The organism is Streptomyces sp. NPDC028635 (genome assembly GCF_040637635.1).
Taxonomy (GTDB): Bacteria; Actinomycetota; Actinomycetes; order Streptomycetales; family Streptomycetaceae; genus Streptomyces.
The window spans coordinates 3,207-59,123 of sequence record NZ_JBEZWX010000037.1 but is presented as its reverse complement, the minus strand read 5'-3'; the positions used below and the strand labels follow the sequence as shown (position 1 = coordinate 59,123).

52 protein-coding genes (1 of these 52 cut by a window edge) are annotated in these 55,917 nt (G+C 71.7%); 28 read left to right on the top strand and 24 right to left on the bottom strand.

Going from position 1 to position 55,917, the window contains the following annotated elements:
- Together AB0E88_RS29180 and AB0E88_RS29175 are read right to left on the bottom strand one after the other, a co-directional pair.
- Positions 1 to 171, bottom strand: partial view of a hypothetical protein gene (locus AB0E88_RS29180; protein ID WP_361636629.1) — the 5' portion only. 18 nt of this gene lie to the left of the window's left edge; the window shows 171 of its 189 coding nt (coding positions 1-171); its start codon is at positions 169 to 171; its stop codon lies beyond the left edge, outside the window.
- A 95-nt stretch (positions 172 to 266) separates the two neighbouring features.
- Positions 267 to 647, bottom strand: a complete 381-nt coding sequence (locus tag AB0E88_RS29175; RefSeq protein ID WP_361636626.1) for a luciferase family protein — start codon at positions 645 to 647, stop codon at positions 267 to 269.
- 153 nt (positions 648 to 800) lie between these two features.
- On the opposite strand from AB0E88_RS29175, the gene AB0E88_RS29170 reads away from it, so the two are divergent.
- The gene (locus tag AB0E88_RS29170; RefSeq protein WP_361636623.1) at positions 801 to 1,307 is read left to right on the top strand and encodes a hypothetical protein; all 507 of its coding nucleotides are present in this window, start codon (positions 801 to 803) and stop codon (positions 1,305 to 1,307) included.
- On the opposite strand, the gene AB0E88_RS29165 is transcribed toward AB0E88_RS29170, so the two are convergent.
- Entirely contained in the window at positions 1,308 to 1,925 is a 618-nt protein-coding gene (locus AB0E88_RS29165) for a TetR/AcrR family transcriptional regulator C-terminal domain-containing protein (RefSeq protein WP_361636621.1), read from the bottom strand.
- A gap of 98 nt (positions 1,926 to 2,023) precedes the next feature.
- Between AB0E88_RS29165 and AB0E88_RS29160 the strand changes: the two genes are divergently transcribed.
- From AB0E88_RS29160 to AB0E88_RS29150, 3 genes are all read left to right on the top strand, one after another.
- Positions 2,024 to 3,556 (top strand): APC family permease, encoded by a 1,533-nt coding sequence (locus AB0E88_RS29160; protein ID WP_361636618.1) that lies wholly within the window; start codon positions 2,024 to 2,026, stop codon positions 3,554 to 3,556.
- A gap of 32 nt (positions 3,557 to 3,588) precedes the next feature.
- Positions 3,589 to 5,163: an amidohydrolase gene (locus tag AB0E88_RS29155; RefSeq protein WP_361636615.1), complete on the top strand. Its 1,575-nt coding sequence runs from the start codon at positions 3,589 to 3,591 to the stop codon at positions 5,161 to 5,163.
- An 83-nt stretch (positions 5,164 to 5,246) separates the two neighbouring features.
- Complete coding sequence (locus AB0E88_RS29150; RefSeq protein WP_361636613.1) at positions 5,247 to 5,936, top strand: restriction endonuclease; 690 nt, start codon at positions 5,247 to 5,249, stop codon at positions 5,934 to 5,936.
- Between the two features lie 74 nt (positions 5,937 to 6,010).
- Here the strand turns inward: AB0E88_RS29150 and AB0E88_RS29145 are convergent, their stop codons facing one another.
- The 3 genes from AB0E88_RS29145 to sigJ all read right to left on the bottom strand — a co-directional run bounded on the left by AB0E88_RS29145 (position 6,011) and on the right by sigJ (position 8,511).
- Positions 6,011 to 6,514, bottom strand: coding sequence for a hypothetical protein (locus AB0E88_RS29145; RefSeq protein ID WP_361636611.1), 504 nt, complete (start codon positions 6,512 to 6,514; stop codon positions 6,011 to 6,013).
- Between the two features lie 14 nt (positions 6,515 to 6,528).
- Positions 6,529 to 7,422: a hypothetical protein gene (locus AB0E88_RS29140; RefSeq protein WP_361636608.1), complete on the bottom strand. Its 894-nt coding sequence runs from the start codon at positions 7,420 to 7,422 to the stop codon at positions 6,529 to 6,531.
- Positions 7,423 to 7,587: 165 nt separating this feature from the next.
- Positions 7,588 to 8,511 (bottom strand): RNA polymerase sigma factor SigJ, encoded by a 924-nt coding sequence (gene sigJ, locus AB0E88_RS29135; protein ID WP_361636606.1) that lies wholly within the window; start codon positions 8,509 to 8,511, stop codon positions 7,588 to 7,590.
- A 103-nt stretch (positions 8,512 to 8,614) separates the two neighbouring features.
- Between sigJ and AB0E88_RS29130 the strand changes: the two genes are divergently transcribed.
- Positions 8,615 to 8,983: a hypothetical protein gene (locus tag AB0E88_RS29130; protein WP_361636603.1), complete on the top strand. Its 369-nt coding sequence runs from the start codon at positions 8,615 to 8,617 to the stop codon at positions 8,981 to 8,983.
- Positions 8,984 to 9,104: 121 nt separating this feature from the next.
- On the opposite strand, the gene AB0E88_RS29125 is transcribed toward AB0E88_RS29130, so the two are convergent.
- Positions 9,105 to 9,668, bottom strand: coding sequence for an NAD(P)H-dependent oxidoreductase (locus tag AB0E88_RS29125; protein WP_361636600.1), 564 nt, complete (start codon positions 9,666 to 9,668; stop codon positions 9,105 to 9,107).
- A gap of 119 nt (positions 9,669 to 9,787) precedes the next feature.
- Between AB0E88_RS29125 and AB0E88_RS29120 the strand changes: the two genes are divergently transcribed.
- Both AB0E88_RS29120 and AB0E88_RS29115 read left to right on the top strand, forming a co-directional pair.
- Positions 9,788 to 10,477 (top strand): helix-turn-helix domain-containing protein, encoded by a 690-nt coding sequence (locus AB0E88_RS29120; RefSeq protein WP_361636597.1) that lies wholly within the window; start codon positions 9,788 to 9,790, stop codon positions 10,475 to 10,477.
- A gap of 293 nt (positions 10,478 to 10,770) precedes the next feature.
- On the top strand, positions 10,771 to 11,817 hold the full coding sequence (locus AB0E88_RS29115; protein WP_361636594.1) for a LacI family DNA-binding transcriptional regulator: 1,047 nt from the start codon (positions 10,771 to 10,773) through the stop codon (positions 11,815 to 11,817).
- A gap of 145 nt (positions 11,818 to 11,962) precedes the next feature.
- Here the strand turns inward: AB0E88_RS29115 and trxA are convergent, their stop codons facing one another.
- Positions 11,963 to 12,346, bottom strand: a complete 384-nt coding sequence (gene trxA / locus AB0E88_RS29110) for a thioredoxin (RefSeq protein WP_361636592.1) — start codon at positions 12,344 to 12,346, stop codon at positions 11,963 to 11,965.
- 182 nt (positions 12,347 to 12,528) lie between these two features.
- Here trxA and AB0E88_RS29105 point away from each other — a divergent pair, with 182 nt between their 5' ends.
- Positions 12,529 to 13,959 carry an NAD(P)/FAD-dependent oxidoreductase gene (locus tag AB0E88_RS29105; protein ID WP_361636589.1) on the top strand — a complete coding sequence of 477 codons (1,431 nt, stop codon included), beginning with the start codon at positions 12,529 to 12,531 and terminating at the stop codon, positions 13,957 to 13,959.
- A 51-nt stretch (positions 13,960 to 14,010) separates the two neighbouring features.
- On the opposite strand, the gene AB0E88_RS29100 is transcribed toward AB0E88_RS29105, so the two are convergent.
- Genes AB0E88_RS29100 through AB0E88_RS29085 form a run of 4 tightly spaced genes read right to left on the bottom strand, consistent with a single transcriptional unit; the run spans position 14,011 to position 16,099 of the window.
- Positions 14,011 to 14,658: a peptide deformylase gene (locus tag AB0E88_RS29100; protein WP_361636586.1), complete on the bottom strand. Its 648-nt coding sequence runs from the start codon at positions 14,656 to 14,658 to the stop codon at positions 14,011 to 14,013.
- A 60-nt stretch (positions 14,659 to 14,718) separates the two neighbouring features.
- A complete protein-coding gene (locus AB0E88_RS29095; protein WP_361636653.1) occupies positions 14,719 to 15,099 on the bottom strand; it encodes a tetratricopeptide repeat protein in 381 nt (126 codons plus the stop codon).
- Between the two features lie 59 nt (positions 15,100 to 15,158).
- Complete coding sequence (locus tag AB0E88_RS29090) at positions 15,159 to 15,608, bottom strand: MarR family transcriptional regulator (protein WP_361636583.1); 450 nt, start codon at positions 15,606 to 15,608, stop codon at positions 15,159 to 15,161.
- Positions 15,605 to 16,099 carry a MarR family transcriptional regulator gene (locus AB0E88_RS29085; protein WP_361636580.1) on the bottom strand — a complete coding sequence of 165 codons (495 nt, stop codon included), beginning with the start codon at positions 16,097 to 16,099 and terminating at the stop codon, positions 15,605 to 15,607. Before AB0E88_RS29085 ends, AB0E88_RS29090 begins: the two co-directional genes overlap by 4 nt.
- Positions 16,100 to 16,266: 167 nt before the next feature.
- Between AB0E88_RS29085 and AB0E88_RS29080 the strand changes: the two genes are divergently transcribed.
- Positions 16,267 to 17,232, top strand: a complete 966-nt coding sequence (locus AB0E88_RS29080; RefSeq protein WP_361636577.1) for a pirin family protein — start codon at positions 16,267 to 16,269, stop codon at positions 17,230 to 17,232.
- A 266-nt stretch (positions 17,233 to 17,498) separates the two neighbouring features.
- Here AB0E88_RS29080 and AB0E88_RS29075 read toward each other — a convergent pair whose 3' ends face one another.
- The 5 genes from AB0E88_RS29075 to AB0E88_RS29055 form a co-directional block, all read right to left on the bottom strand.
- Complete coding sequence (locus AB0E88_RS29075) at positions 17,499 to 19,082, bottom strand: long-chain fatty acid--CoA ligase (protein ID WP_361636574.1); 1,584 nt, start codon at positions 19,080 to 19,082, stop codon at positions 17,499 to 17,501.
- A 389-nt stretch (positions 19,083 to 19,471) separates the two neighbouring features.
- The gene (locus AB0E88_RS29070) at positions 19,472 to 20,839 is read right to left on the bottom strand and encodes an NAD(P)/FAD-dependent oxidoreductase (protein WP_361636572.1); all 1,368 of its coding nucleotides are present in this window, start codon (positions 20,837 to 20,839) and stop codon (positions 19,472 to 19,474) included.
- 7 nt (positions 20,840 to 20,846) lie between these two features.
- Positions 20,847 to 21,227 (bottom strand): hotdog domain-containing protein, encoded by a 381-nt coding sequence (locus AB0E88_RS29065; protein ID WP_361636569.1) that lies wholly within the window; start codon positions 21,225 to 21,227, stop codon positions 20,847 to 20,849.
- A complete protein-coding gene (locus AB0E88_RS29060) occupies positions 21,224 to 22,885 on the bottom strand; it encodes an NAD(P)/FAD-dependent oxidoreductase (protein ID WP_361636566.1) in 1,662 nt (553 codons plus the stop codon). Before AB0E88_RS29060 ends, AB0E88_RS29065 begins: the two co-directional genes overlap by 4 nt.
- A gap of 122 nt (positions 22,886 to 23,007) precedes the next feature.
- On the bottom strand, positions 23,008 to 23,994 hold the full coding sequence (locus AB0E88_RS29055) for an alpha/beta hydrolase (protein WP_361636564.1): 987 nt from the start codon (positions 23,992 to 23,994) through the stop codon (positions 23,008 to 23,010).
- Between the two features lie 168 nt (positions 23,995 to 24,162).
- Here AB0E88_RS29055 and AB0E88_RS29050 point away from each other — a divergent pair, with 168 nt between their 5' ends.
- The 6 genes from AB0E88_RS29050 to AB0E88_RS29025 all read left to right on the top strand — a co-directional run bounded on the left by AB0E88_RS29050 (position 24,163) and on the right by AB0E88_RS29025 (position 32,111).
- Complete coding sequence (locus AB0E88_RS29050) at positions 24,163 to 24,825, top strand: hypothetical protein (protein ID WP_361636561.1); 663 nt, start codon at positions 24,163 to 24,165, stop codon at positions 24,823 to 24,825.
- Positions 24,818 to 26,191 carry a glutamine synthetase gene (locus AB0E88_RS29045; protein ID WP_361636558.1) on the top strand — a complete coding sequence of 458 codons (1,374 nt, stop codon included), beginning with the start codon at positions 24,818 to 24,820 and terminating at the stop codon, positions 26,189 to 26,191. Before AB0E88_RS29050 ends, AB0E88_RS29045 begins: the two co-directional genes overlap by 8 nt.
- The gene (locus AB0E88_RS29040; RefSeq protein WP_361636555.1) at positions 26,188 to 26,997 is read left to right on the top strand and encodes a gamma-glutamyl-gamma-aminobutyrate hydrolase family protein; all 810 of its coding nucleotides are present in this window, start codon (positions 26,188 to 26,190) and stop codon (positions 26,995 to 26,997) included. Before AB0E88_RS29045 ends, AB0E88_RS29040 begins: the two co-directional genes overlap by 4 nt.
- Positions 26,994 to 29,441, top strand: coding sequence for an AMP-binding protein (locus tag AB0E88_RS29035; RefSeq protein ID WP_361636552.1), 2,448 nt, complete (start codon positions 26,994 to 26,996; stop codon positions 29,439 to 29,441). The genes AB0E88_RS29040 and AB0E88_RS29035 overlap by 4 nt, the downstream gene beginning before the upstream one ends.
- Positions 29,442 to 29,521: 80 nt before the next feature.
- Complete coding sequence (locus AB0E88_RS29030) at positions 29,522 to 30,619, top strand: Zn-dependent alcohol dehydrogenase (protein WP_361636549.1); 1,098 nt, start codon at positions 29,522 to 29,524, stop codon at positions 30,617 to 30,619.
- Positions 30,620 to 30,647: 28 nt separating this feature from the next.
- On the top strand, positions 30,648 to 32,111 hold the full coding sequence (locus tag AB0E88_RS29025; protein ID WP_361636546.1) for an aldehyde dehydrogenase: 1,464 nt from the start codon (positions 30,648 to 30,650) through the stop codon (positions 32,109 to 32,111).
- A gap of 13 nt (positions 32,112 to 32,124) precedes the next feature.
- Here AB0E88_RS29025 and AB0E88_RS29020 read toward each other — a convergent pair whose 3' ends face one another.
- The gene (locus AB0E88_RS29020) at positions 32,125 to 32,736 is read right to left on the bottom strand and encodes a TetR/AcrR family transcriptional regulator (RefSeq protein ID WP_361636545.1); all 612 of its coding nucleotides are present in this window, start codon (positions 32,734 to 32,736) and stop codon (positions 32,125 to 32,127) included.
- A 217-nt stretch (positions 32,737 to 32,953) separates the two neighbouring features.
- Between AB0E88_RS29020 and AB0E88_RS29015 the strand changes: the two genes are divergently transcribed.
- The 6 genes from AB0E88_RS29015 to AB0E88_RS28990 all read left to right on the top strand — a co-directional run bounded on the left by AB0E88_RS29015 (position 32,954) and on the right by AB0E88_RS28990 (position 39,886).
- Positions 32,954 to 33,853, top strand: coding sequence for a phytanoyl-CoA dioxygenase family protein (locus AB0E88_RS29015; RefSeq protein WP_361636543.1), 900 nt, complete (start codon positions 32,954 to 32,956; stop codon positions 33,851 to 33,853).
- A 17-nt stretch (positions 33,854 to 33,870) separates the two neighbouring features.
- Positions 33,871 to 35,511, top strand: coding sequence for an MFS transporter (locus AB0E88_RS29010; RefSeq protein ID WP_361636541.1), 1,641 nt, complete (start codon positions 33,871 to 33,873; stop codon positions 35,509 to 35,511).
- Positions 35,512 to 35,608: 97 nt separating this feature from the next.
- Positions 35,609 to 36,304, top strand: a complete 696-nt coding sequence (locus AB0E88_RS29005) for a transporter (RefSeq protein ID WP_361636538.1) — start codon at positions 35,609 to 35,611, stop codon at positions 36,302 to 36,304.
- 41 nt (positions 36,305 to 36,345) lie between these two features.
- Positions 36,346 to 37,692 (top strand): FAD-dependent oxidoreductase, encoded by a 1,347-nt coding sequence (locus AB0E88_RS29000; RefSeq protein WP_361636535.1) that lies wholly within the window; start codon positions 36,346 to 36,348, stop codon positions 37,690 to 37,692.
- 297 nt (positions 37,693 to 37,989) lie between these two features.
- The gene (locus AB0E88_RS28995) at positions 37,990 to 38,241 is read left to right on the top strand and encodes a DUF485 domain-containing protein (RefSeq protein WP_361636532.1); all 252 of its coding nucleotides are present in this window, start codon (positions 37,990 to 37,992) and stop codon (positions 38,239 to 38,241) included.
- A 4-nt stretch (positions 38,242 to 38,245) separates the two neighbouring features.
- Positions 38,246 to 39,886, top strand: a complete 1,641-nt coding sequence (locus tag AB0E88_RS28990; protein ID WP_361636530.1) for a transporter — start codon at positions 38,246 to 38,248, stop codon at positions 39,884 to 39,886.
- An 81-nt stretch (positions 39,887 to 39,967) separates the two neighbouring features.
- On the opposite strand, the gene AB0E88_RS28985 is transcribed toward AB0E88_RS28990, so the two are convergent.
- Complete coding sequence (locus AB0E88_RS28985; protein ID WP_361636527.1) at positions 39,968 to 41,224, bottom strand: metallophosphoesterase; 1,257 nt, start codon at positions 41,222 to 41,224, stop codon at positions 39,968 to 39,970.
- Positions 41,225 to 41,444: 220 nt separating this feature from the next.
- Between AB0E88_RS28985 and AB0E88_RS28980 the strand changes: the two genes are divergently transcribed.
- Positions 41,445 to 41,873 (top strand): VOC family protein, encoded by a 429-nt coding sequence (locus tag AB0E88_RS28980; RefSeq protein WP_361636519.1) that lies wholly within the window; start codon positions 41,445 to 41,447, stop codon positions 41,871 to 41,873.
- Positions 41,874 to 42,056: 183 nt separating this feature from the next.
- Here AB0E88_RS28980 and AB0E88_RS28975 read toward each other — a convergent pair whose 3' ends face one another.
- A complete protein-coding gene (locus AB0E88_RS28975) occupies positions 42,057 to 42,446 on the bottom strand; it encodes a metalloregulator ArsR/SmtB family transcription factor (protein ID WP_361636516.1) in 390 nt (129 codons plus the stop codon).
- A 134-nt stretch (positions 42,447 to 42,580) separates the two neighbouring features.
- Here AB0E88_RS28975 and AB0E88_RS28970 point away from each other — a divergent pair, with 134 nt between their 5' ends.
- Together AB0E88_RS28970 and AB0E88_RS28965 are read left to right on the top strand one after the other, a co-directional pair.
- Positions 42,581 to 44,557, top strand: a complete 1,977-nt coding sequence (locus AB0E88_RS28970; RefSeq protein ID WP_361636513.1) for a heavy metal translocating P-type ATPase — start codon at positions 42,581 to 42,583, stop codon at positions 44,555 to 44,557.
- Positions 44,554 to 44,949, top strand: coding sequence for a (2Fe-2S) ferredoxin domain-containing protein (locus tag AB0E88_RS28965; protein ID WP_361636510.1), 396 nt, complete (start codon positions 44,554 to 44,556; stop codon positions 44,947 to 44,949). The genes AB0E88_RS28970 and AB0E88_RS28965 overlap by 4 nt, the downstream gene beginning before the upstream one ends.
- A gap of 108 nt (positions 44,950 to 45,057) precedes the next feature.
- Here AB0E88_RS28965 and AB0E88_RS28960 read toward each other — a convergent pair whose 3' ends face one another.
- From AB0E88_RS28960 to AB0E88_RS28945, 4 genes are all read right to left on the bottom strand, one after another.
- The gene (locus AB0E88_RS28960) at positions 45,058 to 45,768 is read right to left on the bottom strand and encodes a pyridoxamine 5'-phosphate oxidase family protein (protein ID WP_361636508.1); all 711 of its coding nucleotides are present in this window, start codon (positions 45,766 to 45,768) and stop codon (positions 45,058 to 45,060) included.
- Positions 45,765 to 47,060 (bottom strand): globin domain-containing protein, encoded by a 1,296-nt coding sequence (locus AB0E88_RS28955; RefSeq protein WP_361636505.1) that lies wholly within the window; start codon positions 47,058 to 47,060, stop codon positions 45,765 to 45,767. The genes AB0E88_RS28960 and AB0E88_RS28955 overlap by 4 nt, the downstream gene beginning before the upstream one ends.
- 713 nt (positions 47,061 to 47,773) lie before the next feature.
- Positions 47,774 to 47,926 (bottom strand): hypothetical protein, encoded by a 153-nt coding sequence (locus AB0E88_RS28950; protein WP_361636502.1) that lies wholly within the window; start codon positions 47,924 to 47,926, stop codon positions 47,774 to 47,776.
- Positions 47,923 to 48,489, bottom strand: coding sequence for a helix-turn-helix transcriptional regulator (locus AB0E88_RS28945; RefSeq protein WP_361636499.1), 567 nt, complete (start codon positions 48,487 to 48,489; stop codon positions 47,923 to 47,925). Before AB0E88_RS28945 ends, AB0E88_RS28950 begins: the two co-directional genes overlap by 4 nt.
- Before the next feature lie 102 nt (positions 48,490 to 48,591).
- On the opposite strand from AB0E88_RS28945, the gene AB0E88_RS28940 reads away from it, so the two are divergent.
- From AB0E88_RS28940 to AB0E88_RS28925, 4 genes are all read left to right on the top strand, one after another.
- Positions 48,592 to 50,064, top strand: coding sequence for a carotenoid oxygenase family protein (locus AB0E88_RS28940; RefSeq protein WP_361636497.1), 1,473 nt, complete (start codon positions 48,592 to 48,594; stop codon positions 50,062 to 50,064).
- A gap of 566 nt (positions 50,065 to 50,630) precedes the next feature.
- Positions 50,631 to 50,897, top strand: coding sequence for an acyl carrier protein (locus AB0E88_RS28935; RefSeq protein WP_361636494.1), 267 nt, complete (start codon positions 50,631 to 50,633; stop codon positions 50,895 to 50,897).
- Complete coding sequence (locus AB0E88_RS28930) at positions 50,881 to 51,744, top strand: thioesterase domain-containing protein (protein WP_361636491.1); 864 nt, start codon at positions 50,881 to 50,883, stop codon at positions 51,742 to 51,744. Before AB0E88_RS28935 ends, AB0E88_RS28930 begins: the two co-directional genes overlap by 17 nt.
- A gap of 125 nt (positions 51,745 to 51,869) precedes the next feature.
- A partial coding sequence (locus AB0E88_RS28925; RefSeq protein WP_361636489.1) for a beta-ketoacyl synthase N-terminal-like domain-containing protein occupies positions 51,870 to 55,917 on the top strand: 4,048 nt, incomplete at its 3' end.

The following is a 55,917-nucleotide window of genomic DNA, read 5'->3' as shown; positions in this document are numbered from 1 at the left end:
GGCCTCCTGGAAGGTCTTCATGCAGGGGAAGCAGTGCTTGTCGGTCTCGTCGGGGTCCTTGGGCTTCTCCTCCCGTTTCTCCATTCCGCACAGCGTGGAGGTCTTGTCGGTCGTCAGGACGTGCCACACCGGTTCACCCCGGGTGTCTGCGCCGCACCACATCTCGTGCATCTCAGCTACCTCGGTTCGGAATGGGGAGGGACTTCTCCATCCGAGCACGACGGCAGGAGCCCGGCCCACTGGTGGCACCCAGTCGGGTGACCGCGCTAGCGGCGCTGGACCGGGATCCCGGGCTGGGCCGTGCACCGAGGGGGCGGGATGTCGTGCGGGACAGGGCCCCGCTGGTGGGCGCGCAGGGCCAGGCTGACCAGGGTCATCAGCAGATCGATGTCCGTGTCGACCTCCAGACGCACCGTCACCCACTGCGCCCCCGGGACCAGCCGCACCGCGGTCGCGCTGCCGAGGTCCTGTTCGAAGCGCCGTATGGCCCAGGTGGTCAGGTGCAGGTCCACGTCGCGCTGGGTGTGGAAGTGGGCGATCTCGGCCTGGGCGGAACGCAGAGCGCGCCCGTTGCCGCAGCTCGGGGCGGTCTCGGAGAGATCCGCCCAGTTCGCCAGCCGGTCCATGGCTCGCAGGGCCAACGTCATGCGCTCATCATGGTGCGCTTACGGCCCGGACACCAAGGTGTGAGCGAGACGTAACCGAACCGCAGCCTGAGGGGTGCAACCGTACGGCCGAGTGGAATGTCCCTGTTGATGACACTTCCGTCCCCTCACCCACGTCAGAAAGCGGGGGGCGTCATGCAACCTCTTCCTCGCCGTGCGGCCGCCGTCGTGGCCGCGCTGATCGGACTTACCGCGGCCGGTGCCACGGCCTTTGCCGCTCCGCAGTCCTCTCCGGTGCCCAGGACCGCGCTGGTCACCAACGCCCGCTGGGCCGGTCACTGCACCTACGACCGGCTCGTGATCGACGTCCGGGGCGCCGTGCCCCGGGTGACCGTGGCGCCGGTCGGTCAACTGCGCTACGACGCCTCGGGCAAGCGGGTACCGCTTCCCGGGCACCACTTCCTCTCCCTCAGGCTGTCGCCCGCCGCCGCGCACGACGCGGCCGGGCGGAACGCGTACCGGGGGCCGCGTCTGGCCACCGTCCGGCTGCCTCAGCTGAGGGGCGTGGCGCTGACCGGCGACTTCGAAGGCGTGGTCTCCTTCGGTGCCGCCTTCCACAGCAGCCCCCACTACCGCGCCTACACGCTGCACTCCCCGGACCGTGTCGTCCTGGACGTCCGGCACGGCGACGTCTGCCGCTGATCAGTCCTGCCGGCACTCCTGAAGCCTGCGTCCGGCGTGGGCCAGGAACGCCTCCAAGGCCAGTTCGAAGGCGCGGTCGGCCCGGTGCGGGCCGGCCGCGTCCAAGGCCTCGGCCAGCCGCGGGGTGACCGAGGCGTCGCCCAGTTCCCACATCGCCTCGGGTGCGGCGAGGTCCAGGGCGGACCCCAGGACCACGTTCTCCAGCGCGACCAGCACCGGCATCACCTCGGACGTCGGGAAACCCGCGTCCAGCAGCACCGTGACGGCCCGCTCGTACTGCTCCAGCACCCGGGGCGCCCGCACGGGATTCGTCATCAGCAACGGGATCGCCCTCGGATGCGCCGCGAACGCCGCCCGGTAGGAGCGCGCCCACGCCGCCAGCGCCGCGTCCCAGGGCCGCGTGTCGAGCGTGGCGATGTCCATGTCCCGTGACACCCGCTCACGCAGCAGCTCCACGATGCCGTCGCGGCCGTCCACATGGTGGTAGACCGAGCCGGTCTGCACCCCGAGCCGTCGCGCGATCTGCGGGACGCTGAACTCGCCCTGCTCGTCCACGAGTTCCAGCGCCGTGGTGGTGATGCGCTCCCGGTCCAGCAGGGGTGTGCGCGGCCGTCCCATGTCTTGATCTTCCCCCTCGGGGTCTTCCCAGCTGTCTGAAGAGGAGGTTACATTGCGTAAACCGAAAGCCTTTCGGTTTACGGCGCCGGAGATCCCGCATGCCCGTGCCCCGCCCCCTGCCCGCAGCTCAGAAGGGCTTCGCCGTGCCCGACATCCCCACCCCGAACCCGCCCGCCGCAGCGCTGAGAAGCGGCTCCCTCGGCACCGCCGACATCGCGTTCTTCGTTGTCTCCGCCGCCGCCCCGCTCACCGTCATGGCCGGCGTCGCCCCGCTGGCGATCCTGCTCGGCGGGATCGGCGCACCCGTCGGCTATCTGCTGGCCGGTGTCACCCTCGCCGTCTTCGCGATCGGCTTCACCACCATGAGCCGCCACGTCCACGGCGGCGGCGCCTTCTACGCGTACATCACCCGCGGCCTCGGCCGCAGCGTCGGCGTCGGGGCCGCCCTGCTCGCCCTGGTCGGCTACAACGGCATGGAGATCGGCGTCTACGGCCTCCTCGGCACCGCCACCCGCGACACCGTCCACGCGCTGACCGGCTCGCACCTGCCCTGGCTCCCCGTCTCCCTGGCCGGCCTGCTGGTCATCGGCTACGGCGGCTACCGCTCGATCGACTTCGGCGCCAAGGTGCTCGGTGTCCTGCTGGTCGCCGAGACCGGCATCCTCGTGCTGCTCGCTGGCGGTGTCCTGCTCAAGGGCGGCGCGCACGGACTGTCCCTCGCCTCCTTCACCCCCGGCAACGTCTTCGTGCCCGGCACCGCCGCCGTCCTCGCGTTCGCCTTCGCCGCGTTCACCGGCTTCGAGTCGACCGTCATCTACCGCCGCGAGGCCCGCGACCCGGATCGCACGGTCCCGCGCGCCACCTACATCGCCGTCGGCTTCCTCGGTCTCTTCTACGCCTTCGTGGTCTGGATCGCCGTCCAGGCCTTCGGCGACAGCCACGTCGTGGAAGCGGCCGGGAAGGACCCCGCCGGGCTGTTCTTCTCCGCGATCACCACCTATGTGGGCGGCTGGGCGGCCGACGTCATGCACGTCCTCATCGTCACCAGCGTGCTCGCCTCCCTGCTGGCCTTCCACAACGCCATCAACCGCTACGGCCTCGCCCTCGCCGAGGAGGGTGTCCTGCCCAGGGCGCTCGCCCGGGTCCACTCCCGCCACGGCTCCCCGTACGTCGCCGGCATCGGCCAGACCGTGCTCGGCGCCGCCGTCGTGCTCGCCTTCGCCGCGGCCGGCGCCGACCCGTACGACCAGCTGCTGCTGTGGGTCAACACCCCCGGCATGCTCGGCCTGCTGGCGCTGCAACTGCTGGCCGCCCTCGCCATCCCCTTCTACTTCCGGCGCGTCCGGCACACCGAGGGCGTCCTGCGTACCGTCGTCGCACCCGTGGCCGCGGTGGTGCTGCTGGCGACCGCCATCGCCCTGGTGATCACCCACCTCGACCTGTTCACCGGCGCCTCCGCGACGGTGAACACCGTCCTCGCCGCCGTCGTTCCGGCCGTGTTCCTCATCGGGCTCGCCCTCGCCGCCTGGCTGCGCCGCCACCGGCCCAGCGTGTACGCCCACTTCGCCGCCGAACCCGGCAGCGATCCCGCGGCCGCCCCCGCCGAACCGGCCGCCCTCGCCCGCGACTGACCCGACCGCCCCGCCGAGCCCCAAGGAGCCCCATGCCCACCGCCGACCTCGTCCTCACCGGTGCCCGTGTCCGCACCCTCGACCCGGACCGGCCCGAGGCCCGCGCGGTCGCCGTCCGCGACGGACTGATCGCCTACGTCGGCGACGAGAGCGCCGTGCGCGACTGGTGCGGGGCCGGCACCGAGGTGGTGGACCTGGCCGGGGCGAGTCTGGTGCCCGGCCTGGTCGACGGGCACAGCCACCCGGTGTGGGGCCTGGAGATGACCTCCGGCACCGACCTGTCCCACGTCCGCGACCTCGACGGCCTGCGTGCCGCGCTCGCCACGGCGCCCCGCACGGACGGCTGGGTCCTCGGCTGGGGCCTGGACCACAACGCCTTCGGCGGCCACCCCGTCGACCGCGCCCTCGTCGAGGACGTCCTGGACGGCGCCCCGGCCTTCCTGCGCCTGTACGACGGCCACTCCGCCCTCGTCACCGGCGCCGCACTGAAGGCCGCCGGCATCACCGGCCCGCGCGCCTTCGCCCAGCGCTCCCACATCGCCACCGACGCCGACGGCCGGCTCACCGGGCACCTCGTCGAGCACGCCGCGATGGACCTCGTCCACGAGGTCGCACCCCGGCTGCCGTACGCCGAACGCCGTGCGCGGCTGGTCCAGTTGCTCGCCGGCATGGCCGCGACCGGCGTCACCGGCGCCCACGTCATGGACGGCGGTGACCCCGACCTGGTCGGTGCCGTCGCCGCGGAGACCGTCCTGCCGGTGCGGCTGCGCTTCGCCCCCTGGTGCATGCCCGGCGCCGACCGGGCCGCGCTGGAGGAACTCGTCGCCGCGCAGCGCCGGGGCGGACGGCACTGGCGGGTGGGCGGCGTGAAGTTCTTCATGGACGGCACCGTCGAGGGCGGCACCGCCTGGCTGGAGCACCCCGACTGCCACGGACAGGGCACCGAGGCCTTCTGGCCCGACCCCGAGGCCTACAGCGAGGCCGTGCGCTTCCTGCACCGCGCCGGGGTGCGCACCGCCACGCACGCCATCGGCGACGCCGCCGTGCGGCACGTCCTGGACACCGTCGAGGCGCTGGGAGAGGACGCCCGGTTCGCCCACCGGATCGAGCACATCGAGTCCGTGCCCGACGACACGGTCACCCGCTTCGCCGCGCTCGGCGTCATCGCCTCCATGCAGCCCCCGCACACCGCCTACACCCGCCCCGACCGCACCGACGAGTGGTCCACCCGCCTCGGCGGCACCCGCGCCGGGCGGGCCTGGCGGCTGCGCGACCTGCGCGACGCGGGCGCGGTCCTCGCCCTCGGCTCCGACTGGCCGATCGCCCACTACGACGCCCGCGCCGTGCTCGCCACGGCCCGCGCACCCCGCGGCGCCGCCTCCGACCGCGCCGGGCTGACGGGCCTGCAGGCCCTGGAGGGCTGCACCACCCACGCCGCGCTCGCGGCCGGGGAGCAGACCGTCGCCGGCCGTGTCGCCGTCGGGCTGCGCGCCGACCTGACCGCGCTCGGCGTCGATCCCGTCGAAGCCCCCGCCGACGAGGTCGCCGACGCCCCGGTGCCGCTGACCGTGACCGGCGGCCACATCGTGCACCGAACGGTGGGCTGAGCGCGCACAGTTGGCCGACGCGGGCCTACTGCCGTCGCGCCACCCCCGCCCACACTGCCGGTACGGACGGCAGGGGAGGCGGCGTGGCGGCTGGGCGTGGACGGGGCGGATCCGCTCGCGGGCGCGGGACGGCGGCGTACGGCGCGGGCCTGGCCGCCGTGCTGCTGGTGGCCGGTGCGGCGGCCGGCTGGGGGTACGCCCTCGCCGTGGTGCTCGCGGGCGGGCTGGCGGCGGGCGGCTGGTGGCTGTGGCGCACCGACCGCGGACTGCGCGGGCAGGACCGGCGGTGGCGGAGGGAACAGGCCGTGGAGGCCGGCCGGCGCAGCCTCACCGGCGTCGACGCCATGACCGGCGGCGAGTTCGAGGATCTCGTCGCCGCGCTGTGCCGGCGCGACGGATGCACCCGGGTGCGCCGCGTCGGCGGCGCCTACGACGGCGGCGCCGACGTCATGGGGCGGCTGCCGGACGGCCGCACGATGGTCGTCCAGTGCAAGCGGTACGCGCCGAGCCGTACCGTGGCCAGCCGCGAACTGCGCGATCTTCTCGGCGCCAAGGTGCATTTCGGCGCCGAGGTGGCCGTGTTCGTCACCACCACCCGGTTCAGCCGCCCCGCCGAGGACTTCGCCCGGTACAACGGCATCCTGGCCGTCCACCGCGACCTGCTCGGCCTGTGGCACAACGGCACCCCGCTGCCTGCCCTCGGCGCGGTGAGCGGTCACGGCCAGGGCGACGCCCGCCACCGGGCCCGCTGGAAGCAGGCATACGGCAAGTGAGGAGAGCCACCGGCCGCCGGCCCGCCGGGGGCGGACGCTCGGCATGCACCGGGCGGCGGCTGCCGTGTGCCGCGTCAGCGGGGCGCGGGCCCTCCGCCCGGCACACCCTGCGGGCGCCGCGACGCGCTCGCGCGCGGGGCCGGGCGCGTGTCGGTGCGGGGATGGGCCGGCGGGGTAACGCGGGTGAGGCGGGTCGTGGCCGAGGTGCGCCGGGGCGTCAGGCGGGCCACCTGGTCCGGGGCGAGGCCCAGCAGCCGGTCCACATCGCCCGGACCCACACTGAGAGTGTCGACCAGGATGCGCACGGCCGCCCCGACCGCCTCCCGTTCGGCGGCCACCGCGGCCTCCCGCCGACGGCGAGCCCCGGCCACGGCCTCCAGCTCGGGCGCCGGCTCCGGCAACACCAGGCGCACGGCTACCTGTTCCGGCGCCGTCCCCAGCGCCTGGGCGAGCGGACCGCGTGCCAGATCCTCCGCCTCGTCGAGCGTGCGGCACTGGGTGTGCGCGTCCAGGCCGGGGACGTCGACGGCCCACCAGCGGCCCATGCGGTGCAGACGCACCTCGTGACGGCTCGTCACGGACGACGAACCCGTCAGCCGAGACACACCACGAGCAGGCAGAGCTGCTGCTGCGACGGCGTCGTGCTCGACGGCGAGGTGTTCGGCGGAGCCGGAGCGGGCGTGGTGCCGCTCCCGGAGCCCGTGGGCGTCGACGGCTGCTGCGCCGACGTGGACGTGCCGCCGGGGTCGGTGACCGGGGCGCCGGACGGCTGCGGGAGCGAGGCGTGCTGCTGCCGCACTGTGGGGATCACCGGCTGCGCGGGGACCGCGGACCGCGGCCGGGCATGCGTCGTCGTCGGTACGGCGGCGGGCGCCCCGGCGCTGTCCGTGTGCCGGGCCGGGGGCGCGGTCGGCGCCGCGTGTCTCGGCGCCGCGTGGGTGGCGGGGCGCTGCGGCTCGGGGGCCACCGGAGGCGCGTAGGTCTGCGCCGGTACCTCGGCCACGTTCATGGTGTGGTCGTCCGGCGTGGTCGCTGCCTGCGCGCGGCTCCCGGAGCCGCGGTCCATCGCGGCCACCGTCAGCCCGCCGCCGACCAGCGCGACGGCGGTCGCCACCGCCGCCCGGCGCCGGTTCTTCTGCCAGCGGGCCCGCTGCCGGCGCCGCGCTGCCCGGCCGGACGGCGCGGAACCACCGTCGTACGCGACGTCCTGGGTGCCGCCCGTTGCGTCCTCGGCGACCGCGGCCGCCGGTTCCCAGACCGGCGCGCTGCCCGACGGCCCCTGGACCGGTGTGGTGCCCGGCCCGTCCCAGACCGGCGCGGTGTGCGCCGCCCCGCGGGCCGGCGCGATGCTCACCGCCTGTCCGGCCGGCGCCGTGGCGGCCGGCTCGGCGTCGAAGCCCGGGTCTATGTCCGGCGCGTAGGCGCCGCACCCCGGGCACACCAGGGCGCCGTTGAGGTGGCGGCGGCACGAGGAGCAGTAATCCATCGGCGTCTTCCTGACGGTGGTACGGACGGCCAGTCACGCTAACGAGCCTGTTGAAAGGCTGTGTGCAGTCCGTGTGAGACTCCTGCGCGGATTCTCCGGCGGCCCTGCGCGCGCCGGACACAGGGGACACCGGCGGCCGGTCCGCGTCGGCCGGCCCCCTGACGGTCAGGCCGTCTGCCGTGCCCACGGCCGCAGCTTCTGCGGGTTGCGGACCACCCAGATCCGGGTGACGCGATCGCCGCGGACGTCGAAGGCGGCCACGGTCGCGACGACGCCGGCGCGCCGGGCCACCAGGCCCGGCATGCCGTTGACCGACCGCTCCAGGAGTTCCAGGTCCGGAGCCTTGTCCGCGATGGCGGCCATGTACTGGGCGATGCGCGCACCGCCCTCGACGGGACGCAGCACCGTGCCGACCACGCCCCCGCCGTCGGCGGTCATCACGGCGGCCGGGTCGAGGAGCGAGACGAGGGCCGCGATGTCCTTGCTCTGCCACGCCTCCTTGACGTGCCGCACCACGTCGGCCCGCCCGGTCGCCGTCACCGCGGGGCGTGCCGACCCCACCCGCCGCCGGGCGGAGGAGGCCAGCTGCTTGCAGGCGGCGGGGCTGCGCTCCAGGACGCCGGCGATTTCGGCGAACGGATAGCGGAAGACGTCGTGCAGGACGAAGGCCACCCGCTCGGCGGGCGTCATCGACTCCAATACGACGAGGAACGCCATGGTCACCGACTCGTCGAGGACGATCTGATCGGCGGGGTCCGCGGGTCCGGAGGTGTCGGCGCCTCCGGCGTGGCGGCCCCACTCGGTGCGGTCGGGCAGGGGCTCGGGCAGCCACGCGCCGACATAGCGTTCCCGGCGGGCACGGGCCGAGCCGAGCACGTCCAGGCAGATGCGGCAGGTCACCGTCGTCAGCCAGGCGCCGGGGGACACGATCTCGGCCCGCCGGCCGGGCGACAGCCCGTACCAGCGGGCGTAGGCCTCCTGCACGGCGTCCTCGGCCTCGGCCAGGGAACCGAGCAACCGGTAGGCGACGTTGATCAGTTGCCGTCGCTCGCCGGATATCTCCTGCGCGCCGGTCCCGCCAGGTCCCATACGTGCGGCCGCCCCCTCGCCTTACCTTTCGCGGGCCCGTGTCGTCGGGCCGGTGAGACCTTATCGATCCACCGCCCGCGGGCGGAGAAGAAGGGGACCCGACATGGCCACCGAGGTGACGGCGAACTCCCGGCGCACATCCTCGTTCCTGAGGATCGCGCTCGCCGCGCAGACCCTGACCATCTTCCTCCAGGCGGTCTCCGCCGGACTGCTGCTGACCTCGTCCTACGGACAGACCCTGCACGGTGTGGGGGCGCGCGTCATGTACGCGGCGTCGATGCTGTACGTGCTCGCCGCGGTGCTGGCGTGGAAGCCGGGCGGCGACTCGCCCCGGCCGATCCTGTACGCGTCGGGATTCCTGGCGCTGGCCTCCGTCCAGGTCGTGCTCGGCATCGCGCATGTCCCCTCGGTCCACGTTCCGCTCGGTGTCCTGATGTTCGGCCTGAGCGTGCTGGCCCTGTCCCGACGCTGAAGGCCCCACGCCGGCGCGTCCGCAAGGGCTCCAGGGCTCGAGGACACGGCGAAGGGGTGGCAGCCCGTGAGCTGCCACCCCTTCGCCGTCAGGCCGGGAGTGCCGGGTCGGGGACCCGGTGTCAGGCGGCGACCGCCTCGCCCGCGTGGCCGTGCAGACGGGCGACGACCTCGGTCAGCTGCGCCGCGACCTCGGCGTCGTCCACCGGGTGGGTCTCGGCGAAGCGGGTCACCGAGCCGGGGATGGAGAGCTTGATGTCCTCGATCACCTTGCCGCCCGCGATGCCGACGGCCTTGCGGGTGTCGTCCTGCGCCCACACGCCGCCGTACTGGCCGAAGGCGGTGCCGATGACGGCCACCGGCTTGCCGCCGAAGGCGCCGGCGCCGTACGGACGCGACAGCCAGTCGATGGCGTTCTTCAGGACGGCCGGGATGGTGCCGTTGTACTCGGGGGAGAACAGCAGGAAGGCGTCGGCGGCCTGGGCGGCCGCGCGCAGCTCGGCGGCCGGGGCCGGGACGTTGCCCTCGATGTCGACGTCCTCGTTGTAGAAGGGGATGTCGGCCAGTCCCTCGAACAGCACGACCTCGGCGCCCTCGGGGGCGAGCTTGACGGCGGCCTCGGCGAGCTGACGGTTGTGCGAACCGGCGCGCAGGCTGCCGACCAGGGCGAGGATACGAACGGACATGGGAACTCCAAGGGCTGCTGAAAGACTGCTGTCAACGATCCGGACCGGGGTCCGTTTATTTTTCTATCACCCTAACCGGACCGCGGTCCAGTTTCATTCCCATGCTTTACGCTGAGTTCATGTCCGTGCCCCTGCCACCCGTTCCGCACCCCCAGGAGATGGACGGCGCACCCGACCTGATCGTCGGCGCACCCGACCTGCTCACCCTCGGAGCCGCCGACGACGAGCCGTGCCTGCGCGCCGACGCCGCCCGCAACCGCGCCAAGCTCCTCGACGCCGCCTCCCGGCTGATCGCCGAGCACGGCGTGGCCGGGGTCACGATGGAGGCCGTGGCGGCCGCCGCGAACGTCGGCAAGGGCACCGTCTTCCGCCGCTTCGGCGACCGCACCGGACTGCTGACCGCGCTGCTGGACCACTCCGAGCGCAAGTTCCAGGCCGCGTTCCTCAGCGGGCCGCCGCCGCTCGGTCCCGGCGCCCCGCCCGTGGAGCGGCTGCGCGCCTTCGGGTGCGCGCTGCTGCGCAGGACCGTCGCCGAGCTGGAACTGGAACTGGCCGCCGAACCGAGCCCGGACCGCCGCTATGTCGTGCCGCCGCGCCGGGTGCTGCACAGCCACGTCGCCCTGCTGCTGCGCCAGGCGGTCCCGGACGCCGACACCGAGCTGCTGGCGCACGCGCTGATGGGCCAGCTCAGCCCGTCCCTGGTGCACCACCTGACCCGCCAGTGCCGCATGCCCGTCGAGCGGCTGGAGGCGAGCTGGATGGACCTCGTCGACCGTGTCACCGGCACCGGCACCCGGTCCTGCTGCTGACACCGGTCCCCGCGGACCGCGCCGTGCGGCGGCCGCCTTCCACACCGCTGTAGCCGCCGCGCATCCGGTTCCCGCCGCGCCGTCCGGCCCCGGCTGATGAGCGGGGCGCCGATCGCCCGACCCGCCGGCGTGCCGACGGACTTCCGGATCATCCACCGGCCGCCGAGCCCCCGGGTCCGTCGCCCAGCCCGGGGCCCCGGCTCAGTCGTGCGCCACTCTCCAGCAGCCCGCGAGGCGCGTCCACGGCGCAGCATGCCGCCCCGGACAGGAGGGTCCCGGCCGCCTCTGCCAAGATGCCTACCGTCATGGTGCAGATACCGAACACGCCCCCGCCCGCGTCGCCCGCACCCCGCCCCGCCCCCACGAGCGCCGATGTCGCCCGGCTGGCCGGCGTCTCGCGCGCGACCGTCTCCTACGTGCTGAACAACACCAGCGCCGTACGGATCAGCGACGCCACCCGCCGCCGTGTGCACGAGGCCGCGAAAGAACTCGGCTACGTCCCGCACGCGGCCGCCCGCAGCCTGCGCGCCGGGCACAGCCGCATCGTCCTGATGCCCGCCCCCGCCATCCCCGTCGGCCCGCTGTACAGCGGCTTCCTCAACGAACTCCAGTGGGCGCTCGGCCGCCTGGACTACACCGTCGTGCAGTACGGCACGGTCGGCGTCCAGGGCGACGACGCCGCCCGCGCCTGGGCGGAACTGCGGCCCGTCGCCGTCCTCGTCCCCGGCACCGGCCTGGGCCCCGACGGCGTCGCCGTCCTCAAGCGGGCCGGCGCACGCGCCGTGCTCACGCTCGGCTCCGAGGCCGTCGAGGGCGCCCACGCCCTGCTGCTCGACCACGAGGGCGTCGGCCATGCCGCCGCCACCCATCTGTACGCCCGCGGACGGCGCCGGGTCGGTGTCGTCGTCCCCGAGGAACCGGGACTGGAGTCCTTCTCACGCCCCCGTCTGGAGGGCGCCCGCCGCGCCCTGCGGGGCACCGACGCCACGGTCACCGCGCTGCCCCTCGCCTACGAGGAGGAACCGGCCGCCCGGCTCGCGGCGCGCTGGCGTGGACTCGGGCTGGACTCCGTGTTCGCGTACAACGACGAGTACGCGATGCTGCTGATGCGCGCCCTGCAGGACGAGGGCGTGCGCGTGCCCGAGGAGACGGCGGTCGTCGGGGCCGACGACCTGATGCTGGGCCGGCTGCTGCGGCCGCGGCTGAGCACGGTCCACATCGAACTGCCGTCCGGGAGCGACCTCGCCGACCTGGTCGACCGCGCGGTCCGCGAGCCGGGTGCCGCACCCGGCGTCCACAAGGTGGTCGGCGCCTCGGTGGTGCACCGCGACTCCAGCTGAGAGGCGCGCGCGGGGCGGGCGGAGAGAGCGCACGAAAAAGGAGCCTCCGGCCCGGGCGCCCCCGTTCCGGCCGAAGACTCCTCCCATGCCGGCGGGCGAGCCGTAAACCCCTGCTGCCCCACGCCGGCGGACGAGCCGCGAAGTGCTACTGCCCCTGTCCCGCCTGGCCCTCCTGCGCCGCGATCGACTGGCGCACCTCGTCCATGTCGAGCTTGCGGGCCTGACCGATGACGTCCGCGAGGGCGGCCTCCGGCAGGGCACCGGGCTGGGCGAAGATCGCGACCTGGTCGCGCACGATCATCAGCGTCGGAATCGACTGGATCTGGAAGGCGGCGGCCAGCTCGGGCTGCGCCTCCGTGTCCACCTTGCCGAACACCAGGTCCGGGTTCTCCTCCGCGGCCTTCTCGTACACCGGCGCGAACTGACGGCACGGCCCGCACCAGGACGCCCAGAAGTCGATCAGGACGAAATCGTTGTCCGTGACCATCTGGTCGAAGTTCTCCTTGGTGAGCTCCACGGTGCTGCTCATGGCGTGCATCCCTCATTCCTGGTGTCGGGGGGCGGGCGTCGGCACAACACAGCCGACGACGTGCGTATTCCGCGCACGTACCCATGTGGCCAGGGCGCACACCTGTGTCCCGAGGGCGCACACCCGCGCCGCGATCCGGCGGTTTGGTGGCCCGGACGCCCGCCACCGACCAGACTGACCCCATGACGGAAACGGAAACGATCGCGTACGACGTCGTGGTGCTCGGTGGCGGACCCGTGGGGGAGAACGTCGCCGACCGCGCCCGCGCGGCCGGCCTCACCACCGCGGTCGTGGAGAGCGAACTCGTCGGCGGTGAGTGCTCGTACTGGGCGTGCATGCCCAGCAAGGCCCTGCTGCGCCCGGTCATCGCCCACGCCGATGCCCGGCGGACCCCGGGCCTGCGACGTGCGGTGCAGGGCCCGCTGGACGCGGCCGAAGTGCTCGCCCACCGCACCTATGAGACCTCCGACTGGAACGACGAGGGCCAGGTCCGCTGGCTGGAGGGCATCGGCGCCGACCTGTACCGCGGACACGGCCGTCTCGCCGGTCCCCGCACCGTCGAGGTCACCGCGCCCGACGGCACCCGCCATACCCTCACCGCCCGGCACGCCGTCGCCGTGTGCACCGGCACCCGGGCCCAGCTGCCCGGCCTGCCCGGACTCGCCGACGTCAAGCCGTGGACCAGCCGCGAGGCGACCAGCGCCAAGGAGGTCCCGGGCCGGCTGATCGTGGTCGGCGGGGGAGTGGTGGCCACCGAGATGGCCACCGCGTGGCAGGGTCTCGGCGTACAGGTCACGCTCCTCGTGCGGGGCAAGGGCCTGCTCAACCGGATGGAGCCGTTCGCCGGCGAGCTGGTCGCCGAGGCCCTCACCGAGGCCGGCGCCGACGTGCGAACCGGCACCTCCGTGGAGTCCGTCAGCAGGCAGAACGGCACCGTCGTGGCCGTCACCGGCTCCGGCGACCGGATCGAGGCCGACGAGATCCTCTTTGCCACCGGCCGCGCCCCGCGCACCGACGACATCGGCCTGGACACCGTCGGCCTGAAGCCCGGCGCCTGGCTGGAGACCGACGACAGCCTCCGCGTCACCGGCACCGACTGGCTGTACGCGGTCGGCGACGTCAACCACCGTGCCCTCCTCACCCACCAGGGCAAGTACCAGGCGCGGATCGCCGGCGCCGCGATCGCCGCCCGCGCCGCCGGCGACGAGCTGCCCGAGCACGAGCCCTGGGGCGCCCACTCCGCCACCGCCGACCACCACGCCGTACCGCAGGTCGTCTTCACCGATCCGGAGGCCGCCGCCGTGGGCCTCTCCCTGGCCGAGGCGGAACAGGCCGGGTACCGGGTGCGCGCCGTCGACGTCGAGATGGCGTCGGTCGCCGGGGCCGGTCTGTACCGCGACGGCTACAAGGGCCGCGCCCGTATGGTCGTCGACCTCGAGGACGAGATCCTGCGCGGGGTCACCTTCGTCGGCCCCGGCGTCGGCGAGCTGATCCACTCGGCGACCGTCGCCGTCGCCGGTCAGGTCCCCATCGGACGGCTGTGGCACGCGGTGCCGTCCTACCCGACGATCAGCGAGGTGTGGCTGCGGCTGCTCGAGGCCTACCGGGGCTGAACGCACGGGGGCGCCGGTCGCTCGGGCGGGCCGGCGCCCGGCTGCCGCGCCTCAGCGCGGCAGCCGGAAGCCGAGCTCCCGGGCGGCCGTGTCGGGCGTCGGCTGGTTCCACCGCCCGGCCATCGCCTCGTTCGACGACAGGGACCGAGGCTCGGCGCGGTCCAGGTACAGCGTGCCGTCGAGATGATCGGTCTCGTGCTGCACGATCCGCGCCGGCCAGCCCGTGAACACCTCGTCCACGGCCCGGCCGTGCTCGTCCTCGGCGGTCAGCCGCACGCGCGCGTGCCGCGCCACGACCGCCTGCCAGCCGGGCACGCTGAGACAGCCTTCGAAGAAGGCGGCACGCTCGGGCCCGATGGGCTCGTACGAGGGATTCACCAGCACCCGGAACGGCTGCGGCACGCGTCCCCGCGCCACCCGGACCTCCTCGGTGACCGGCGCGGGGTCCTCGATCACCGCGATCCGCAGCGCCACACCCACCTGCGGCGCGGCCAGCCCGACGCCCGGCGCCGCGCGCATGGTGAGGCGCAGCGCCTCGACGAAGCGGGCGAGCAGCGCGGGGGCGAGCTGTCCGTCGTAGCGTTCGGTGCCGCTGCGCAGCACGGGGTCACCGGCCGCGACGATGGGCAACGGGCCGCCGGGGGCGAGCAGTTCCTCGATCCGCTCGGCCAGGGTCGCGTGATCACGGGGAGAGGCCATCGCGCCAGCATGCCATGGCCCGGAGAGCGGACAGGCGGCCTCCGGGCCACGGCGACGGACTCACTCCTCCTCGAAGTCCCCGGCGAGGGCGGAGGCGATCCGCAGATGGGTGTCGGCCTCCTCGCCGCGTCCCTGCCGCTCGAGGGTGCGGCCCAGCATCAGCCGGGCGTAGTGCTCCACCGGGTCACGCTCCACGATGAGCCGCAACTCGCTCTCGGCACGCCGAAGTTGCGCGGAGTGGTAGTAGGCGCGGGCCAGCAGCAGGCGCGGCCCGGTCTGCTCCGGCACCTCCTCGACCAGCGGACCCAGCACCCGCGCCGCGGCGGCGTAGTCCTTGGCGTCGAAGAACATCCGGGCGCGCTCCCAGCGCTCCGCGGGCGTTCCGTGGGTGTAGTACGCGGACTCCTGCGACTGCTGCGGCTCCTGCGCCTCATTGAACATGCTCTGCACGGCCGACCTCCTTCGCGGCCGACAACCCACGCCGTTGGTTCAATATTCCACTACTTGTGTCCGAGGGTGCGCAGCTCCGCGTTCGCCCGCTCGGTCACCAGGGCGAGCACCCGGCCGGCCGCGGCCCGGTCCGCCTCGGGGATGTCCGCCCAGATGCGCGCCGAGGCCCGCGCGGTCTCGGCGGCCCCCGCGTCGTACAGCGCCCGGCCGTCCGTCGTCATCCGGACGGTGCCCGTGTCGTCGACGGTGAGCAGTCCCCGTCCGGTCAGCGCGTCGACGGTCCGTTCCGCCTCCTCCGCGGTGATCTTGACGGCGTCGACGGCGCTCCGGACGAGCCGGTCGAACGAGAGCGGCTCCTCGGCCGCGGCGACCTGCCGCAGCACGGTGGTCTCCAGGAAGCTCAGGCCGTGGCGGCCCATCACCTGCTCCAGGACCGCGCGAGCGGCGTAGTGGGCCAGGCCGATGGCGCGGCTGTCGGCGAGCGGTGCGGTGGTGGTCATGACTGCTCCTTGTCGGGGTCTGCGTGGACGTTCGACGGATCGAGCGGTGTGTCGAGCAGGGCCGTCAGTTCGCTCGTGAACCGCCGGGTGCGGGCGCTGCCGAGGCCGCCGAGCGGCTGCAGCAGCTGGTCGAGCAGCCCCTGGACGACCTCGATCGCCCGCTCGGCGGTCGCCCGCCCCTGGGCGGTCAGCGCGAGCTGGACCGCGCGGGGGTCGCGCGGATCGCGGGCGCGCTCCAGCAGCCCGGCGGCCTCGAGGGAACGGGCCAGCTTCGACACGTAGAGCGGCTCCAGCCCCGTGTGGTCGGCGAGGCGCCGCTGACTGGGCCGCTCGCCGGTGCGCCACATGCCGTACAGCGAGGCCACGAGCGAGTACTGCGCGTGGGTCAGCCCCAGGGGGGCGACGGCGCGATCGACGGCGACCCGCCACTTCGTCGACAGGCGCCACACCAGGTAACCAGGGGTCGGACCGTCGTCCGTGTTGCTGCTCATGGCATTTACTGTACATGGCTACTATGTCCATGGCTACTATGTTCCTGAGGGTGCGACGGCTGTCCGTCCACGGCCACCGCATGGCGGGCACCGCCGGCATCGCACGCACAGGTGGTGCCCGGCCGACGGACTGACGGGGCGGGCCGGACGGGACTACGTTGTTCCGTATGAGCAATCTCGATCGCCAGGCGGTGCCCGCCGTGTGCGGTGGCCGTGGCTTCGTCGTGGCGGAACCGGTCCGCGAACTCCTCAGCCCGCGCCGCGTCCCGCTCGGCGAGTCGACCGAGGTCCGCCGGCTGCTGCCCAACCTCGGCCGCCGCATGGTCGGCGCCTGGTGCTTCGTCGACCACTACGGCCCCGACGACATCGCCGACGAGCCCGGCATGCAGGTGGCTCCGCACCCCCATATGGGCCTGCAGACGGTGAGCTGGCTGCACGAGGGAGAGGTGCTGCACCGCGACTCCACGGGCAGCCTCCAGCTGATCCGCCCCCGGCAACTGGGACTGATGACCTCCGGCCGGGCGATCAGCCACTCCGAGGAGAGCCCGCGCTCGCACGCCCGCCTCCTGCACGGCGCCCAGCTGTGGGTGGCTCTCCCCGACGCCCACCGCCACACCGAACCGCGCTTCGAGTACCACGCCGACCTGCCGACGGTCACGGCACCGGGCCTCACGGCCACGCTGCTCCTCGGCGACCTGGACGGCGCGGCCTCGCCGGGCACGGCGTACACCCCGATCGTCGGCGCGGACCTCGCCCTCGCTCGCGGCGCGGACGTACGCCTGCCCCTGGAGCCCGACTTCGAGTACGCGGTGCTGTCGATGTCGGGCGAGGCCCACGTGGACGGCGTACCGCTCCTGCCCGGTTCGATGCTCTATCTCGGCTGCGGCCGCACGCACCTCCCCCTGCGCGCCGAAACGGACGCGGGCCTGATGCTCCTCGGCGGTGAGCCGTTCGAGGAGGAACTGATCATGTTCTGGAACTGGATCGGACGCTCCCAGGAGGAGATCGAACAGGCGCGGCGGGACTGGACGGAGGGGACGCGGTTCGGGGAGGTAAAGGGCTACGACGGCGCTCCGCTACCGGCCCCGGAGCTGCCGGCGACGCCGTTGAAACCGCGGGGGAGGGTGCGCTGACGCCCCTGCTCACGGTCGCCTCCCGCCTCTCCTGCCGCCCGGGCGCCGGGCTCCCCCGGACTGGGACGGCCAAGGAGCGCGACGCCGATGTCCGCCGTCGTCGACCGGCTCCCGCTGGGGCCGAGCGGCAAGATACTCAAGCGGCAGATCACCTTGCCGACGCCGTAGGGACCGAACTCGAAACCGCCGTCCGTCCAAGTCGCCACCGCACGTGCGGCCACGCTCACGGCGGTCGGCGCCGGTCCCGGATTCGACGATGGGCCGCGCTACCGGGTGGCTGCGCGCGTGGGCTGTTCACCGTTGCGGGCCAGCTCGCGCTTGAGGATCTTCCCGGTGGCGGTCATCGGCAGGCTGGGCACGAACTCGACGATGCGCGGGTACTTGTAGGACGCCATCTGCGCCTTGGCCCAGACGACGAGCTCTTCGGGGGTGAGCGAGGAATCCGGCTGGAGGATGACATAGGCCTTGATCTCCTCGCCGTGGCTGTCGTGAGGTACGCCGACGACGGCGGCCAGGCTGACCTCGGGGTGCGTCATCAGCACTTCTTCGATCTCGCGCGGATAGACGTTGAAGCCGCCCCTGATGATGAGGTCCTTCGACCGGTCGACGATGTAGTAGAAGCCGTCCTCGTCGCGTCGTGCGAGGTCGCCGGTGCGCAGCCATCCGTCGCGGATCACCGCGGCGGTGGCTTCCGGCCGGCCGTAGTAGCCCTTCATCACGTTGTGGCCCTTGACCGCGATCTCGCCGACCTGGCCGCTGCCGGTCACCTCGGCCCAGTCGTCGTCGATGAGTTTCATTTCGACGCCCCACACGGGCACCCCGATCGAGCCGGGACGTGGGTCGCGGCCGGGGTCGCTGAACGTCGCGACGGGAGAGGTCTCCGACAGCCCGTAACCCTCGAGCACCGTGATCCCGAGGCGCTCTCTGACCTGGTGGGCGATCTCCATCGGAAGTGCGGAACCTCCGGAGATGCCGATCCGGAGGTTGTCCGCGATGCGCTTGACGTCTGTGCCGTCGCTGAGCGCGTTCAACAGCCCCCACCACATGGTGGGCACGCCGGCGAAGAACGTGATGGGTTCGCGGCCCATCAGGTCGACGACCTCGCGCGCGTCGAAGCGAGGAACGAGGTGGAGAGTGGCGGCCATCGAGAAGCCCGCGTGCATCTGCACCGTGGCGCCGAACGTGTGGAACAGCGGCAGGCAGAGCAGGTGGCTGTCCGAAGCCGGCGTGCTGCCGAACAGGCGGTTGCATGCCAGCACGTTCATCACGGTGTTGGCATGCGACAGCTCTGCGCCCTTGGCCTGTCCGGTGGTCCCGGAGGTGTAGAGGATGATCGCCGTGTCGGTGGGCTCGGTCGGCACCGAGTCGAACGTTGCGCGATGGCCGGCCAGGGCACCGCCGAGCGTCTCGACGCCGGCGACGGGACTGGTGGCGGCCGGATCACCGGTGATGACGAAGAAGTGCTCGACGGCGTCGACCTGCTGGAAGCCGGCGTAGCCCTCGGCGCACATGGGCAGCTCGGGGGTGCCCTCGAAACAGAAGTACGCCTTCACGTCGGCGTCGTCCAGGTGGTACGCGACCTCGCGGCTTTTCAGGAGCACATTGAGCGGGACGACGACCGCGCCGGCCTTGAGGATGCCGTAGTACACCACAGGGAAGTACGGCAGATTCGGGCAGCTCAGGGCCACCTTGTCGCCGGGGCGTATCCCGCGCTCCACGAGCAGGTTCGCGACCTGGTTGGCCGCGGCGTCCACCTGGCGGTACGTCAGGCGGGTCGAGCCCAGTACGACAGCCTCGCGGTCGGGGTACATGCGGGCCGAGTCCTCGAGCAGGATCGACAGGTTCAGCATGGTGATTCCTCACGGCTCTCGCGGCGGGCCTGCCCGTCCGCGGATGGATCCTGTGGGCCGCGCCTGCTTCCCGGCGCGGCCGTGCCTGCGCAGGCGAGGCCGTCGAAGACGTCCCGCCGGAAGTCGTCGACGCGCTCGTCCCCGCTCGCAAACCGGCGTGCGGCGGGGGCGATGACGTCGGCGGCGATCTTCCGCACTCGGTCGCGGCACTCCCGGGTCTGAGCCGGAGAGAGTAGGTCCTGACAGAGCCGGTCCGCCTGACGGGCGGGGTTCTGTGGGGCGGCCATGGTCGCCTTTCGTGCACGGGTCCGCCGCGAAGGCGCGGACCAGGATGTCGGGGAGCGGCCGCCCACCGCGGGCGGCCGGAGAACGCGGCGGGCGCCGGATCCTCAGCGCGCCGTGCGGGTCAGGCTCGCCAGAACCTGCCGCGCGGCCCGCTCGCCCGACGAGGCCGCGTCGGCGAGTGAGGGCATGTCGAGCTGGTAGTCACCTGCCAGGTACACGGGGCCGAAGTGCTCACGCAGCGTGGGCAGCGAGGCACGTCCGCCGGGCGCCCAGAACGGCACGACGCGGTGGTGACGTCGGACGATCCCCTCGTGGAGCTTCCCTTCGAGCTCGGGGTAGAGCGACAGGAGGTCGGTGGTGAACCGGGTGAGGATCTCCTCGTCGGTGAGCTCGAACAGGCGGTCGGCCACCGCGCCGCCCGCGAAGCAGGCCAGCGCGCCGCCCGGCTTCCGTGGGCCGGGACCGCGCTGGGCCGCCGCATGGTTGAACATCGCCTGGAAGGACAGCTGCGGCGTCGACACGGCGATGTAGTCGTCCCACCGCTGCGGGCCCTCCTCGCGGGTGAAGTAGCCCACCACCACGTACCGGCCGTAGTGGATGTCGTCGAACGCCGCCCGGTACCCGGGCGGGAGGCCGGGCATGATCTTCACGGCCACGTCGCTGGGAACGGCCACGATCGCACGACGTGCGCGTATCCGCGCCGGTCCGCTCGCGTCCTCGTAGTCCACGACTACGCCGTCCTCGGTCCATTCCACCGATGTCACCGGCGAGTCGAGCCGCAGCCGGTCGCCGAGGTCGGCGGCCAGGATGTCGGTGAGCGTCTGGTTTCCTCCCTCCGGCAGGGAGAAGTTGGGAACCTTCGCCGGGTCCGTCAGGAGTATGCCCATTGAGATCACGAACTGGGTCGCCGCCGTCTCCTCCGGCTCGCACCCCATCCACTGCCCGGACCAGGACCGGACCATGTCCCGCGCGACGTCGGAGCGGATGCCGCGCAGCACGTATGACGCGGGGCGGGCGTCGAGTGCCGACCGGACCCGCCTTGCCAGGGATGTGTCGGGGTTCATCGCCAGGAACGGTACGGCCGCGACGATGCGAGCGCCGACGGCCGCCAGTCCGACCCGGTCCCTGAAGCTCATCCGGGACCGGAACATCAGGCCGAACGGATTCGACGTGTCGACCTGCTTTCCGTTGAGCGCGAGGGCCACCTTCTTCCCCGCCAGCGAGCCCATGGGGACCTGGTGGCGTTCGAGGGCGTCGATCAGGGTGCCGGTGCCCTCGGTGAACTGGGTTCCGACGTTGATCCAGTAGTCGCCCTGGCGAACCGACTCCACGCGCCCCCCGGCCCGGCCGGTGGCTTCGAGCACGACGACGTCCCGATCGGACAGCGTGGTCGCCGCCATCAGCCCCGCCATGCCGGCACCGATCACGACGATCTCGCGGGCTTCTTCGCGCACGTCGCTGGATGTGTTCATGGCTTCCTCAATTCACGTTCTTGATTGCCTCGGCAGGGACGACACCCGTCCCCCGGGCGCGCGTGGCGATGATGGGCTCGGCGAGCACCTCCGCCCGGCCGGTCTCGTCCAAGGACCGGCAGATGACGCGCAGTTCGAACTCGATCGTTCGGCTCCGCCTGCCTCTGGCCGCGAGACGCGCCTCGATCTCCACGACGTCCCCGCCGCGGACCGGAGCGAGGAACTCGACCGATGAGTACCCGGCGAACAGGCTCTCGTGGCCGTCGACGACGATCGCCAGGTGTGTGCCGGCGTCCCCGAACAGCTTCAGGCTGAACGCTCCGTCGACGAGGTTGCCGGCGTAGTGGGCGTCGGAGTGGGCGACGTACCGCTGGTGGACGACGTTCACGCGATCTCCTCGTCGATGCGGCCGATCCCGGGGGCGACGGCCTCGCCGCCGATCCTGACGCCGGGGTATCCGCGCTTGGCGATCTCGGTGCACATACGGCGGTATTTGCCGACGCCGCCGACGTAGCCCATGAAGGTGGTCGGCTTGCCGGTCACGTTGGAGCCGCGGTACCAGGAGTCGGTGGTCGCGTACAGCGTCTGGTTGACCGTGGCCTCGGTGATGGTGACCCAGTCGTCCTGGGCCTCGGTGGTGGCTTCGATGACGTCGCCGCCCTCTTCCTTGGCATGGGCGATCAGGTCGGCGATCCAGTCGACCGCCTGCTCGATCGTCACGACGACGTTGCTCGCCAGCGCGGGGCTCTGCGGGCCGGCGATCATGAAGAAGTTGGGGAATCCCGCGGTCATGACGCCCAGGTAGGTCCGCACGCCGTCCCGCCACGCGTCCTGGAGCCGGCCCGCCTGAGGCGTCGTCACATTGAGCGCGTACAGGGGTCCGGTGAAGGCGTCGAAACCGATCGCGAGAACGATGGCGTCGACGTCGTAGGAGCCGCTCTCGGTGATGATGCCGCCGGAGGTCATGGTCGCGATCGGCTCGTCGCGCAGCGAGACGAGCGAGACGTTCGGACGGTTGAACGTCTCGTAGAAGTCGGTGCCGAAGCAGCTGCGCTTGGCGCCCAGCGGGTGGAACCGGGGTTCGAGCAGGGACGCGGTCCGCGGATCGTGCACGATCTGACGGATCTTCTGACGCACGAACTCCGCCGCGGTCTCGTTGGCCGCCGGATCGGTGAGCAGATCGGCGAACTCCGCGCCCACCCCGAGGAACCCGCTGCGCTCGTAGGCCCGCTCGTAGCGCTCCTGCCGCTCCGCGTCGGAGACGTCGAAAGCGCAGTCGGTCACGGGACGGTCCGGGATTCCACCGGGAGACTGCCGGCACTCCTCGCGGATGGCCGGGTACTTGCTCTTGATCTCGGCGACCGTCTCCGCGGGCAGCGGCGCGTTGCGGGCGGGGAAGACGTAGTTGGGGGTGCGCTGGAACACGGTCAGGTGCTGGGCCACCTCGGCGATCAGCGGGATGCACTGCACGCCCGACGATCCCGTGCCGATGACGGCGACCCGCTTGCCGGCGAGGTCGTCGACCGAGATCGTCCAGCGGCTCGTCGACACCGTCAGCCCGGTGAAGTTCTCCAGGCCGGGCACGTCGAAGTCCTTCGGTGTCGACAGTCCGCCCGAGCCGGCCAGGAGGTAGCGGCCGCGGCGGGTGTCACCGGAGTCGAGGGTCACCTCCCACAGGTGCTCCTGCGGAAGCCAGTCGGCGGCGACCACCCTGGAGTTGAACCGGAAGTGCCGGCGAAGGCCGAAGCGGTCGGCGACGTGGTTGATGTAGCTCAGGATCTCCGCCTGCGGGGCGAAGCGCTCGCTCCAGGTCCACTCCTGCTGGAGTTCCTCGCTGAACGAGTACGAGTAGTAGACGCTCTCGACGTCGCATCGGGCGCCGGGATACGTGTTCCAGTACCAGGTGCCGCCGACGTCGGGGGCGGTCTCGAACCCGGCGAACGTCCAGCCCTGCTCGGCCGCCTTGTAGGCCGCGTACAGGCCGGAGAACCCGGCGCCGACGCACAGGACGTCGACGACCGGGGCGGTGGAGGGGGTGTCGGTCATGGTCTCTGCCTTCTCGTGGTCCACGGGGGCCAGGCGGACAGCACGGAGCTAGTCACTTGTCTAGGTCAGGTGACCAAGAATGTAGCCACGGGCCGTGACCTCGTCAATGCCCGGCGCGGCGGTCACGACGTGGACGCGGGGCGGGCGGCCCTCGCGCCTCGCAGATGCCGCACCACGTCGTCGATCGCCGTGTCGGTCTGGGAGAAGACACCGACCTCGGTGAAGAAGCCGTGGAACACGCCCGAGTGGCGAACGGCGGTCGTGGGCACGCCGTCGCGCCGCAGTCGTTCGGCGTACGCCTCGGCGTCGTCACGCAGCGGGTCCACCTCGGCGGTGAGCACCAGGGCCGGCGGCAACCCGCGCAGGGACCCCGCCCTCATGGGTGCCGCGTACTGATCGACGCCGCCGGTACGGCCGGGGCCGATGTACTGCTCCCACAGCCAGCGCGCATCGGCCGTGGTCAGCAGGGGTGCGTCGGCGAACCGGGTCCAGGACGGCGTGGAGAACCGGTCGTCGACCGGGGGGTAGACCAGGACCTGCGCCACGGGGAGCGGGAGTCCGTGGTCGCGCAGGTGGAGACAGAGCGCGGCGGCGAGGTTTCCTCCCGCGGAGTCGCCACCCACGGCGATCAGCTCTGGATCGATGCCCCGATCCGCCGCTGAACCGCGCAGCCACGCGAGCGTGTCGAGCGAGTCCTCGACGGCGGCCGGATAGGGGTGCTCCGGGGCGAGCCGGTACTCCGGGGAGAGCACCGCCCACCCGGAGCGAGCGGCGATGGCGCGGCAGACCTCGTCCACGCCGTCGAGGGTTCCGAGGACGAATCCACCGCCGTGGAGATACATCAGCGCCGGTCGCGCTCCCGTGGCCGGTGAGCCCGGCGGCTGGTACAGGCGCGCCCGGATGTCCCCGGAACGGGTCGGGACGGTCACCGTGTCGACCCGGTCGAGGGGTGTCAGCGGACGGTCGGAGGGTGAGCTCGCCAAGAGCTCGCGCGCCGGCTGGGCGCCCAGCTCGCGGACGGGTACCGGCAGGGCCTTGGCGATCGCCTGGGCGACGAGCAGCGCGTCGGCGTCGAGGGGCTCCCAGCTCTGCGGGACGTGCTCGGTCATGTGCGGGCGCCTTCCAGCGAGATGAAAAGGGTGTTGACACGGTCTGAACCGTGCCCCACCATCCTAGTCATCTGTCCAAGTCATGCGACTAAGAAATTCTGGATGTGTGCGAAACCGTGCGGCGACCGCACGCGTCGCGTGGCTCTTGAAAGTCGAAAGGACCGAAGGATGACCGGAACCATGACGGCTCCCGCGTCGGCCTCCGCGGGTGCCGCGGACGTCGACGTCAGGATCGAGGAGGATGCCAGTCCCCTCGTGCGACTGCTCGGCCGCACGCTGCGTGACTCGGCCCGCACCGGGCACGCCGTCGACACCCTGACCCGGTCGACCGGCACCGTGGCCGTGCGCTCCCACGACACGCCCCAGGCCGCGACGATCACCTTCGGCGACCACGGCATCGACGTCGCCGGCGGCGTGCCGGCCGAGCCGGACGCCGCCGTCACCGTCGACCTCAACGCGCGCTTCGCGCCGACGGCCGACCCTGCCGGTGACGCCGACCTGGCCGGAGGCGTCCTGCGGGCGCTCACCCCGCCGCTGCCCGGGTGGCGGGATGCCGCTCAGCGGTTCTGGGACGCGACCCGTTCCTTGCCGGGCATCCCCGACGTGCTGATCGCGGTCACCGAAGGGCCCGAGGGCCTGGAGCAGGCAGTGCTCGGCGAGGGCACCACGCAGTACCTGATCGCCGGGGCTCCCGAGACCCTCGCCGGCGTGTTCTCCGGAGCCGACGACCTCGTCGCCGTCCTGTCCACGGGTGCGCTCGGCATCCAGGGCACCATGTCGCAGCTGTCGGTGATGACCGGCGCCTCCTGGAAGGTCCGTTTCGATGTCTGAGCTCAACACCACCGCCACGAGCGCGCCGCTCCGCGAATCCGGGACGCGAGCCGTCCGGCTGGAGGCGACGAACCACGAGGGATGCTTCCTCGGCAAGAACGTCTCGCCCAGGAAGTTCGCCGCGGGCAAGGATGCGGGTTTCCCCTTCGCGGATCTCCTGTTCGGCCTCGACCTCGGCAACCTCCCCGTTCTCGGCGCCGCCTTCCCCGCCTGGCGTGGCCACCTCGACGACGTCTATCTGCGTCCCGACATGTCGACCCTGGTCGAGTGGAAGCCGGGGCTCGACTCGGTCATCGGCGACTACTGGCTCAAGGACGGCACGCCGGTCCCCATCTGTCCGCGCAACCTCACGAGGAAGATGGTCGAACGTCTGGCCGGGCACGGATTCACGGCGAAGGTCGCGGTCGAGATCGAGGCGACCGTTTTCGAGGAGTCGATCCACGAGGCGCGCGCCCGCGGGTACCGCGATCTGACCCCCTTGGGCGGCAGCGCGGGTACGGGCTACCACCTGGCCAAGTCCAAGGACTGGACCGACTACATGAACGCGGTGGCCGACCGCCTCGAACAGGTCGGCATCGAGTGGGAGGCCTGGAGCGACGAGGACGCCGCCGGCCAGATCGAGCTGAACCTCGCACCGGGCGACCCGATCAAGGTCGGCGACGCCTGGGCACGCACCCGCCAGATCATGCGCGAGGTCGCGTTCGAGCGCGGGCACAGCGTGACCTTCATGGCCAGGCCCACCGCCGGTTACGGCCAGGCGTCCCACATCAACCTCTCCCTGCAGCGCGACGGCGCCAACGCGTTCTACGCCGAGAACGGACCGTCGGACACGATGCTGCACGCCATCGGCGGGCTGCTGGAGACGATGGAGGGCAACACGTCGATCGTGCTGCCGCAGATCACGTCGTACCGGCGGCTGGTCGACTTGAGTGGCCCACCGGTCACGATCAGCTGGGGCATCAGCAACAAGACCGCCGCGGTGCGCGCCGTCTGCGGACACCCCTCGTACTCCCGCCTGGAGTACCGACTCCCGGGCGCGGACGCGAACCTCTACCTCGCGCTCGCGGGCGTGCTGGCCGGCGTCATCGCCGGAGTCGAGCGGAAGATCGAGCCGCCCGAGCCGGTCACCGACATGGCGTGGTGCATGCCGCCGGGCCTGGGCATCGAGCGGATCCCGGACACCATCACCAAGGCCGCGGCCGCCCTGGAGGCCGACCTGATCCTGCGCGATCTCCTCGGCAGCGAGTTCGTCGACCACTGGATCGCGTCGCGCAAGTGGGAGTGGATGCAGTTCCACACCACCGGCGGCGACCCGCTCACCGAGCTCTCCGAGTGGGAGTCGGTTCGCTACTTCGAACTGCCGTGAGCGCGCGTGAGGAAGCCGCGACCGTGCGCCCGCTGATCGGCATCACCGGGCGGCGGTACCGGCTCCAGCTGCTCAAGGGAGTCGACGAGCGGTACGGCGACCGCTGCACCGACGGCTACATGTCGGACTTCGCGAGCCGGATCGCCGAGGCCTGCGGACTTCCGGTGCACCTGTCCTACGACACCGACGCGACGGACGTCTGCCGCTGGCTGTCGGGTGTGGTGATCACCGGTGGGCAGGACGTCCATCCGGCGTGCTGGGGTGGCGACACGGCAGTGGTCCGCGACGTCGATCCACGGACGGATCCGATGGTCCACGACGTGGCTCGGGACGAGTACGAGATCGCCCTCGTCCGAGCCGCGCTGGAGCGGGGCGTTCCCGTGCTGGGTGTGTGCCGCGGCCTGCAGGTGCTCAACGTCGCCCTCGGCGGCACATTGATCGCCGACCTTCCTCCCGGCTCCGTGAGTCACCTGTCCGCCGAGGCCGCGCCCACCGACGGCACCGCTGATCACCTCGTGTCCTTCGAGCCGGGTTCGATCGCCGCCGGCCTGTTCGGCGAGCACGCGCTGACCAACTCCTGGCACCACCAGGCCGTCGACCGCTGCGGCGCCGGGCTCGTGGTGACCGGACGGACCAGCGACGGAGTGATCGAGTCGGTGGAGCTCCCCGGTGCTCCGGTGCTCGGAGTCCAGTGGCACCCCGAATGGATGAAGAGCGCGGATCCGACGATGACGTGGATCGTCCGGGCCGCGGCGGAGCTGCTCGCGGCCCACCGCGGTGAACAGACGCACAGGAGCGTGCGATGACTCAGAACGTGGCAGTCGAGCCGGCCGGTCGCACCTCGGCGCGTCCCGCACCGGTGGTGAAGCCCGAACAGCTCGGCGAGGACCCCACGGTCCCGACCCTGACCGCGCTGCTGACACGGCGCGCACAGGACACCCCGCGGGGGGAGTTCCTGCGCTTCGGCGAACGGTCGTGGAGCTTCGCCGCCGTCGACGCATGGTCGTCCAGGCTGGCACACCGGCTGATCGAGGTCGACGGCGTGGAGCCGGGCGACCGGGTGGCGATCATGCTCCCGAACGTCGTGCACTGGCCGGTCGTGTGGCTCGCCGCCCTCAAGGCCGGAGCGGTCGCCGTGCCGATCAACTCCTCCTACCGGCGGGGCGACCTCGCCTTCGTCCTGCGGGACTCGGGCGCACGCGTCGTCTTCACCGACTCCGAACGGGCCGGGCTGATCGCCGACGTCCTGGCGACCGAGGACGGGCTCGCCGACGTCGGTGTCGTCGACGTCGCCGACGACGGGTCCAAGCCCTTCCCGCAGGCGGCGCCGACGGTGCCGGTCGAGGCCGGGACGCTGGCGAACCTGCAGTACACCTCCGGCACGACCGGTTTCCCCAAGGCGTGCATGCTCACGCACGACTACTGGGTCCGGCTGGGCTGGATCTGCGCGGCGGCGACCGGACTCGGCACCGAGGACGTGCTCCTGACGGCGCAGCCGTTCTCCTACATGGACCCGCAGTGGAACACGGCGCTGGCCCTCACGATCGGGGCCCCGCTGGTCGTCCTGCCCAGGTTCTCCGCGTCGACGTTCATGGCCGACGTCCGCCGGCACCGCGCGACGTTCTTCTACGTCCTCGGGTCGATGCCGACGCTGCTGTTCAAGCAGCCGCCCACGCCCGAGGACCGGGACAACTGCGTGCGCCGGGTGCTCTGTTCGGGCATTCCCGTCTCCCTGCACGCGCAGCTGGAGGAGCGATGGGGCGCGCCGTGGCGGGAGATCTACGGGATGACCGAGTCCGGCGTCGACCTGTTCAGCCCGTTCGCCGACGCCGACGCTGTCGGCAGCGGGAGCCTGGGGCAGCCGCTGCCGACCAAACAGGTCCGCGTCGTCGGCCCCGACGGCATCGACGTGCCGGACGGCGAACCCGGTGAGCTGGTCGTCTCGGGCAAGCCCATGATGAGCGGCTACTGGAACCGTCCGGAGGACACGGCCCGGGTCCTGCGCACCGGTGGTTCCCCGGGCAGTGAGGGCGTAGCCGTCGGGGGAGGCCGGCTCCACACCGGTGACGTCGTCGTCCGCCGGCCCGACCGGGGCATCCAACTGGTCGGAAGAATCAAGGACATGGTGCGTCGCGGCGGCGAGAACGTCGCGAGCGTCGAAGTCGAGGCCGCCCTGGAGCGCGACGACATGGTCGTGGCGGCCGCCGTCGTCGCCGTACCCGACGACACCCTCGGTGAGGAGGTCAAGGCCTTCGTCCAGCCGGCGCCCGGTGTGCCGGCCGGTCGTACGACGGCCGAGGCGATCGTCGAGCGGGCAGGCAAGGAACTCGCCCGCTTCAAGGTGCCGCGCTACGTGGAGTTCGTGGCCGACTTTCCCCGGACGCCGTCCGAACGCATCTCCAAGCCGGCCCTGAAGGCGCGCGCCGCGGAGCAGCCCGGCGTGACCTACGACCTCGGCCCGCGCCGGAACAGGACGGTGACGTCTGCCGCATCCGGCGCAGGACACCTCGACGTCGACGTCGTGCGGGGCGTCGCGGTGCTGACGCTCCGGCGTCCCGAGAAGCTCAACGCCATGGATGTGGCCACCCGGCTGCGGCTGGCCGAGGTCATCCGCGAGTTCGGGACCGGCGACAGCGTGCGCGGAATCGTGCTCACCGGCGAGGGACGGGCCTTCTCCGCGGGTGAGGACCTGCAGAGCCCGCCGTCCACGGACGCCGAGGTCCGCGAGGCGTTCGAGAGCTTCCACGACCTCACCCGTGCCGTCCTGCAGACGCAGGTACCCGTGGTCGCGGCGGTCAACGGACTCGCGGTCGGAGGAGCCTCGGAGCTCACCCTGTGCTGCGACGCCCGCATCGGAACCCCGGCGACGGAGTACTACCAGCCGGAGAACGGCCGGGGACTCACGATCTCGAACGCCTCCAGCGTGCTGCTCAGGCGTCTCATCGGGAGCCATGCGATGCGCATGGTGCTGGGATCGCCCCGTGTCCGGGCCGAGGAGGCGCTGCGGATCGGGCTCCTGGACCAGATCGTCGAGCCCGACGCCCTGATCGACCGGGCCATCGACACCGTCATCGAGTGGACGCCCGAGGGCAACACGACGGCCCTCCACCTCGCTCTGCTGCGCCCGCAGGCGGAGGAGGTCGAAGCGGCCTTCGCCCGTGAGGACCTGGCCGCGCGGACGGCGTGGGACAGCGGAGTCCTCAGCGCGGGGATCAAGGGCTTCTGGTCCGCCAGGGGCGCCGGCGCGTAAGCCTCACCTGCCCGCGCCTCCGCCCTGACCTGCACCTTCAACAGACCGATGCCACAGGAACCGACAGAGGGGACGTCGTCATGATCGACACCCAGGCCGCGGTGCTCACCGCGGTCAATGAGCCGCTCGAACTGACCGTCATCCGGGTGGACGACCCGGAGCCGCACGAGGTGCGGGTCGCGGTCACGAACGTGGGGCTGTGCCACAGCGACCTGCACTACATGACGGGGACGGTTCCGACCGGCCTGCCGGTCGTGGTGGGGCACGAGGTGGCGGGCGTGGTCGAGGCGGTCGGGGCGCAGGTGGCCGGCCTGCGTCCCGGGGACCGCGTGGTCGGCGCGCTGACGCCGTCCTGCGGCCTGTGTGCCAACTGTGAGGCGGGACGGCCGACCCAGTGCCGGCGGGTCGAGGAGATACGCCGCCGTCCGCGGCCGGCGTTCCGGACCACGGACGGCCGGCCGATCGAGCGGCTCGGCGACATCGGGGCGTTCTCCCGGCACGTCCTCATGCGGGAGAACGCCCTGGTGAAGCTCCCCGACGGCGTACCGCTGCACGTCGGGTGCCTGCTGGCCTGCTGTGTCGTCACCGGTGTCGGCGCCGTCTTCCGCGGCGCCCGGGTGAGGCCCGGCGGCACCGTCGCGGTCATCGGCTGCGGCGGCGTCGGATCGGCCATCATCCAGGGGGCCAGGCTCGCCGGAGCGTCGGCGATCGTCGCGATCGACCTGGACGACGGGCGGCTCGAGGCCGCGCGCGGCTACGGCGCCACCCACGTCATCAACGGTGTGGGCGGCGACGTCGTCGCGGAACTGCACCGGCAGCTGGGCGACGGGGTGGACTACTCCTTCGAGGCGGTCGGCTCGGCCCGTACCGCGGCGACGGCCGTGGCCCTCCTGCGCCCGACCGGTACCGCGTGCCTCGTCGGAATCGCGCCCGGAGGTACCGAGCTGACCCTCCCGGCGTCGGACTTCTTCTTCGAGGAGAAGCGGCTCATCGGCTCCTACATGGGCTCCGGCCAGGCGCGGCAGGACATCCTCCAGCTCGCGCGCCTCTACCAGCAAGGGCGCCTGCTGCTCGACGAGATGGTGACGCGGGTCATCCCGTTCGGCGAGATCAACGCGGGCTTCAAGGCGATGAAGTCCGGTGACGTGACCCGCATCGTCGTCGACCTCCAGTCCTGACCGACGAGTGAACACAGAGGTGAGCTCCATGGCGAGCAACGAGATCACGATTCCCCAGCCGGTGAACTACATCGCCGACGAGTGGAGCCAGTGTCCGACGGTCGACGACGCCTGGAACGTCGACCCCAATACGCGCGAGCCCGTCCACCGCTTCGTCACCACGGCACCCGACGATCTCGAACGGGCGCTGCGGCACGCGGAGCGCGTGTACGACATCGGCCGCTGGGACGAGAACGCCCGGCGTGAGCGCGCCGGCATGCTGGAGCGCGTCGCCGCGATCCTGGAGACCCGCGCCGAGGACATCGCGCGGACGGATTCGCTGACCAGCGGCACACCCATCGGCGTCACACGCAAGGTCGCGGCCTTCCTGCCCGCGAGGATCCGGGCGTCGGCGTCGGACCTGGTGAACATCCCGCGCGTCACCGCGCTGGCCGCCGGCGGCCGCGACGTCCGCCTCTACAAGGTGCCGTGGGGCCCGGCCGCGATCCTCACGCCGTGGAACGGTCCGAGCTTCATTCCCGCGGCCAAGATCGCCAGCGCGATGGCGGCGGGCTGTCCCGTCATCCTCAAGCCCTCGGAGCACGCACCCGGCAGCGCGCAGATCATCGTCGAGTGCTTCGTCGAGGCGGGCCTGCCGAGCGGCGCGCTGCAACTGGTGCACGGCGGCGGCGACGTCGGCGCCAGGCTGACCGCCGACTCGCGCGTCAAGGTCGTCTCGTTCACCGGCGGACCGGGTGCAGGCCGCGCCGTCGCGCGGGCCGCCGCCGAGGACTTCAAGGTGCTCCAGCTGGAGCTCGGCGGCAACAACCCGGTGCTCGTACTGGACGACGCCGACCTCGACGTCGCCGCCGACGGCATCCTCGACGGCATGACCAAGCTCAACGGCCAGTGGTGTGAGGGGCCGGGCAAGATCCTCGCCCACCGCAGCCTGGTCGAGCCTCTTCTCGAGGCGTTGACCGAGCGGATCTCCAAGCTCGTCGTCGGCCATTCGCTGGACGAGGACACCGAGTTGGGCCCGATCTCCAACGCGCCGCACTTCCGGACCCTGCAGAGCAGGATCGAGGGGCTGCGGGACCTCGGGGCGAGCATCCACGGGCCCGCCCGGCTGCCCGAGCTCGACGGCTTCTTCCTGTCGCCGACGATCGCCGCCGGCGCCGACCCCGCTCGGGCCACCGCCGAGCTGTTCGGTCCGGTCGCATCCCTGCACGCCGTGGACTCCGACGAACAGGCCTTGCGCATCGCCAACGCCCATCCCTCGGGCCTCGACGCCTATGTGTTCGGTGCCGACACCGACCGTGCGATCGACGTGGGCTCCCGCCTCCTGGCCGGCGAAGTGCGCGTCAACGGGGCCAAGCTCGCCGACCTCGGTGAGGAGTCGGCACAGAGCTTCTGGGGCCCGGCCGGTATCGGCGGCCACGGACCGGCGGAGTCGGTACGCGTCTTCTGCGGTGACCGGGTGGTCGGCGTCGACTCGCCCGATCTGCCGTTGTGAGACCTCACCGTCCTCACAGTGCTGCGGGCGCGGAACCGAGCCGAGCCGCGAGCCAGCTGTCGAGTACGGAGACGGAGATGTCCATCTGCTCCATCGCGGCCGACCGGTCTCCGTAGGTGAACCAGTTCAGGGCGAAGCCGTCGGCCAGGGAGGCGATGACATAGGCGATCTGGTTGATGGTCTCCGCTTCGACCGGCTGGTCGGAGCCGGCGCCCCGCAGCACGGTCCGCACCGTTTCCAGAGCCTGGTCGTACACCGCGATACCGCGGCCTCCGTCCTGACGCCCCGCCCAGCTGATCAGTTCCAGTGTGGCCGCGGTGAAGCTGGCCGACTCCAGGTAGAACTCCATCACTCCGCGCAGGAGTTGGCGAGCCGTGTCCGTCAACCCCGCATGTGGGTCACTGGCTTTGATCACCTCGCGGAACTGGCCGGCCACGAAGTCGTAGACATCGGCGAAGAGGTCCTCCTTGGAGTCGTAGCAGTAGTGCAGCATCGCCAGGTTCGCCTGAGCCTGCTCGGCAATCCGTCGGGTTGTCGCGCCCTCGATGCCGTGCGTCGCGATGACTTCCACTGCGGCGTTGATGAAGTCGCTGCGCCGTTGGGCGGCGGGAATCCGGCGTGCCACGTGACCCTCCCGTTGTGAGGCGCCCACTCAGTCGGACGCTTGATTAAGTCAACGCCCAGCTTAACAGCCCCCTCTCCTTTGATCCGCGATTTCTTAGTCAGATGTCTTGAGCGGATGACTAAGTTTGCTTTAGCGTATGAGCCCGATCACAAAGGCCTGCTCAGCGCCCCCACCTCCGGTGCGGCCCCAGCCCTTCCCTCCAGAACGGACCCCTGTCATGACGAAAAGCGAACTCGCGCGTCTCGCTTCAGACACCACCCCGGACACCGCGGTCGAGGTGATCCTGCGCGACGGTGGCGTGATCATCGAAGGACTCTTCGACGAGGCCACGATCGAAGGCATCAAGAAGGACCTGGACCCCGTGCTGGACGGGGTCGACACGGGCCTCGACGAGGTGTTCGCCGGCAACCGGACCAAGCGTGCGTGCGGCTTGTTCGCGCGGACCGAGCACATGGCGACGATCGCGCTGAACCCGTTGTACCGAGGCGTCGCCGAGCGCATCCTCGACAAGCCGATCGCCGCCCACATGGGCGAGGAGTCGGTGCCTTTCCCCGCGGGGATGCACATCGGCGGGACGATGGCCATCAAGATCGGCCCGGGACAGGGCTCGCAGCCGCTCCACCGCGACGACTCGGTCTGGCTGTGGCGGCACCCCACCTACCAGCGCGAAGCGCGGGTGCAGATCATGGTGGCGGTCAGCGACTTCACTGCCGAGAACGGCGGCACCCTCGTGATTCCGGGCTCCCACCTGTGGGACGACGAGCGCGCGCCGCGCCTGGAGGAGGCGGTCCCGACGCGGATGAAGGCCGGCTCGGCGCTCATCTGGATCGGCTCCACCTACCACGGTGGCGGCCGCAACATCACCTCGGACGAGCACCGCTTCGGCCTGTCGATGGGCTACGACCTCGCCTTCCTGCGCCCCGAGGAGAACCACTTCCTCACCTACACGCTCGAGCAGGTCCGGTCCTTCCCCGAGGAGATCCAGCGGGCACTCGACTGGTCCTCGGAGCACTACGTCGGCTGGGTCGAGGTCGGTGGGCAGATGTCCGACCCCAAGGACCTGCTCGGCCGCGAGGACTACACAGCCGTCGGCGCCGGGCTGCCCGGTCACCTCTGAGAAAGCCGGCCTAGGACATGGACATCCAAGGAACACTCGGCCGGGCCGACGCGCAGGCCCCGGCCCGTACCGCCGCCAACAAGAGGGCGCTGATCGCTGTCGCCGCCCTGGTGGTCACCGTGACGAACGCGGTGGCATTCATGGTGCCACCGCTCCTGCCCCTGATCACCTCCAGTTACGCGCACAACTCGGTGAGCGCCGCGACCTGGATCTTCAGCGCGCTCACACTGGGCGGCGGCGCGGGATTCGTGCTCATCCCGCGGTTGACCGACATGCTGAGTGAGCGTGCGATGGCGTTGCTCGCCGGAGGACTTCTCGCGGGAGGCGCACTGATCGCGGCGATCGTCGACAACTACATCGCCCTGGTGATCGGATCGGCGCTCCTCGGCTTCGGCAGCGCCGCCCAGTTGCTGCCGCTGAGCTTCCTGCGCCGGCACCTGCCCGGCAACGGCGTGTCGACGGCGGTCATGGTCATCGTCATGGCCACCGGGAGCGGTGTGGTGCTGGGCATGGTGGGCGGCGGAATCTCCGTGCGCATCTGGCCGCTCCCCGCCCACCTCAACGCGGACGGCTCGCTGCCGAGCCTGTCGATAGCCCCCTTCTACTACATCCTGGCCGCGCTCTTCGTCATCACCACCGTCGCCATGCTGGCGGTCGTGCCGAACTCGCCCCCGCAGTCCAAGGGCCGGCTGGGCGTCGTGAACACGGTTTGGCTGATCGGCTGGGTGGCCCTCATCCTGCTGCCCCTGAGCGCGCCGCCTGAGAGCACCATCGGCAAGAACAGCGCCGTCATCCTCCTCGTCGGCGTGGCCGGGGCCATCGCATGGGTCTTCGCGGAGCGCCGGTCCACCAAGCCGGTCTTCGACATCGGGGTCCTGCGTACGCCCTACGTCACCACGGCCTGTCTGTCGGCCGGGCTCTTCGGCTGTACCGACGCCGCGTTCCTGGTGCTGGCCAACTACTACGCTCAGACCCCGAACGGCCTGCCCGTCTCGACCGACGGCGGGCTGACGGGCTGGTCGACGAAGTTCGCGGAGTACGGCCTGTCGTACGACCCGCTGACGACGAGCCTGATCATGCTGCCGTTCGCGCTGACCATGTTCATCAGTGGCAAGTACTCCGAGAGGCTCATCGCTCGCGGCCGCCCCGGTGCCATCCTGATCGGCGGCGCGGCGATCTGCGCGGCCGGCCTGCTGTTCCTGGCCGTTGCTCATGACCGGCCGTGGGAGTACGTCGTCGCGTCGGGCGTCATCGGCCTGGGAAGCCGGGCCGGCTACAGCAGCGCCTTCGCCATACCGCAGTTCGTCGTCCCGGAGGAGAAGGCCGGTATGGCGGCCGGAATGCCCGGGACGGTCATGGCCATCGGTATCGCGATCGGTGCCGCAGTCGTCACGATCGTGCTGAACGCATCCGGATTCGTGTACCACTCGACGGACGTCGCCGGCATGACGGCCGGCAGTCTGCACCCCTCGGCGGTGGACCTCAAGGCTTCGGACTACCTCCTCGAGGGTGCCCACATGCCGAGTGCTCACGCGTACACGACGGCCTACTGCCTCTCGCTCATCTTCCCGGCCCTGGTCATCCTCGCGACGGTCCTGTCGCGACTGCGGCACAAGGGCGGCTTCAAGGCGGTGCTCGAGCAGCACACGCTCGGCTGACCCGCAGATGCGCGCGGGAGGCGCCGCACCCGGCCGACCCTCGCACGGATCGCCTCCTCCTCACCAACCCGGACGTCAACTCAAAGGAACCGGAATCATGAAGGACCTGCTCTTCATGCTGGCCGATCTCTGGATGATCTTCGCCGGCTTCTTCTGCGGATGGAAATTCATCCGACGGTACGGCAACTACCTGCTCGGTCTGGAATGGATGATCGTCGCCACGTCCGGCTCGAACTTCCTCGTCTGGTCCCTCCTCGGAGGCGACCCGGACAGCGTCCTGTACGACATCGCGTACTTCTTCGATGCCTTCTCGAGATCGGTGGGCATCACCCTGATTCTCGTCATGGGCCTGATGCGCGTCACGCACCGGTACAAGCCGACGTTGGCAGCCGACATCGGCGCGTTCGCGCTCGCCATCGTCGCCGGGCTGTATCTCCAGCAGTTCCGCGGTCATGAGCTTCACGTCGGCCCGGCGACGTACTACGTCGTCGTCAACGCACTGACGACCCTGTTCCTCGCGTACTTCTCGGGGCGGCTGTGGAAGATCCGGGCCAGGGGCCTGGCCGTCGCCACCGCGCTGGCCACCGCTGCGGGCACTGCCATCGCACTCATCTACGACTTCTTCCCCATCCCGGGCGACGACGAATACCGCACCATCCACTACACCCTCGCGCTCACCACCTGGGGAGTCCAGCTCTTCGTCTACTTCGTCGCGTATCGCGCTCTGCACAACCACAACGTGGCGACGGGTGCGGAGCCGGCTTCGAACGAACGGACCGCTGCTCGGGCCTGAGCGGCACCCCCAGGAACAGAGCACGCTCGGAAGGAAATGCAATGAAGACCGACCACGTGGAGTACACCACCTTCAGCGGCTGGGTCGATCCGCCGGTAGACGTCCGGCCCGCACTGACCGGGGACCTCACCTGCGAGGTGGCGGTTGTCGGCGGCGGCATCGGAGGCATGTCGACGGCCCTGCGACTGGCCGAGCGCGGTCAGGATGTGGTGCTGCTGGAGGCCGAGTTCTGCGGACACGGATCCAGTTCCCGGAACGCGGGGCAACTGGCGGGTGCTCCAGGTGGAGACCTCCAACTCCTCAATCTGCTCTACCGCAAGAAGATGCCCGGCATGATCCGGCTCGCCGAACACGCCGCGCACCACGTGGAGGACCTCATCAAGACGCACGGCATCGACTGCGACTACGAACCGACGGGCAACGTGTTCGCGGCGGTGTCGCGTGGACAGCTGGGCCGAGTGCGCCGAGTGACCAAAATTCTTCAGCGCGCCGGCTGTCACGTGGAACTGGGCACCAGCGAAGAGCTCGGCATCCCGCGCGGATTCCTCGGCGGAATGCGCGAGATGGTCGGGGGAATGATGAATCCCGGCAGATTCACCCTGGGTCTGCGCCGCGTACTGCTCGGCTCGTCCGCGCGGGTCTTCGAGCAGACGAAGGTCACCGACGTCACGCGCGACCGCGGTCAGGTGGTCCTCACCACTCCGCAGGGTCAGGTGACGGCGAACAAAGTGGTCCTGGCGACGAACGCGCACGCGGGGGAGTGGGACATCACTCCTCCACGGCTGTCCGTGCCCATCTACGTCATCGAGGTGGAGACCGAGCCCATCGAGCCGGCCCGTCTGGCGGCATTGGGATGGACCAGCCGGTCGGGACTGGTCACCCAGCACAACATCATGGAGAACTACCGCCTGACGCCGCGCAACACCATCGTGTTCGGTGTCCGACGGCTCGAGCGCGGCACGACCTACCCGCTCCCGCAGAAGAAACCGGACCCGGCTCTCGTCGACGAACTCGCAGACGCCTTCGCGACGCGGTTCCCCGCTCTGTCCGACGTCGCGATCGAGCGTGCGTGGGGAGGGTGGATCGCCATCACCTCGTCCTGGCTTCCACTGGCCGGGCAGATCGAGGACAACGTCTTCTATTCGATCGCCTGCAACGGTCACGGGCTGGCTCAGGCCCCCTACGTCGGAAGCCTCATCGCCGATCTCATCGCCGACGGCGAGCGGCACGAGGACCTGGAGGGATTGTGGATGAAGGAGCCCAAGTTCCCCCGTCCGATGATGATGAGTGCGCTGGGACTGCGCACCATCTGGGCCGTCGACCGCTTCAACGATCTGGTCAACGGAAGCCGGCGTAATGCCCGGCGAGGCGCGGTGCCGGTCGCCTGACCCTTCGGGCCGGCCGGCAGGGAGTGACATCCACGATGGTCCCGCGCCCCACGAACAGGCCTGACCGCCCGTGACAGCCCATGACGGCCCAGGACACCCCCGACGCGGCCCGGCGTCGCGACGGGCGGCGCGACCACGTCCAGGACCACGTCCCGAGCTCCACCCTACTCACAAGAGAGTTCCGTGCCCTCCTCCTTCGTTCCGAAGCCGCCCGGTGAGGCGGCGACGGATGCCCGTCCGCAACGCGCCGAAATGCTCCGCCGAGCCGTACACCGTGCCCAGCGGGTGTTTCTCGCCGTGAACGCAATTCCCATGGCCGTCGGTGTCGCCCTGTCCTGCGCCTCCGGCTTCGCCGCTTTGCCCGTGTACGGGCGGCTGACGCTGGGGATCGTCTGGGGAGTCCTCCAGCTCGGCGTCTTCGTCGGCAGCGTCTGGTGGTACGAGCACCACGCGACGCGTGTCTGCGATCCGCTCGAACAGTCCCTGGCGTCCGGCGTGCCCCTGACCGGGGCGCCGGGCGCTTCTCCGGCCGACGAGCCGTGGCGGTGACGCGGTGGTCCTGTATCTCAGCTCGGGCGTGCACGACCCGATCGGTTCGGCGGCGAGAGGCCCGGTCCTGGTCGCCTTCTTCGTCTTCATCGGTCTGGCGCTGCTGTGGGTGTTCACACTGGCCACCCACGACGACAGCCCGGAAGGGCTGTACGTGGCCGACCGGTCCCTCTCCCCGGTGTTCAACGGGTTCGCCATGGCCGGCGAACAGATCTCCGTCCTCACCCTGTTCGCGACCTGCGGCGCCATCGCCCTGTTCGGCTACGACGGGTACGCCTCCGCCGTCGACAGCGTCATCGCCCTCGGGCTGCTGCTGCTTGTCGCCCGGAAGGTCCGCGACAGCGGCCGCTACACCCTCGGTGACCTCTTCTCCCTGCGGGTATCCGGACCCGTGCCGCGGATTGCCGCGGCCGTGGTGACGCTCGCGATCACCCTGCCGATGCTGGTGCTCCAGCTGCGGGCCGGCGGCGTCATCGCGGCCATGCTGATCGGCCTGTCCGGTGATGCGGCCCAGGTGCTGTGCACGGTCCTGCTGGGCGGCCTCGTCGTCTGTTTCGCCGCGGTGGCGGACCTCAGGGGCACCAGCCGCATGCAGGTGGCCAAGGTCGTCATCACGCTCGTGGTGCTGGTGGCGCTCGTGGCGCTGTCCCTGAAGAGGTTCTCGTGGGACGCCGGACGCCTGTTCTCATCCGCCGTGGACAAGAGCGTGGCGCCCGACGTGTACCTGCATCCGGGACTCTGGGCGCACATCTCCAGTCTGGTGCCCCTGAACATGCTGAGCGATCACATCGTGATGATCCTCGGTACCGCGGCGATGCCCCACCTGATCCTGCGCGTGGGCGCGTCCCGCAGCGGGCGTTCGGCACGGCGGTCCATGAGTATCGCCGTGGGACTGACCGGTGCCTACTTCCTCCTGCTGATCGCCACCGGCTTCGCGGCCGCGGCGGTGGTCGGCGGCAGGGACATCGGTGGCGTCGACGTCAACGGGCAGGCGTCCCCGATCCTGCTCGCCTCCGCTGTGCTGAGAAGCGGCTCGGCGATGCGTGTCGCCGTGATCACCGGCGTGGCGTGCGCCGCCTTCCTCGTCGTCCTCACGACCGTGACGAGCGTGATGTTCACAGCCGCCGTCTGCGTCGCCCACGACGTGTTCGCGCGCACCGACGGCGCGCGCACCGCCGGCCGGCAGGTGAGGGTCCTGCGTCTGTCCATCGTCGCCCTGGGCGCCGTGGGCCTGACGCTGTCCGCGGCCGCTCACCGCTACTCGCTGGAGTTCCTGGCCGCCTTCTCGATGAGCGTCGCGGCGACGTGTGTGGTCCCCGTGCTCGTCTACTCCTTCTTCTGGAAAGGGTTCAATCACAGGGGCCTGCTGTGGTGCGTCTATGGGGGCCTGCTGCTGTGCGCCGTCCTCACGGCCTTCTCACCCACCGTGTCAGGATCCGCATACGCGCTGATCACGGGATCGAGGTTCGACTGGTATCCGTTCCGCACCCCGGGTCTGGTCTCCGTACCTGCGGCCTTCCTCCTGGGCTGGCTCGGCAGCAGGAAACAGGGCCCGACCCCTGTCCGGCCCGCCGGTGAGGGCATCGCACAGCGCGGCGCGCGCGGAGTCGACGGCGCGGTCACGGCTCTGGACAGGCCGCGGTGATCTCGCCGGTTCCATCCGTTCGGGAGTATGAGCCAGGAGAGGACTCCGCAGCGTCTGCGGGTGCCGCATGGCGGTGTCGTCTCAGTGGGGTGAGCCTGAGCCGTCGCCCTCGCGTCCTTGCCTCGCGGACGCCACGTGCGGCGAGCGGAGGACGAGCAGGGTGATCTCGCTGGGGGCGAAGACGCGGAACGGCGGGCCCCAGAAGCCGGTGCCGCGGCTGGTGTAGAGGAGGGTGCGGGGGCCGTGGTGGCTGAGGCCGGCCAGGGCGGGCTGGTCGAGGCGGACCAGGTGGTGGAAGGGCCAGATCTGGCCGCCGTGGGTGTGGCCGGAGAGCTGGAGGTCGACGCCTTCGGCTGCCGCCTGGCCGACGAACTTGGGCTGGTGTGCCAGGAGCAGGACGGGCAGGTCGGGGTCGGCGCCGTGCAGGGCTCCGGCGAGGTGGGCGCGGTGGCCTGCCAGGCCGGAGGACTCGGCGGTGACGTCGTCCACGCCGGCCACCACGAGGGTGTCGCCTCCGCGTTCGAGCAGCAGATGGCGGTTGCGCAGCGGCTCCCAGCCCAGCTCGTCCATCAGGTCGACCCAGCCCTGGGCCTCGCTGTAGTACTCGTGGTTGCCGGTGACGTAGACGCGCGCCCGGGTGGCCCGCACCGTGCCGAGTGGGGCGGCCTGGGCGCGGCGGCGTTCGGCGGTGCCGTCCGCGATGTCGCCGGTGTGGCAGACCAGGTCGGCTTCCAGGGTGTTCACCGTCTCGCACACCCGTGCCGACCAGCGGGCGCGATCGAGTGGGCCGTAGTGGGTGTCGGTGATGAGGGCGACGCGGGTGCCGTCCAGCCCCGCACCCAGACGCGGGAGGTGCACCTCGAGCCGGCGCACACGGGGCACGCGGCGGGCCTCGGCGTACCCCCAGCCGAGCAGTACGGCGCTCACGCCGAGGACGGCCCACGTGACGATCCTGGCCCGGTCCTGACTCTCGCCGACGCCGGCCACGGCCAGGGCGAGCCGCAGGAGGACGCCGAGCAGGACCGACCAGGTGAACAGGATCCAGCTGCCGCCCAGCAACGTGTCCCCGATGATCGCCGCCCGGTCCTGCTGGCGCCGGCCGTGGCCGCGCACCATCGCGAGCGGCATACCGACGAGGCCGAGCAGGAACACGGCGGTGGCCACCAGGGCGACGGGCAGCGGCCAGTGCTGGCCGGTGTACAGCAGCACCCAGCAGGGCACGGCCCACAGCAGGACGGGGGCGATCAGGGGGAGGTAGCGCATCAGGCGGAGCAGTCGGCTCTGCCCGGGCGCTTGCGCCTCACCCACGGCGGGCCCGGTGTCGCTGGTGTCGTTCACGCTTGCCCTCCCCGACCAGGCTGCCGTCCCGCGCACTGTATCCCGTCGTCCCGGCCGAGCCGGGCCTGGCCCCGCCCAGCGGCCTCCGGCTCCTCCGCGAGGTCTTCCTCGACGTCCTGCGGCACCCCTCGGCCGCCCGGCCTCGGACGGCCGCCCCGAGGCGGAGCCGTCGGTGATCGTGAGGGTTTCGCCGAAGAGTGCTCGCCCATACTGTGGCCCGGTGACGTCGATCAAGAAGTTCCAAGTCACCTTCGACTGCGCGGAACCCGAGCGCCTCGCCCGCTTCTGGTGCGAGGTGCTGGGGTACGTCGTCCCGCCGCCGCCCGACGGGTTCGCCACGTGGGACGAGTTCAAGCGTGCGCAGCCACCTGAGCGGCGGGACGCATGGTTCGCCTGCGTCGATCCCTCGGGCGAAGGTCCGCGCCTGTACTTCCAGCGCGTCCCCGAGGGGAAGGCCGTCAAGAACCGGCTGCATCTCGACGTGCGGGTCGGCACCGGACTCGTGGGCGAGGAGCGTCTCGCGGCGCTGGAGGCCGAGTGCGCACGGCTGGTCCCGCTCGGGGCGGTACACGTGCGAACGCTGTACGACGGCAACGATGCGTGCATCCCGATGCTGGACATCGAGGGCAACGAGTTCTGCATCGACTGAGGGCCGCGCCAAGGATCCGGCGCCGAGTGCCCGCCCTCGAGCGCCCGAGGCCGGCCGTGGTCGCCGAACGGACCCCGCCAGCACCCGGTCACCGCCGGCCCCCGTACGGTCCGCGCCGGCACCCGGTCACCGCCGGCTCCCGGCGACCGCGCCGCCCCCCGGGAGAGCGGGGCGGGACGGCGCTCAGTGCGCTCCGGCCGCCGTGGCCGACGGCTCCGCCGGGATGTCGCGGATTCCGAGGCGCAGGTGCTCGACGTGGAAGAGGGCCTGCTCCAGCAGTTCGGCGACGTGGTTGTCGTAGAGGGCGTAGATGACCGAGCGGCCCCGGCGCTCGCCCGTGACCAGGCCGAGGTTGCGCAGCAGGCGCAGCTGGTGGGAGCAGGCGGACTGTTCCATGCCCACGGCGTCGGCGAGCTCGGTCGCCGCGCACGGGCCCTCCTGGAGGCGGGCCAGGATCCGCAGCCGCGACGGGGTGGCCAGCGCCTGGAGCGTGGCCGCGACATCGGCGGCACCCACCGTCTCGAGGCGCTCGCGCGCGGTGGCGGTCGTCTTGGCATCAGCTCCGTGGCCCATGGCCCTCATCCTACGGAGACGGACCCATGAACGTATGAATGGGTCTTCATGTGGTCCTGTACGGTGGAGGGAACGGCGCCGGACATCCGGCTGAGCCGCCGCTTCGCCCTGCCTCCGTGAAGGACTCCGCTCCGATGACCTCCACCCTCACCCGGCCGTCCACCGGCCCGGCCCCGCTGCCGCGCGGGAGCGGGGCGCCCCGGCGTCGCACTCGTGTGCTCGCCCTCCCCGAGGCGCGCTGGGCACTGGCGGCCACGGTCCTCTTCCTGCTCGCCCTGCCGCTGCAGCTGACCGGCGCTCCCGTGTGGGCCTGGGGACCCCTGTACGCGCTGTCGTACGCGACCGGCGGCTGGGAGCCCGGCTGGGAAGGGCTGAAGGCGCTGCGGGAGAAGACCCTCGACGTCGACCTGCTGATGGTCGTCGCCGCGCTCGGGGCGGCGGCGATCGGCCAGGTGATGGACGGTGCTCTGCTGATCGTCATCTTCGCCACCTCCGGCGCGCTGGAGGCACTGGCCACGGCGCGCACCGCCGACTCCGTGCGGGGGCTGCTCGACCTCGCGCCCGCCACAGCCACGCGTGTGGGCAGCGACGGCGCCGAGGAGACCGTCGCGGTCGGGGACCTGTCGGTCGGCGACACCGTCCTCGTGCGGCCCGGCGAGCGGATCGGCGCCGACGGCCGGGTCCTGGACGGGGCGAGCGATGTCGACCAGGCGACCATCACCGGCGAACCGCTGCCCGTCGCCAAGGGAAAGGGCGACGAGGTCTTCGCCGGCACCCTCAACGGCACCGGCGGCGCCCTGCGCGTGCGCGTCGAACGGGACCCCTCCGACACGGTGATCGCCCGGATCGTGCGCCTGGTGGAGGAGGCGTCGGAGACCAAGGCGCCGACCCAGCTGTTCATCGAGAAGGTCGAACAGCGCTACTCGCTGGGCATGGTCGCGGCGACGGTGGCCGTGTTCCTGGTACCGCTCGCCTTCGGCGCGCAGCTCACCGACTCGCTGCTGCGCGCGATGACCTTCATGATCGTGGCCTCGCCGTGCGCGGTCGTCCTCGCGACCATGCCGCCCCTGCTGTCGGCCATCGCAAACGCCGGACGGCACGGCGTGCTCGTCAAATCGGCCGTGGTGATGGAGCGGCTCGGTCAGGTCGACGCGGTGGCGCTGGACAAGACGGGCACGCTCACCGAGGGCACCCCGCGCGTCACCGACGTCCGCGCGCTGTCCGGCCTGGGCACGGACGAGCTCCTGGTCCTCGCGGCGGCCGCCGAGCGCCCGAGCGAGCATCCCCTGGGCCGCGCCGTGGTGGACGCGGCGCTCGAGCGCGGGCTCGCCCTGCCGGTGGCGGAGCACTTCGACTCCACGCCCGGCGTCGGGGTGACCGCCACCGTCGACGGCCGCGTGGTCGCCGTCGGTGCACCGGCCCGGCTGCTCCTCGGTGCCTCGGACGCGGGCTCCGCCCGAGCGGCGGTGCTCGCCGCCGGCCTCGAGGACGGCGGGCGCACCGCGGTCCTGGTCAGCGTGGACGGTACGCCGGTGGGGGTGCTCGGCATCGCGGACCGGCTGCGCCCCGACGCCGCCGCCACGGTGGCCTCGCTGACCTCTCTCACCGGAGCGGCTCCGCTGCTGCTGACGGGTGACAACCCGCGCGCCGCCGCTCGCCTCGCCGCGGAGACCGGCATCGAGGACGTGCGTGCCGCTCTGCTGCCGCAGCACAAGGTCGTCGCCGTCCGGGAGTGGGAGGAGGCCGGCCGCAAGGTGATGGTGGTCGGCGACGGCGTCAACGACGCCCCGGCGCTCGCCGCCGCCCACACCGGCGTCGCCATGGGCCGGGCGGGTTCCGACCTGGCCCTGGAGACCGCCGACGCCGTGATCGTCCGCGACGAGCTCGCCACGGTGCCCGCCGTGATCGCCCTGTCCCGGCGAGCGCGCAAGCTGGTGGTGCAGAACCTGGTCGTGGCGGCCGTCTTCATCGCGGGCCTGGTGATCTGGGACCTGGCCGGCAACCTGCCGCTGCCGCTCGGCGTCGCGGGCCACGAGGGTTCCACCGTCATCGTCGGCCTCAACGGACTGCGGCTGCTGCGCGAGGCGGCCTGGCAGCGGGCCACCGCATGAGCCGCCGCAAGACTCCCGCCGCACCGGCACCCCGGTGCACGGTCACCGTATGCCGGGGCTGCTGCTGCGGCACGCCCAAGGTTCCGGGCGTCGACCACGCCGCCCAACTCGCCACGCTGAAGGCACAACTGGGGCCGCTCGCCCATATCCGGGCGGTGAACTGCCTCGACGCGTGCGAGCAGGCCAACGTCATCGTCGTACAGCCCTCACCGGCCGGACGGGCCGCCGGTGGACGGCCGGTCTGGCTCGGCCTGGTCAACGACCCGGACGCCACGGGTGACATCGTGGCGTGGGTGCGCGCCGGCGGTCCGGGGCTGGCGGAGCCGCCTCAGATCCTCGACCTGTACGAGTTCGGCCCGTCCCGGCGCGTGCGGCGCGGCCTGGAGGACTGAGGCGTCCTCAGCGGTGCACGCGGGGGACCGTCCCCCACCCGACGACGGTGACCGTGCCGCCGGCCGTCACGCACCCCGCGGGCGCCGCGGGTGTGCGGGCCCCTTGAGTCACGCTCGGCGGCGGAGGGTCAGGCGGCTGCGCCAGGGGGCCGCGGGCCGGTCGCCGCGGCCGGCGCCGGGGGCCGCCTGGTAGGCGGGATCGGTGTCGGGGGCCGTCCGATAAGCGGGATCGGTTTGTGTGAAGTAGGCGCTGTCCTTGGGGCGTCCGCGGTCCGGGGCGGGGCGGGGGCGCGGGGCCGGCTCCAGGTGGGGAATGTGCTTGGAGCAGTGGACGTAGGCTTCCTCGACCGTGATGTGGACCCACAGGTGCGGCTGGCGGCCGGGCGCGGTCTCGATCGGCAGGTGCGGGAACCACGCTCGTTGTTCGTGGTCGGTGTGCAGCCGTGCGGTGCCGTTGACGTGCAGTCCTATGTGGTCGTGCGTGAAGTCCATGAACAGCATGCCGATGTGAGCGTTTTCGGTGATGTTGCCCGCACTGGCCAGGACGCCGTTGCCCCGGTACTCCGGGTAGGTCAGGGTGCGGTCGTCGAGGGCGACGCAGAATCCGGGCGGACCTGAGCGGAAGCTGGCGTCGCAGGCGCCGCGGGAGTCGGCCGTCGACAGGAAGACCATGCTCTGCCGGGCGATGAACTCCCGCATGGCCGGCGTCAGACAGGGCTGTACCTGGCGGTCGTAGAAGGCGGCCGCTCGGTCGGTGGTGCCCAGGTGCTCCTGCAGCAGGCGCTCGCCGAGAGAACCGGGCAGGTCGTGGTCGGTCACAGCTGGTCGGTCTCCTCGGTCGGACGGAGCGGCCGCAGGGGCGCGGTGAGGACGGGGACGTCCCACGGGTCGTAGTGCATGAGGTGGGGTGGAACACCGTGCCGTTGGAGGGCCTGCACCGCTTCGCCGAGCATCTGCGGCGGGCCGCACAGATAGGCCTCGTGCCGGTACCAGGGCCCGAACTCCGCGAGGACCTGGGGCAGAGTGCCCTCCAGCCCCGCGATGCGCTGATGGGAGACGGCGGCGCGGACGCGGAGCCAGTGGTGGCGCTGGGACATCCGCAGCATGTCGTCGAGCCCGTAGAGTTCGTCCGCCGTTCTGGCGCCGATGAACAGGCTGACCTCCGTCGTGTCGCCGATGCCCTCGCGGGCCGCCTGCTCTATCAGCGCGCGTATCGGAGCGAGGCCGGTCCCGCCCGCCACGAAGAGCAGATCGCGTCCGGCGGCCGGCCGCAGCACCATGTCGCCTTCCGGTGGGCCGAGCCGGACCGGGTCTCCCGGACGGGCATGGTGCACCAGCGCGTTGCTGACGACGCCCCCGTGGACGGCACGGACATGGAACGTCAGCTCGGAATCGTCCCGGGGGGCGTGCGCGGGGGAGTAGTGCCGCCACAGCCTCGGCGCCCAGGGCGTCTCGACGCTGACGTACTGACCCGCCACGAAGGGATACGGCGCCTGCGGCCGGACGGTGATCTCCGCGATGCCGTTCCCGCGGTGCACGTGCCGGACGATGTGCGCGCCCCACACGGCCGGGCGGCGATGTGCGTCGTCCTCGGCGGCGCGGATCATCACATCGGCGGCCGCGCTGTAGGCGCGCTGCCACGCCGCCGCCAGGTCGGGCGTCCAGGCCGGGCCGGCGTAGCGGGAGAGTGCTTCCAGCAGGCATTCACCGACCGCCGGGTAGTGCGCCTCCTGGGTGCCGAACTTGCGGTGGTCACGCCCCAGGCGGGAGCAGAACGCGACGAGGTTGTCCGGATCGTCGACCAGGTCGACGATCCGCAGGAGGGCCCGCAGCAGGCGGTCCCGCTGGACGTCGAGCGTGGCCGGGAACAGGTCCCGGACCTGTGGGTGACGAGCGAACAGGATGGCGTAGAAGTACACCGCCAGCTCGGCGACGTGAGGCCCGACCACCGCCAGACTCGCCCGTACGAGGGCGATGTCCTCGGCGCTCACCGGAGCGGGGGCGGCCGCGGCGTAGGGGGGAAGCGCGGCGGGATCCGGCGGGAAGACGGCTGGTCCGCCCCAGTCGTCCTGCGGTCGCGGCTGCGGATCGAGGTGCCAGGTGCCGGTCATGGGCCGGCGCTCGCCCATCATGGTCTTCCCGAGGGGCGGTCCGCTGCGACAGCGACATGCGCGGGGCAGCGGAGGACCTCCGGGGTGGTGCGGACGTGTGTCCGTGTCCTGGTGATCCCTGCCGGGCGGAAGCGCGAGGGGGGCGTGACCGGACGGTCTGAGCGCTGCCGAGCGCAGTACATGGAACGCACGAACCTTTCTCTTACTGATCGGGAACGCTCAGCACGAGCGGGGCGACGTCGTCGTTCGGGCGTCGCACCGAAGCTGCCAGGAGCCACGCATGTGCGCGAGGTGTTCCTGCGGCGAGCCTGGTTGCCCGGCAGGGTCCGCCGGGCGCTCATCACCGTAGCGGCCGATCATGGCGGTGTGGGCCCGGCCCGTCACCGATTCGGCGATTCCGCCGCGTCCCGCCAGGTCCCGCGACCCCTCATCGGCCCTGCACAGGCCGTGCGAGCCCGGGGCCGACGGACCTTCGGCCGGATCCTGTTGCCGTCCGGTAACGGTTCTGTGGACGGCTCGGGGAGGGCCGACATCTCGGCTCATGTCGCCGGTCCGGGCGTGCCTGCGGCGCTCGCGAGGGAGAGTGCCGACGGCGGGACAGAGCGAGGGGACGAAGAGGTGGCCGGGTGGGCCGCGCCACGTCGGCCGTTGTCCGGAAGATCCCAGATGGGAAGGACGTCCGGTCCTCCGGGACCGTGGAGCAGTTGCGGCGGTCAGCTGCGGGTGCAGATCCCGCTTCCGCGGGGCGCGCCGTCCCAGTGGCGCGCGTCCTGCCGCACCTCGGCGGCGAGCAGGTGCCGTCCCGACGGACTCACCTCCGGCGGTGCCGTCCCGTCGTCGGCGTAGGGGGTGCCGGGCTTCTTCATCCGCCGCTCCCGTGGGAGGCCGCATCCGGCCCCCCGGCGGACGGCTCGCCGGCCGGGCCGAGAATGGCGGGAAGGTCGTCCATCCAGGCGAGCACCGCTTCCTCGTAACGGATGCCGAAGGCGAGGGTGGCGCGCTGATGGATGTCGAACGCCGCCGTCCCGAGACGCGCCTGGTACGTCTTCAGGCGCCGCTCGTGGACCGTCCGATGCTGGTCGACGTAGGACAGCAGGCGGGTGCGGTCCAGATGACCGCCGAACGCGATGGTCAGCAGCAGGGGGTAGCGGATCTGTTCCGCGCCCGGAGGCGCGGCGATCCACCGCGCGAACGCGTCCCGCCCGTCGTCGGTGATGCGGTAGCGCACCCGGGCGCGCGGTCCGGTGTCCCCGGCCATGACCAGCCCACGCTCGGCCAGGGCGGCGAGTTCGCGGTAGACCTGGCTCCGGGTGACGGTCCAGAACGCGCCGACGACCTCCTCGGCGATGCCCAGGAGTTCGTAACCGCTTGCTTCCCCCGTGTGCAGGAATCCCAGGAGCGTGGCGGCTGTGGCGTTGAGGTTGTCCATACAGGCTCTCCTTGACACTCCACAGTGGACGGTACATGATGCTCGCGGTCGATAGTCCACTGTGGTCGGTCGATCCACTGTGTCACAGGGTCGGGGGCCCGGATGAGCACGGCGCAACGGGGGAGAGCTGTCATGGCGCGATTCAGTCTGGGCTTACAGAGCCTGGACGACGAGACCGAGCCGGTCGAACTCCCGGTCAGCGGATGCCTCCCCGAGTGGTTGAACGGCACGCTGCTGCGGAACGGCCCCGCGAAGTTCGAGGCCGGCGCCACGGGCTTCCGCCACTGGTTCGACGGACAGGCCATGGTCCATCGGTTCGCCGTCGACGGCGGACGGGTGCGGTACGCGAACCGTTATCTGGACACGCCGAGCAGCCGGGCCGTTCTCACAGAGGGCCGGATCCGTTACCAGGAATTCGCCACCGATCCCTGCCGAAGCCTCTTCGCTCGTTTCTTCACGCCTTTCCAGCGCGCCCGCCCCGCAAATCCCAACGTGAACATCGCGCGTTTCGGGGACCGGACCGTCGCGCTCACCGAATCCCCTCTGCCGGTGGAGTTCGCGCCGGACACCCTCGCCACGGTCGGAGTGGTCGAATACGACGACCGGCTCGGCGGGCAGCTGACGACGGCGCATCCCCATCAGGACCCGGTCACCGGTGATCTCGTCAATTATGTGACGCATTTCTCTCGCCGCAGTGAATACCGGGTCTATCGCCAGCGGCCCGATGGCACACCGCGCCGTGAACTGCTCGGGCGCCACCGCGTGGACGAGCCCGCGTATATGCACAGCTTCGCCATCACCTCCCGGCACGTGGTGCTGGTCGAGTTTCCTCTCGTGGTGAACCCTTTCAGGCTTCTGTTGAGCGGTCGTCCGTTCATCGAGAACTACCGCTGGAAACCGGAGCGCGGAACCCGGTTCGTCGTCATGGACCGAGAGGGCGGACAGGTGCGCGCGGTGCTGCGCGGCCCCGCGTGCTTCGCCTTCCATCACATCAACGCGTGGGAGGACGGCGGCCGGCTCTTCATCGACCTGTGCGCCTATGACGACGCCGCGGTGATCGAAGCCCTCTCCCTCGACTCCCTGCGCGGCGGTGATGCCCTCCCGCAGGCCATGCCCACCCGGTTCGCCCTGGAGCCCGAGGCCGGGACCGTCACGGCGCAACCGCTGGCGGCGGAATCCCTGGAGTTGCCGCGCATCGCCTACCGGCGGCACAACGGCCGGCCTTATCGCTACGCGTACGGTGTCGGCTCCCGTGATCGCCGGACCGACGACTTCTTCAACCAGCTGGTGAAGCTGGACGTCGGGGACGGCGGCACGCTGCTGTGGCACGAGGAGGGCTGTTACCCGGGCGAGCCCGTCTTCGTCGCGGCCCCACCCGGTGCCGGCCGGGACGGGGCGGAGGACGACGGTGTCGTGCTCGCCGTCGTCCTGCGTGCGGCGACCGCGTCGTCGTATCTGCTGGCCCTCGACGCGCGCACCTTCCGGGAACTGGCCCGGGCGGAGGTGCCGCACGCCGTTCCGTTCGGGTTCCACGGCATCTTCCTCCGGGAGGACCGCGCCCGCGACGTCGGCTGAGCGGTTGAATTCGGGGTTCAGAGTAAAGGAACAGCAGGAGCGCCGAGTGTCCGTGGTGCTCCGAATTCGCTGTGCGCTGCATCTTTATTGTGCGCTGAATCGGAAAACGCTTGTCATGATCATGATTTGTTGATGGTTGAATAACGTACCGTTTACCGTCTGAGCTGACCGGCCAGTCAGGATCAGGGTTAGTTCATTTCTGTAGAAAAATGGATACGTGCAGTTAACGCAGAGTCCCTTTATTTTCCTCAAGCGTGGCTCTAGACTCCAATCACTGACTCGAAGGAGCCGGTCGCGGGGGTGCCCCACCACCGCCGGCGAGCGAAACCAGGAACCAGTCTGACTGCCGAGTAAGGAGGACTGGGATCTGCCGTTCCGGCGACTTCTCATGGCATTGAGATCGCCGTCTCCTTCGAAGTCGGTGGATTCCTCCGTTGTTTCCGTCGTCCGATACGCGGCTGCGTGCGGAATTCCGCGTCCCTGTGACTGTCACAGCAGACGTGCGCACGTGTCGTGCCGCATTCTGTCCCGCTCGGGTCTTTCCCCATTTCCCGAAAGGAACCACCATGCCCGCAGTGAGCGCTCACGAGGCGCAGGAGTGGCTGATCGAGAAGATCGCGCACCGCCTCGGCACAGAGCAGACCGAGGTAGCACCCGAGATGTACTTCGACGAGATGGACCTCGACTCGACGGAAGCCCTCATCCTCGCCGGCGAGATCGAGAACTGGCTGGGGTTCGAGCTGAGCACCACCACGCTGTGGTACCACCCCACCATCAAGGACCTGGCGGCACACATAGCGGAGGAGAGCGCGAGCCGTGCGGCATCCGCGTAGCGCCGAACGGCCCGTCGTCCACCGCCATCGCGCGGCGGCCCCGGGCAGCCACACGGTCTACCTGGTCCACCCCGGCGCGCTCGACGTGTCCGTCCACCGCACCCTGGCCGACGCGCTTCCCGCGGGCGTCGGGCTGACCGTGCTCGACCTGGGCGGACTGCCGGAGTACTGGCAGGCGGCGCTCACCGGCGGGCACGCCGACACCACCATCGACGCGCTGGCCTCCCGGCTGCAGACGGCCGTCCAGGTCGCTCACATCGAGGGCGACTACGTGCTCGCGGGCTGGTCCTTCGGCGGCGTGGTGGCGCACGCCATGGCGTCCCTGCCCGCCCGCCACGGCCGTCCCGCCCGGCTCGTGCTGCTGGACAGCATCGCGCCCGTCGAGGCGTACAAGCACGACGACGACGCCCTGGAACCGTCCCTGCTGCTCGGCTGGTTCGGCATGTACCTCGGCGCGAAGCGGGACCGCCCGCTGCCGCTCGACCCGGAGCGGCTGGCCGGACTCGGCGTGGACGACGGTCTGAAGCTGGTGCTGGAGGCAGCCATCGCCAACGAGGTGCTGCTGCCCTCCACCCCGCTCCCCGGACTGCGCAAGCTGTACGACACCTATGTCGACGGCCTGCTGCGCAACAACCGGCTGACGAACCCTCACCGTCCGCTGCCCGCTCCGGTGCCCGTGGTGCTGGTCAAGGCCGACCGCAGCCTCGTGCCGGGGGACCGGACGCTGGGCTGGGAGCCGCTCGCTCCCCACGGCCTGCAGGTGCACACCTGTCCGGGAGACCACTACACCATGCTCACCCGCGCTGACGCCGCTGCCGTCGTCGCGTCGCTGCTCGACGCCGCCTGACCGCGATACCGGCACGCTCAGGTATCACGGGCGACGGCAACCAGCAGACCTTCGCCAGTAGGCGCATCCTCTTCCCACGAGGCCGGGCCATGCCGCCCTGCCCCGACCCTCGAGAGAGCCTCGCTGTGAACGTTTCGCAGGATCCCGACCTCGACCGCCGGCTCGCCCGCGACCCGATCGCGATCGTCGGCCTGTCCGCCCTCTACCCCAAATCCCGCGACCTGAGGGAGTTCTGGGCCAACGTCGCCGCGGCGGCCGACTGCATCGAAGACGTGCCCGCCACCCACTGGGACGTCGACGAGTTCTACGACCCCGACCCCGCGGTACCGGACAAGACCTACGCCAAGCGCGGCGGTTTCATCCCGGACACGCCCTTCAACCCCCTGGAGTTCGGCCTGCCGCCGAACACCCTCGAGGTCACCGACGTCCTCCAGCTGCTCAGCCTGGTGGTCGCCCGCGACCTGCTCAAGGACGCCGGGGCCGACCAGTCCTGGTACGACGCCTCCCGCACCGGCGTCGTCCTCGGCATCACCGGCGCCAATCAGCTCACCCAGCCGCTCACCGCCCGCCTGCAGACCCCCGTCCTGAAGGAGGTCGTCCGCAGCTGCGGCCTGAGCGACAAGGACGCGGAGGAGATCGCCGCCAAGTTCCGCCTCGCCTACGCCCCCTGGGAGGAGAACTCCTTCCCCGGCATGCTCGGCAACGTGGTCGCCGGACGGATCGCCAACCGGCTGGACCTCGGCGGCATCAACATGACCGTCGACGCCGCCTGCGCCAGCTCGCTGGGCGCCGTCAAGGCCGCCGTCAGCGAACTGCTGGAGCGCCGCGCGGACACCATGCTGGTGGGCGGCTGCGACGCCGAGAACACCATCTTCATGTACCTCTGCTTCAGCAAGACCCCGGCGCTGTCGAAGTCCGGCCGCATCCGGCCCTTCGACCAGGACGCCGACGGCACGCTCATCGGCGAGGGCATCGGCATGCTGGCGCTGCGCCGGCTCAGTGACGCCGAGCGGGACGGCAACCGTGTGTACGCCGTGCTGCGCGGCATCGGCGCCGCCAGCGACGGCCGCTTCAAGTCCATCTACGCCCCCCGCAAGGAGGGCCAGGTCCTCGCCCTGGACCGCGCCTACCACGACGCGGACTGCTCCCCGGCCAGCGTCGAGCTCTTCGAGGCGCACGGCACCGGCACCGCCGTCGGCGACGCCACCGAACTCAGCTCGCTCGCCGCCGTCGTCTCCGCGGCCACGCCGGAGCGGCAGTACGCGGCCGTGGGCAGCGTCAAGTCGCAGATCGGGCACACCAAGGCGGCGGCCGGCGCGGCCGGCATGATCAAGCTGTCGCTGGCCCTGCACCACAAGGTGCTGCCGCCCACGATCAACGTCGACCAGCCCAACTCGGCCGTCGACTTCGCGAACGGGCCGTTCTACGTCAACACCGCTCTGCGGCCCTGGATCCGCGACCCGCGGCGCCCGCGACGCCGGGCCGCCGTCTCCTCCTTCGGCTTCGGCGGCACCAACTTCCACCTGGTGCTCGAGGAGCACGGCGAGGGCGAGGACCTCCAGGTGATGTTCCCGGTCGCCCAGGTGCACCTGTGGCACGCCGCCGACACCGCGGCACTCACCGCCGCGCTCGCCGAGGACGCGCCCGCGCAGGCCGGTCCCGTCCCCGACGGCCACGCCCGCGTCGCCTTCGCCGCACGCGGCGCCGAGGACGCGGCGGCACTGCGCGAACTGGCGCTGCGCGAGCTGCGGGCCCGCCCGGACGCCGACTCCTGGTCGCACCCCAAGGGCATCTTCTTCCGCCGCCGCGCCGCCGAGGCAGCCGAGCGCGGCAAGGTGGGCGCGCTCTTCGCCGGGCAGGGCAGCCAGTACGTCAACCCGGGCATGACCGCCGTGCTGGCCCTGCCGCCGTTGCGCGACGCCTTCGACCGCGCCAACCGGCACTTCGAGGGCGCCGAACCGCTTTCCCGGATCGCCTTCCCGCCGCCCGGGTTCGACCAGGCCACGCGCACGGCGCAGGAGAACGCGCTGCGCGCCACCGAGTACGCCCAGCCCGCCATCGGGGCCCTCGCCGCCGGCCAGTTCCGCTACCTCGGCGAACTGGGCTTCGCACCGGAGGGCTACCTCGGGCACAGCTTCGGCGAGCTGACCGCGCTGTGGGCGGCCGGGGCGCTGGACGACGACACCTACTTCGCCCTCGCCCGGGCCCGGGGCGCCGCGATGGCGCCGCCCGCCGAGGCAGGCTTCGACGCCGGTGCCATGGCCGCCGTCAGCGCCTCCGAGGAGCGCGTGGCGGAGTTGCTGACCGGCATCCCGGGGCTGCACGTGTGCAACCGCAACGCGCCGGACCAGATCGTGGTGGGCGGCGCCACTGAGGCCGTGTCCCGGCTGGTGGCCGCCGCGGGCGAGGCCGGGATCAAGGCGTCCCGGCTGCCGGTCTCCGCGGCCTTCCACACGCCGTACGTCGGCCACGCCGTGGACGCGTTCCGCGCGCACGTCGAGGCCGCACAGGTGGCCCAGCCGCACGGTCCGGTCTACGCCAACACCCGAGGGGCTTCCTACGGCGCGGACGTGGCCGCCAACCGCCGCGTCCTGGCCGAGCAGCTCATCCACCCGGTGGACTTCGCCGCCCGTGTCGAGGAGATGTACGCGGCCGGGTTCCGCACCTTCGTCGAGTTCGGGCCGAAGAGCGTGCTCACCCAGCTGGTGCGCCGCATCCTCGGCGAACGCCCGTACACCGCGCTGGCCGTGGACGCCGGCCCCGGCAAGGACGCCGACGTCGCGCTGAAGCAAGCCGTGGCCCAACTCGCCGTACTGGGACTGCCGTTGCGGACCGCCGACCGGTATGTGGCCGCCCCCGTGGAGCACGAGCCGGTCAAGGGCATGTCCATCATGCTCAACGGCATCAACTACGTGTCGCCGGAACGCAAGGCCGCCTACCGCGCCGCGATCGAGACGGGCTACCGCGTCGCACTGCCGACCGCGGCGCCGGCACTGTCCGCGCCGGCACTGTCCGCGCCCGTCCCGCCGCCCGCCCCCGTGCCCGCGCCGTCCGCTGCCGCCGTGCCCGAGCCCCGGCCGGCCGCCGCGCCGCCCGGGGTCCCGCAGCCGGTCGCCGCGCAGCCGTCGCCGCCGCAGCCGGGTGCCGGCCACCGGCCGGCCGCCGGTCCCGTCGAGCGCGCGACCGCCGTGGCCCTCGCGCCGTCGCCGGCCACACCCGCGCCGGCCCCGGCTCCCGCCCCCTCCCTCACCGCCCAGGAGACAGCACCCGTGGACAAGGATCGACTGGCCGACGTGGTCGCCGACCACCTGGCGCTGCACGACGAGTACCTCAACGGGCAACTGGACAGCGCCCAGCGCCTCGCCGGGCTGCTGGAGCGCGCCTACGACCAGGGCCTGCTGAACCAGGTGATCTCCGGTGTCCACACGGTCAAGGAGCACAGCCTGGCCATCGGCCGCACCCATCTGCGGGCCAACGAGATCCTGCGCGAACTGGCCGGCCTGGAACTCGGCACCACCTCGGCGCCCACCGCGGCCGCCGCCCCCGCACCGCAGGCGTACGCCGCGCCCGCCCCGGCCGCCGTCCCGGCCCCGGCGCGCGAGCCGCTGGCCGTCCCCGCCGCACCCGCCGTCGCGGCGCTCCCGGCCCCGGCCCCGGCGCCTGCCCCGGCATCCGCTCCGGTTTCCGCTCCGGTTTCCGCCCCCGCCCCGGCCGCGGCGCCCGCTCCGGTTGCCGTCGCGGCACCCGCTCCTGCCGCAGCGCCTGCCCCTGTGGCTCCGGCCGCTCCCGCGGGCCCTGACGCGGCGTCGGTGACGTCGGCGTTGCTCGAGGTGGTGGCGCAGAAGACGGGTTATCCGGCGGAGATGCTGGAGCTCGGGATGGATGTCGAGGCTGATCTGGGCATCGACTCCATCAAGCGGGTGGAGATCATGGGTGTGCTGCACGAGCGGTTCGCGTCCGGTGTGGCCGCGAGCCCGGAGCAGCTGGGTGAGCTGCGCACCCTCCAGGACATCGTCGGCTTCATCGCGGATGCGGCGGCGGCTGCTCCGGTGGCTGCTCCGGTGGTTGCGCCTGCTGCGGCTGTTGCCGCGGGTCCGGATGCGGCGTCGGTGACGTCGGCGTTGCTGGAGGTGGTGGCGCAGAAGACGGGTTATCCGGCGGAGATGCTGGAGC

Bases quoted from the DNA above. Each gene is read 5' to 3' on its own strand.
- AB0E88_RS29175 (WP_361636626.1), bottom strand. From the start codon at position 647: ATGACGTTGGCCCTGCGAGCCATGGACCGGCTGGCGAACTGGGCGGAT.
- AB0E88_RS29170 (WP_361636623.1), top strand. From the start codon at position 801: ATGCAACCTCTTCCTCGCCGTGCGGCCGCCGTCGTGGCCGCGCTGATC.
- AB0E88_RS29165 (WP_361636621.1), bottom strand. From the start codon at position 1,925: ATGGGACGGCCGCGCACACCCCTGCTGGACCGGGAGCGCATCACCACC.
- AB0E88_RS29160 (WP_361636618.1), top strand. From the start codon at position 2,024: ATGCCCGTGCCCCGCCCCCTGCCCGCAGCTCAGAAGGGCTTCGCCGTG.
- AB0E88_RS29155 (WP_361636615.1), top strand. From the start codon at position 3,589: ATGCCCACCGCCGACCTCGTCCTCACCGGTGCCCGTGTCCGCACCCTC.
- AB0E88_RS29140 (WP_361636608.1), bottom strand. From the start codon at position 7,422: ATGGATTACTGCTCCTCGTGCCGCCGCCACCTCAACGGCGCCCTGGTG.
- sigJ (WP_361636606.1), bottom strand. From the start codon at position 8,511: ATGGGACCTGGCGGGACCGGCGCGCAGGAGATATCCGGCGAGCGACGG.
- AB0E88_RS29130 (WP_361636603.1), top strand. From the start codon at position 8,615: ATGGCCACCGAGGTGACGGCGAACTCCCGGCGCACATCCTCGTTCCTG.
- AB0E88_RS29125 (WP_361636600.1), bottom strand. From the start codon at position 9,668: ATGTCCGTTCGTATCCTCGCCCTGGTCGGCAGCCTGCGCGCCGGTTCG.
- AB0E88_RS29120 (WP_361636597.1), top strand. From the start codon at position 9,788: ATGTCCGTGCCCCTGCCACCCGTTCCGCACCCCCAGGAGATGGACGGC.
- AB0E88_RS29115 (WP_361636594.1), top strand. From the start codon at position 10,771: ATGCCTACCGTCATGGTGCAGATACCGAACACGCCCCCGCCCGCGTCG.
- trxA (WP_361636592.1), bottom strand. From the start codon at position 12,346: ATGAGCAGCACCGTGGAGCTCACCAAGGAGAACTTCGACCAGATGGTC.
- AB0E88_RS29105 (WP_361636589.1), top strand. From the start codon at position 12,529: ATGACGGAAACGGAAACGATCGCGTACGACGTCGTGGTGCTCGGTGGC.
- AB0E88_RS29100 (WP_361636586.1), bottom strand. From the start codon at position 14,658: ATGGCCTCTCCCCGTGATCACGCGACCCTGGCCGAGCGGATCGAGGAA.
- AB0E88_RS29095 (WP_361636653.1), bottom strand. From the start codon at position 15,099: ATGTTCAATGAGGCGCAGGAGCCGCAGCAGTCGCAGGAGTCCGCGTAC.
- AB0E88_RS29090 (WP_361636583.1), bottom strand. From the start codon at position 15,608: ATGACCACCACCGCACCGCTCGCCGACAGCCGCGCCATCGGCCTGGCC.
- AB0E88_RS29085 (WP_361636580.1), bottom strand. From the start codon at position 16,099: ATGAGCAGCAACACGGACGACGGTCCGACCCCTGGTTACCTGGTGTGG.
- AB0E88_RS29080 (WP_361636577.1), top strand. From the start codon at position 16,267: ATGAGCAATCTCGATCGCCAGGCGGTGCCCGCCGTGTGCGGTGGCCGT.
- AB0E88_RS29075 (WP_361636574.1), bottom strand. From the start codon at position 19,082: ATGCTGAACCTGTCGATCCTGCTCGAGGACTCGGCCCGCATGTACCCC.
- AB0E88_RS29070 (WP_361636572.1), bottom strand. From the start codon at position 20,839: ATGAACACATCCAGCGACGTGCGCGAAGAAGCCCGCGAGATCGTCGTG.
- AB0E88_RS29060 (WP_361636566.1), bottom strand. From the start codon at position 22,885: ATGACCGACACCCCCTCCACCGCCCCGGTCGTCGACGTCCTGTGCGTC.
- AB0E88_RS29055 (WP_361636564.1), bottom strand. From the start codon at position 23,994: ATGACCGAGCACGTCCCGCAGAGCTGGGAGCCCCTCGACGCCGACGCG.
- AB0E88_RS29050 (WP_361636561.1), top strand. From the start codon at position 24,163: ATGACCGGAACCATGACGGCTCCCGCGTCGGCCTCCGCGGGTGCCGCG.
- AB0E88_RS29045 (WP_361636558.1), top strand. From the start codon at position 24,818: ATGTCTGAGCTCAACACCACCGCCACGAGCGCGCCGCTCCGCGAATCC.
- AB0E88_RS29035 (WP_361636552.1), top strand. From the start codon at position 26,994: ATGACTCAGAACGTGGCAGTCGAGCCGGCCGGTCGCACCTCGGCGCGT.
- AB0E88_RS29030 (WP_361636549.1), top strand. From the start codon at position 29,522: ATGATCGACACCCAGGCCGCGGTGCTCACCGCGGTCAATGAGCCGCTC.
- AB0E88_RS29025 (WP_361636546.1), top strand. From the start codon at position 30,648: ATGGCGAGCAACGAGATCACGATTCCCCAGCCGGTGAACTACATCGCC.
- AB0E88_RS29015 (WP_361636543.1), top strand. From the start codon at position 32,954: ATGACGAAAAGCGAACTCGCGCGTCTCGCTTCAGACACCACCCCGGAC.
- AB0E88_RS29010 (WP_361636541.1), top strand. From the start codon at position 33,871: ATGGACATCCAAGGAACACTCGGCCGGGCCGACGCGCAGGCCCCGGCC.
- AB0E88_RS29005 (WP_361636538.1), top strand. From the start codon at position 35,609: ATGAAGGACCTGCTCTTCATGCTGGCCGATCTCTGGATGATCTTCGCC.
- AB0E88_RS29000 (WP_361636535.1), top strand. From the start codon at position 36,346: ATGAAGACCGACCACGTGGAGTACACCACCTTCAGCGGCTGGGTCGAT.
- AB0E88_RS28975 (WP_361636516.1), bottom strand. From the start codon at position 42,446: ATGGGCCACGGAGCTGATGCCAAGACGACCGCCACCGCGCGCGAGCGC.
- AB0E88_RS28970 (WP_361636513.1), top strand. From the start codon at position 42,581: ATGACCTCCACCCTCACCCGGCCGTCCACCGGCCCGGCCCCGCTGCCG.
- AB0E88_RS28965 (WP_361636510.1), top strand. From the start codon at position 44,554: ATGAGCCGCCGCAAGACTCCCGCCGCACCGGCACCCCGGTGCACGGTC.
- AB0E88_RS28955 (WP_361636505.1), bottom strand. From the start codon at position 47,060: ATGACCGGCACCTGGCACCTCGATCCGCAGCCGCGACCGCAGGACGAC.
- AB0E88_RS28950 (WP_361636502.1), bottom strand. From the start codon at position 47,926: ATGAAGAAGCCCGGCACCCCCTACGCCGACGACGGGACGGCACCGCCG.
- AB0E88_RS28945 (WP_361636499.1), bottom strand. From the start codon at position 48,489: ATGGACAACCTCAACGCCACAGCCGCCACGCTCCTGGGATTCCTGCAC.
- AB0E88_RS28940 (WP_361636497.1), top strand. From the start codon at position 48,592: ATGAGCACGGCGCAACGGGGGAGAGCTGTCATGGCGCGATTCAGTCTG.
- AB0E88_RS28935 (WP_361636494.1), top strand. From the start codon at position 50,631: ATGCCCGCAGTGAGCGCTCACGAGGCGCAGGAGTGGCTGATCGAGAAG.